Annotated in this window: 47 protein-coding genes (2 of these 47 cut by a window edge); 21 read left to right on the forward strand and 26 right to left on the reverse strand. The window is 64.3% G+C overall.

From position 1 onward, the window contains the following. Positions 1 to 701, reverse strand: the 5' portion of a protein-coding gene (locus FEI13_RS02660; RefSeq protein WP_138179275.1) for an EAL domain-containing protein. It extends 100 nt beyond the left edge of the window; 701 of the gene's 801 nt are visible here — the first part of the coding sequence; the start codon lies at positions 699 to 701; its stop codon lies off the left edge, out of view. Between the two features lie 295 nt (positions 702 to 996). Here FEI13_RS02660 and nfsA point away from each other — a divergent pair, with 295 nt between their 5' ends. Further along, complete coding sequence (gene nfsA, locus FEI13_RS02665; RefSeq protein WP_138179277.1) at positions 997 to 1,728, forward strand: oxygen-insensitive NADPH nitroreductase; 732 nt, start codon at positions 997 to 999, stop codon at positions 1,726 to 1,728. A 219-nt stretch (positions 1,729 to 1,947) separates the two neighbouring features. Here the strand turns inward: nfsA and FEI13_RS02670 are convergent, their stop codons facing one another. From FEI13_RS02670 to FEI13_RS02690, 5 genes are all read right to left on the reverse strand, one after another. Beyond that, positions 1,948 to 2,565 (reverse strand): TPM domain-containing protein, encoded by a 618-nt coding sequence (locus FEI13_RS02670; protein WP_138179279.1) that lies wholly within the window; start codon positions 2,563 to 2,565, stop codon positions 1,948 to 1,950. A 62-nt stretch (positions 2,566 to 2,627) separates the two neighbouring features. Next, positions 2,628 to 3,404: a TPM domain-containing protein gene (locus FEI13_RS02675; RefSeq protein ID WP_138179281.1), complete on the reverse strand. Its 777-nt coding sequence runs from the start codon at positions 3,402 to 3,404 to the stop codon at positions 2,628 to 2,630. Then, positions 3,401 to 4,021 (reverse strand): LemA family protein, encoded by a 621-nt coding sequence (locus FEI13_RS02680; RefSeq protein WP_138179283.1) that lies wholly within the window; start codon positions 4,019 to 4,021, stop codon positions 3,401 to 3,403. The genes FEI13_RS02675 and FEI13_RS02680 overlap by 4 nt, the downstream gene beginning before the upstream one ends. A gap of 277 nt (positions 4,022 to 4,298) precedes the next feature. Then, positions 4,299 to 5,069 carry a DUF1499 domain-containing protein gene (locus FEI13_RS02685; RefSeq protein WP_138179285.1) on the reverse strand — a complete coding sequence of 257 codons (771 nt, stop codon included), beginning with the start codon at positions 5,067 to 5,069 and terminating at the stop codon, positions 4,299 to 4,301. 18 nt (positions 5,070 to 5,087) lie between these two features. Continuing rightward, positions 5,088 to 6,434, reverse strand: a complete 1,347-nt coding sequence (locus FEI13_RS02690; RefSeq protein WP_138179287.1) for a glycerophosphodiester phosphodiesterase family protein — start codon at positions 6,432 to 6,434, stop codon at positions 5,088 to 5,090. 205 nt (positions 6,435 to 6,639) lie between these two features. Here FEI13_RS02690 and FEI13_RS02695 point away from each other — a divergent pair, with 205 nt between their 5' ends. After that, positions 6,640 to 6,981 (forward strand): hypothetical protein, encoded by a 342-nt coding sequence (locus FEI13_RS02695; RefSeq protein WP_138179289.1) that lies wholly within the window; start codon positions 6,640 to 6,642, stop codon positions 6,979 to 6,981. Positions 6,982 to 7,012: 31 nt separating this feature from the next. On the opposite strand, the gene FEI13_RS02700 is transcribed toward FEI13_RS02695, so the two are convergent. Together FEI13_RS02700 and FEI13_RS02705 are read right to left on the reverse strand one after the other, a co-directional pair. Next, on the reverse strand, positions 7,013 to 7,504 hold the full coding sequence (locus FEI13_RS02700) for an Lrp/AsnC family transcriptional regulator (RefSeq protein ID WP_138179291.1): 492 nt from the start codon (positions 7,502 to 7,504) through the stop codon (positions 7,013 to 7,015). Between the two features lie 481 nt (positions 7,505 to 7,985). Further along, a complete protein-coding gene (locus FEI13_RS02705) occupies positions 7,986 to 9,434 on the reverse strand; it encodes a dihydrolipoyl dehydrogenase (RefSeq protein WP_158294503.1) in 1,449 nt (482 codons plus the stop codon). A gap of 673 nt (positions 9,435 to 10,107) precedes the next feature. On the opposite strand from FEI13_RS02705, the gene FEI13_RS02710 reads away from it, so the two are divergent. The 6 genes from FEI13_RS02710 to FEI13_RS02735 all read left to right on the forward strand — a co-directional run bounded on the left by FEI13_RS02710 (position 10,108) and on the right by FEI13_RS02735 (position 18,885). Further along, positions 10,108 to 10,908: an enoyl-CoA hydratase gene (locus FEI13_RS02710; RefSeq protein WP_138179294.1), complete on the forward strand. Its 801-nt coding sequence runs from the start codon at positions 10,108 to 10,110 to the stop codon at positions 10,906 to 10,908. A 170-nt stretch (positions 10,909 to 11,078) separates the two neighbouring features. Next, on the forward strand, positions 11,079 to 12,641 hold the full coding sequence (locus FEI13_RS02715) for an acyl-CoA synthetase (protein WP_138179295.1): 1,563 nt from the start codon (positions 11,079 to 11,081) through the stop codon (positions 12,639 to 12,641). A gap of 99 nt (positions 12,642 to 12,740) precedes the next feature. Further along, complete coding sequence (locus FEI13_RS02720; RefSeq protein ID WP_193555710.1) at positions 12,741 to 14,459, forward strand: NADH-ubiquinone oxidoreductase-F iron-sulfur binding region domain-containing protein; 1,719 nt, start codon at positions 12,741 to 12,743, stop codon at positions 14,457 to 14,459. An 11-nt stretch (positions 14,460 to 14,470) separates the two neighbouring features. Beyond that, entirely contained in the window at positions 14,471 to 17,329 is a 2,859-nt protein-coding gene (gene fdhF / locus FEI13_RS02725; protein ID WP_193555711.1) for a formate dehydrogenase subunit alpha, read from the forward strand. A 33-nt stretch (positions 17,330 to 17,362) separates the two neighbouring features. Continuing rightward, the gene (locus FEI13_RS02730) at positions 17,363 to 17,845 is read left to right on the forward strand and encodes a methylenetetrahydrofolate reductase C-terminal domain-containing protein (protein ID WP_138179297.1); all 483 of its coding nucleotides are present in this window, start codon (positions 17,363 to 17,365) and stop codon (positions 17,843 to 17,845) included. Next, positions 17,842 to 18,885: a methylenetetrahydrofolate reductase gene (locus FEI13_RS02735; protein WP_138179298.1), complete on the forward strand. Its 1,044-nt coding sequence runs from the start codon at positions 17,842 to 17,844 to the stop codon at positions 18,883 to 18,885. Before FEI13_RS02730 ends, FEI13_RS02735 begins: the two co-directional genes overlap by 4 nt. 166 nt (positions 18,886 to 19,051) lie before the next feature. On the opposite strand, the gene FEI13_RS02740 is transcribed toward FEI13_RS02735, so the two are convergent. The 5 genes from FEI13_RS02740 to FEI13_RS02760 form a co-directional block, all read right to left on the reverse strand. Then, entirely contained in the window at positions 19,052 to 20,623 is a 1,572-nt protein-coding gene (locus tag FEI13_RS02740; protein WP_138179300.1) for a BCCT family transporter, read from the reverse strand. Between the two features lie 81 nt (positions 20,624 to 20,704). Next, the gene (gene folD, locus FEI13_RS02745; RefSeq protein WP_204758335.1) at positions 20,705 to 21,565 is read right to left on the reverse strand and encodes a bifunctional methylenetetrahydrofolate dehydrogenase/methenyltetrahydrofolate cyclohydrolase FolD; all 861 of its coding nucleotides are present in this window, start codon (positions 21,563 to 21,565) and stop codon (positions 20,705 to 20,707) included. 14 nt (positions 21,566 to 21,579) lie between these two features. Further along, on the reverse strand, positions 21,580 to 22,443 hold the full coding sequence (purU, locus tag FEI13_RS02750) for a formyltetrahydrofolate deformylase (RefSeq protein ID WP_138179498.1): 864 nt from the start codon (positions 22,441 to 22,443) through the stop codon (positions 21,580 to 21,582). 165 nt (positions 22,444 to 22,608) lie between these two features. Further along, entirely contained in the window at positions 22,609 to 23,073 is a 465-nt protein-coding gene (locus FEI13_RS02755) for a methylenetetrahydrofolate reductase C-terminal domain-containing protein (RefSeq protein ID WP_138179304.1), read from the reverse strand. A 312-nt stretch (positions 23,074 to 23,385) separates the two neighbouring features. Next, the gene (locus FEI13_RS02760; protein WP_193555712.1) at positions 23,386 to 24,555 is read right to left on the reverse strand and encodes a glycine cleavage T C-terminal barrel domain-containing protein; all 1,170 of its coding nucleotides are present in this window, start codon (positions 24,553 to 24,555) and stop codon (positions 23,386 to 23,388) included. A 192-nt stretch (positions 24,556 to 24,747) separates the two neighbouring features. Between FEI13_RS02760 and FEI13_RS19200 the strand changes: the two genes are divergently transcribed. Continuing rightward, positions 24,748 to 25,287 (forward strand): LysR family transcriptional regulator, encoded by a 540-nt coding sequence (locus FEI13_RS19200; protein WP_193555713.1) that lies wholly within the window; start codon positions 24,748 to 24,750, stop codon positions 25,285 to 25,287. A gap of 129 nt (positions 25,288 to 25,416) precedes the next feature. On the opposite strand, the gene FEI13_RS02770 is transcribed toward FEI13_RS19200, so the two are convergent. Next, positions 25,417 to 25,704, reverse strand: a complete 288-nt coding sequence (locus tag FEI13_RS02770; RefSeq protein WP_138179306.1) for a sll1863 family stress response protein — start codon at positions 25,702 to 25,704, stop codon at positions 25,417 to 25,419. A gap of 224 nt (positions 25,705 to 25,928) precedes the next feature. Here FEI13_RS02770 and FEI13_RS19040 point away from each other — a divergent pair, with 224 nt between their 5' ends. Beyond that, positions 25,929 to 26,078, forward strand: a complete 150-nt coding sequence (locus FEI13_RS19040) for a hypothetical protein (RefSeq protein ID WP_158294504.1) — start codon at positions 25,929 to 25,931, stop codon at positions 26,076 to 26,078. On the opposite strand, the gene FEI13_RS02775 is transcribed toward FEI13_RS19040, so the two are convergent. Together FEI13_RS02775 and FEI13_RS02780 are read right to left on the reverse strand one after the other, a co-directional pair. Then, positions 26,073 to 26,270, reverse strand: a complete 198-nt coding sequence (locus tag FEI13_RS02775) for a hypothetical protein (RefSeq protein ID WP_138179308.1) — start codon at positions 26,268 to 26,270, stop codon at positions 26,073 to 26,075. The genes FEI13_RS19040 and FEI13_RS02775 overlap by 6 nt on opposite strands. A 72-nt stretch (positions 26,271 to 26,342) precedes the next feature. Beyond that, positions 26,343 to 28,538, reverse strand: a complete 2,196-nt coding sequence (locus FEI13_RS02780; RefSeq protein ID WP_138179310.1) for a heavy metal translocating P-type ATPase — start codon at positions 28,536 to 28,538, stop codon at positions 26,343 to 26,345. 124 nt (positions 28,539 to 28,662) lie between these two features. Between FEI13_RS02780 and FEI13_RS02785 the strand changes: the two genes are divergently transcribed. After that, positions 28,663 to 29,145: a MerR family transcriptional regulator gene (locus FEI13_RS02785; RefSeq protein WP_138179312.1), complete on the forward strand. Its 483-nt coding sequence runs from the start codon at positions 28,663 to 28,665 to the stop codon at positions 29,143 to 29,145. Positions 29,146 to 29,194: 49 nt separating this feature from the next. Here the strand turns inward: FEI13_RS02785 and FEI13_RS02790 are convergent, their stop codons facing one another. The 3 genes from FEI13_RS02790 to FEI13_RS02800 all read right to left on the reverse strand — a co-directional run bounded on the left by FEI13_RS02790 (position 29,195) and on the right by FEI13_RS02800 (position 31,908). Next, a complete protein-coding gene (locus FEI13_RS02790) occupies positions 29,195 to 30,190 on the reverse strand; it encodes an ion transporter (protein ID WP_138179314.1) in 996 nt (331 codons plus the stop codon). Positions 30,191 to 30,372: 182 nt separating this feature from the next. After that, the gene (locus FEI13_RS02795; RefSeq protein ID WP_204758336.1) at positions 30,373 to 30,996 is read right to left on the reverse strand and encodes a hypothetical protein; all 624 of its coding nucleotides are present in this window, start codon (positions 30,994 to 30,996) and stop codon (positions 30,373 to 30,375) included. A gap of 255 nt (positions 30,997 to 31,251) precedes the next feature. Further along, a complete protein-coding gene (locus FEI13_RS02800) occupies positions 31,252 to 31,908 on the reverse strand; it encodes a 5'-methylthioadenosine/S-adenosylhomocysteine nucleosidase (RefSeq protein ID WP_138179316.1) in 657 nt (218 codons plus the stop codon). Between the two features lie 188 nt (positions 31,909 to 32,096). Between FEI13_RS02800 and FEI13_RS02805 the strand changes: the two genes are divergently transcribed. The 4 genes from FEI13_RS02805 (at position 32,097) to FEI13_RS02820 (ending at position 37,707) form a co-directional block, all read left to right on the forward strand. Then, positions 32,097 to 32,285 (forward strand): hypothetical protein, encoded by a 189-nt coding sequence (locus FEI13_RS02805; RefSeq protein ID WP_193555714.1) that lies wholly within the window; start codon positions 32,097 to 32,099, stop codon positions 32,283 to 32,285. 63 nt (positions 32,286 to 32,348) lie between these two features. After that, positions 32,349 to 33,695, forward strand: coding sequence for an antiviral reverse transcriptase Drt3a (gene drt3a / locus FEI13_RS02810; RefSeq protein WP_138179318.1), 1,347 nt, complete (start codon positions 32,349 to 32,351; stop codon positions 33,693 to 33,695). 5 nt (positions 33,696 to 33,700) lie between these two features. Next, positions 33,701 to 35,752: an antiviral reverse transcriptase Drt3b gene (gene drt3b / locus FEI13_RS02815; RefSeq protein WP_158294505.1), complete on the forward strand. Its 2,052-nt coding sequence runs from the start codon at positions 33,701 to 33,703 to the stop codon at positions 35,750 to 35,752. Positions 35,753 to 36,190: 438 nt separating this feature from the next. Further along, positions 36,191 to 37,707 (forward strand): IS3 family transposase gene (locus tag FEI13_RS02820; protein ID WP_138179504.1). Its coding sequence is split into 2 segments (ribosomal slippage): positions 36,191 to 36,625 and positions 36,628 to 37,707, totalling 1,515 coding nucleotides; the frame shifts between segments, so codons are not numbered across the junction. A gap of 254 nt (positions 37,708 to 37,961) precedes the next feature. On the opposite strand, the gene FEI13_RS02825 is transcribed toward FEI13_RS02820, so the two are convergent. The 4 genes from FEI13_RS02825 to recC all read right to left on the reverse strand — a co-directional run bounded on the left by FEI13_RS02825 (position 37,962) and on the right by recC (position 49,174). Then, positions 37,962 to 39,140, reverse strand: a complete 1,179-nt coding sequence (locus FEI13_RS02825; RefSeq protein ID WP_240036405.1) for a GGDEF domain-containing protein — start codon at positions 39,138 to 39,140, stop codon at positions 37,962 to 37,964. Between the two features lie 157 nt (positions 39,141 to 39,297). Beyond that, the gene (recD, locus tag FEI13_RS02830; protein ID WP_138179323.1) at positions 39,298 to 41,508 is read right to left on the reverse strand and encodes an exodeoxyribonuclease V subunit alpha; all 2,211 of its coding nucleotides are present in this window, start codon (positions 41,506 to 41,508) and stop codon (positions 39,298 to 39,300) included. Continuing rightward, positions 41,505 to 45,512 (reverse strand): exodeoxyribonuclease V subunit beta, encoded by a 4,008-nt coding sequence (gene recB, locus FEI13_RS02835; protein ID WP_138179325.1) that lies wholly within the window; start codon positions 45,510 to 45,512, stop codon positions 41,505 to 41,507. Before recB ends, recD begins: the two co-directional genes overlap by 4 nt. Further along, on the reverse strand, positions 45,509 to 49,174 hold the full coding sequence (recC, locus tag FEI13_RS02840; protein WP_138179327.1) for an exodeoxyribonuclease V subunit gamma: 3,666 nt from the start codon (positions 49,172 to 49,174) through the stop codon (positions 45,509 to 45,511). Before recC ends, recB begins: the two co-directional genes overlap by 4 nt. Positions 49,175 to 49,311: 137 nt before the next feature. Here recC and FEI13_RS02845 point away from each other — a divergent pair, with 137 nt between their 5' ends. Further along, on the forward strand, positions 49,312 to 49,545 hold the full coding sequence (locus tag FEI13_RS02845; protein WP_338035069.1) for a hypothetical protein: 234 nt from the start codon (positions 49,312 to 49,314) through the stop codon (positions 49,543 to 49,545). A 30-nt stretch (positions 49,546 to 49,575) separates the two neighbouring features. Here FEI13_RS02845 and FEI13_RS02850 read toward each other — a convergent pair whose 3' ends face one another. The 3 genes from FEI13_RS02850 to FEI13_RS02860 form a co-directional block, all read right to left on the reverse strand. Continuing rightward, a complete protein-coding gene (locus FEI13_RS02850; protein WP_138179328.1) occupies positions 49,576 to 50,046 on the reverse strand; it encodes a methylated-DNA--[protein]-cysteine S-methyltransferase in 471 nt (156 codons plus the stop codon). Then, positions 50,036 to 51,295: a bifunctional transcriptional activator/DNA repair enzyme AdaA gene (locus tag FEI13_RS02855; RefSeq protein ID WP_138179330.1), complete on the reverse strand. Its 1,260-nt coding sequence runs from the start codon at positions 51,293 to 51,295 to the stop codon at positions 50,036 to 50,038. Before FEI13_RS02855 ends, FEI13_RS02850 begins: the two co-directional genes overlap by 11 nt. Positions 51,296 to 51,397: 102 nt before the next feature. Continuing rightward, complete coding sequence (locus tag FEI13_RS02860) at positions 51,398 to 52,408, reverse strand: AraC family transcriptional regulator (protein WP_138179332.1); 1,011 nt, start codon at positions 52,406 to 52,408, stop codon at positions 51,398 to 51,400. 215 nt (positions 52,409 to 52,623) lie between these two features. Here FEI13_RS02860 and FEI13_RS02865 point away from each other — a divergent pair, with 215 nt between their 5' ends. The 5 genes from FEI13_RS02865 to FEI13_RS02885 form a co-directional block, all read left to right on the forward strand. Next, a complete protein-coding gene (locus FEI13_RS02865) occupies positions 52,624 to 53,856 on the forward strand; it encodes a dienelactone hydrolase family protein (protein ID WP_138179334.1) in 1,233 nt (410 codons plus the stop codon). Between the two features lie 17 nt (positions 53,857 to 53,873). Further along, positions 53,874 to 54,662 carry an SDR family oxidoreductase gene (locus FEI13_RS02870; protein WP_138179336.1) on the forward strand — a complete coding sequence of 263 codons (789 nt, stop codon included), beginning with the start codon at positions 53,874 to 53,876 and terminating at the stop codon, positions 54,660 to 54,662. Between the two features lie 51 nt (positions 54,663 to 54,713). After that, a complete protein-coding gene (locus FEI13_RS02875; RefSeq protein ID WP_138179338.1) occupies positions 54,714 to 55,955 on the forward strand; it encodes a styrene monooxygenase/indole monooxygenase family protein in 1,242 nt (413 codons plus the stop codon). A 1-nt stretch (position 55,956) separates the two neighbouring features. After that, positions 55,957 to 56,472 carry a flavin reductase family protein gene (locus FEI13_RS02880; protein WP_138179340.1) on the forward strand — a complete coding sequence of 172 codons (516 nt, stop codon included), beginning with the start codon at positions 55,957 to 55,959 and terminating at the stop codon, positions 56,470 to 56,472. A gap of 75 nt (positions 56,473 to 56,547) precedes the next feature. Further along, positions 56,548 to 56,922, forward strand: the beginning of a protein-coding gene (locus FEI13_RS02885; RefSeq protein ID WP_204758337.1) for a SphA family protein. 519 nt of this gene lie beyond the right edge of the window; the window shows 375 of its 894 coding nt (coding positions 1-375); the start codon lies at positions 56,548 to 56,550; its stop codon lies off the right edge, out of view.

Here is a 56,922-nt window from a genome sequence, read left to right on the forward strand (position 1 = left end):
CAGTAGCCCTGCTGCAGGGGAATCCCCGCCGCGTAGAGCCAGCGCGCCTCGGCCGGCGTTTCGACGCCTTCGGCGATCAGGTCGACTTCCAGCGAGCTAGCCAGGCCGATCAGCGCACGCAGCAGGGCCTGGCGCCGCGGGTCACTGTCGCAGCCCATCACCAGCTGGCGATCGATCTTCAGCTTGTCGGGCCGCTGGGAGGTCAGCACGTCAAGGTTGGCATGGCCGGTGCCGAAGTCATCCAGGGCGACGCGAAACCCCATGCGGCGGTAGGCCGTGATGATGGCGCTGAGATGCACATGGTCCTGGATGCGCTCCGACTCGACGACCTCGAAGATCAGCTTGTCCAGCGGCCAGCCCACCCGCCGTGAGACCTCCAGCGTGGCCTGGATGCATGCCTCGGGCTCGTAGACGGCATTGGGCAGGAAGTTGATCGACAGACGCTCGCACATGCCCAGCGCGCTGGCCTGTTCGATGGCCTTGACTCGACACGCCTGGTCGAAGCGATAGAGCAGCGCTTCGGTCACCTGGTCGAGGATCTGGCTCGCCGGCTCCCCGTCGGGGCCTCTGACCAGCGCCTCGTAGGCGTGCACGTTGCGCTGCTGTAGATCGACGATTGGCTGGAAGGCCATGGTGAAGCGGAAGGGTAATTCCCTTTCACAGCGGCTGCAGTGTCCGTTCCTGCGTGAGCAACGCCCCATGGGCCCCTCCTTGTGGCTGCCGGTACGTGGTCCGTGGCCCGTGGTCAGTAGGCTCGGTGAAGCGCACGGCATAGTAAATCCAGATCATTATTCTATCTTCGTATCATTTTTGTACAAGTTATTTGTCCTCCAGACTGTCGCTGTCGAGTGCCCGCCATTGTGTTCCTGCCGGTCGTTCGAGCGAGCCGGCCCCGAAAGATAGTAAGCTGGCTAGCTAAGCTCACCGATCGCCGGCTTCGTCTGCGCGCCGGCCCCAGGCTCACCGCCTATCCATGCCCACTTCTCAGGAGACGCTATGAACCCCACCATCGAACTGCTCAAGTCTCACCGCTCGATTCGCAAGTTCACCGATCAGCCGGTCTCCTGTGAGCTGCTCGAGGAGCTGATTCGCGCCGGACAGGCCGCGGCCACCTCCAGCCATGTCCAGGCCTACAGCGTCATCCACGTGACCAACCCCACCAACCGCGTGACGATCGCCGAGCTGGCCGGCGGCCAGGCCTACGTGGCCACCTGCGGCGCCTTCCTGGTGTTCTGTGCCGACATGAAGCGCCCCACCGAGGCCGCCGAACGCACCGAGGCCCGCGTGGTGCGCGGCATGACCGAGCAGCTGCTGGTGGCAAGCGTGGACACCGCGCTGATGGCCCAGAACGTCGCCGTCGCCGCCGAATCCGAGGGGCTCGGCATCTGCTACATCGGCGGCATCCGCAACAACCCGCAGCAGGTCAGCGACCTGCTCGGCCTGCCGGATCACGTCTTCCCGGTGTTCGGCATGTGCCTGGGCTACCCCGCCCACCAGCCGGATGTGAAGCCGCGCCTGCCGGTGGAGGCGATCCTCAAGCAGGACACCTACACTGACGACCGCGAGCAGGTAGCCGCCTTCGACGCGACCATGCACGCTTACTACCAGTCGCGGAAGGGCGGTACCAAGCAGAGCGACTGGTCGCACAACCTCACCCCGCTGTTCGATACCAAGCTGCGCCCGCACATGCGCGAGTTCCTGGTCGAGCGTGGCTTCGAGATGAAGTGAGCGTGATAACGGTGCGGTTCGTAGGAGCGCTGCTCGCAGCGCGATCCGCCGCGCGGCGGTGGTGGGTTAGGTGCCGCTGGTAGGGTGAATGTCCTTGGTGGGCGCCTGACGACGCCCATCGCCCTGCCAGCAGGGCTCCCATGGCAGTCGGCTCACACTTCCGGTGAGGTTCGGGGGGGAAAAGCGCTCACAATGCCCGTGTGCATGGGCAGTAGTGGGTCAATCCAGCACGATCAGGTGATTGGGCAGTTCATTGCGCTCGTGGGTGGCCGGCACCTGCTCCTTGAGATGTTCGCCGCAGGCCTCGATGCACTCCAGGAAGCCCTTCAGGGTCTCGCCGGCCTTCACCCGCCGGGTGAAGGCCGCCACGATGGATTGCCAGGCCTCGTCGCCGATGCGTGACGAGATGCCTCGGTCGACCAGGATCTCCACATACCGCTCTGCCTCGGAGACGAAGATCAGCATCCCCGTTTCCCCCTCGGTATGGTGAAGGCTCTGCTCCAGGAACTGCCGCCGGGCGAGGTTGGCCGCCCGCCAGTGGCGAACCGATCGCGGGATCAGCCGGGTGGTGACGGTGGGAAGGCGGAACACCAGTCCCAGCACGATGAAAGTCGCCCACTGCGCCAGCGTCAGCTCCCAGGCCGTCAGCCAGCCGGGAAAGTAGTTGAGCGCACCGGGCACCACCAGCGCCAGCAGGCCCGCCCACAGCAGCGGGATATAGGCATAGTTGTCCGCGCGTGGCGCCAGCACGGTGACCAGCTCGGCATCGGTCTCGCGTTCGACCCGATGAATCGCCTCGGCTACCTGGCGTTGCTCGTCTTCACTCAATAAGGCCATGGGGGTCGTGATCTCCGAATCCTGATTGTCATGTCGGTGTCGCCACCGGGCGAAAGGCCGGGTTACCAGCCGCCGGAGGCGCCGCCGCCGCCGAAGCCGCCGCCACCTCCGCCGAAGCCGCCGCCGCCGAAACCACCCCCGCCGCCACCGCGCGACCTGCCGCCGAGCGCACCGCCCAGCAGCATACCCGCCAGCAGGCCGCCGCGGCCGCCTCGCACCAGGGTCATGACGATGACGAACATCACGAAGAAGAGAATCGAAGCCGGTCCTTCGGGGCCCTGCTTCCCGGCCGGGGTGCCGGAGGTGGCGCTGGTGGCCATGGGCTCGCCGCCCAGCACCCGGATCATCGCCTCCACGCCCTCGGTGATGCCGCGGGCGTAGTCGCCCTCGCGGAACGCCGGCGTCAGGATCTGGTTGATGATCACCGAGGACTGGGCGTCGGTCAGTCGACCCTCGAGGCCATAGCCGACCTCGATGCGCACCTTGCGCTCGTTGGGCGCGACGATCAGCAGGGCGCCGTTGTCCTCCTCTGCCTGGCCGATGCCCCAGTGGCGCCCCAGCTGATAGCCATACTCCTCGATGGTGACGCCCTGCAGGTCCGGCAGGGTCGCCACCACCAGCTGCTCGGTGGTGGCCTCCTCGTGGGCCGCGAGCTGCTCGCTCAGGCGTGATTCGGTGGCCGGGTCCAGCAGCTCGGCCCGGTCCACCACGCGGCCGGTCAGCTCGGGAAAGTCGAGCTGCTGGGCGTCACTTTCCTGGGCCTGGAGGTCTTGTGCCTGAAGCCCAAGGGCCGTCGACAGCAGCAATGCCAGTAGCGGAATGCGCAGAAGATCGCTCATTCAAACTCCACCTGGGGGGCCTGGTCCGCGTTCTCGGTCGTGGCGTCGAAGGTCTCGCGCAGCGGCATGTCGCTGTAGAGGATGCTGTGCCACAGGCGACCGGGGAAGGTGCGGAGCTCGGTGTTGTAGCGCTCGACGGCAGTGATGAAGTCGCGCCGCGCCACGGCGATGCGGTTCTCGGTGCCCTCCAGCTGCGATTGCAGGGTCAGGAAGTTCTGGTTCGACTTCAGGTCGGGGTAGCGCTCGGACACCGCCATCAGGCGGCTCAATGCCCCGGTGAGCTGCTGCTGGGCCTGCTCGAACTGGCGCATCTTTTCGGGGTCGTCCAGCGACTCGGCATCGATCTGGATGGAGGTGGCCTTGGCCCGCGCCTCGACCACGGCGGTCAGGGTCTCCTGCTCCTGCCGGGCGAACCCCTTGACCGTCTCGACCAGGTTGGGCACCAGGTCCGCGCGCCGCTGGTACTGGTTCTCCACCTGCGCCCAGGCCGACTTCACCTGCTCGTCATAGGTGGGGATGTTGTTGACGCCGCAGCCTGCCAGCAGCATCGCCATGATCAGCACTAGGGCGAACCGCCAGATGCGAGGATCGGGAAGCGGAGGGTGTCTCGTCAGCATGGAACAGTCATCCCTGTAATTGCGATTCGATGATGTCCAAGATACAGCTCAGGCTGATGCGAAGAAAGCAATGCCATGCCGACCTTCTGCCGTTGACCGGCACGCCTACGCCCCCACCCCCTTGTTCGGCACCAGGCTGCGCCCGCACATGGGCGAGTTTCTGGTCGAGCGCGGCTTAGGGATGAAGTGAGCGTCGCGGAAGCCCTCACAACATGACGAGCGGCGGCCCAGGGGCCGCCGCTCGCGCTTTCCGCTTCTGGAGGGTCTGCGTGCCGGCTCAACCGCCCACTCGTGCCTCCAGGGCCTCGAGAGTGGATCGGATGCGCGCCGCATTGGTGCCCACGTCGCTGGTGCCGAGCCGCGAGGCGGAGCGCATGTCCACCCGCACGCCGTCGTCCGTCTCGCTCAGGCGGATCACCACGTCATCCTTGAAGCCGAACCAGAAGGTCGTGTCGGTGGCCTCGAGCCGGCCGTCGGTCACCGCGGCAATCTCCCAGCCGGCCTCGCGGGCCACGGCCCCGACGGCTTCCCGTACGGCCGCGGGCGGCGCCTGGAGCACCAGCGGCCCGAGCCCCGGATACCCCTCGCGCTGCTGCTTCGCGGTCGCCTCGCCGGGGTAGGCCACGGCGTTGGGCGCGACCTCCCGCGCCTCGACCAGGGCCTCGAAGGCGGGCGGATCCTCGAGGTCGGTGGTGATGTCGTGGATGGGCGGCACCGAGCGTGCCTGCTGCAGCTGCTGCCAGGGCACCGCGACCAGCGCCAGGCCGGCCAGGATCACCAGCGCGGCCAGAAGCGCCGGCAGTGCGCGACGGGTGAAGGCGGCGATCAGCAGGCTCACCGCGCCCAGCCCGGCCGCGCCCAGGGCGACGAGGGCCCCGTAGCGCAGCAGGCTGAAGGCCTCGCCCAGCGAGAGCATCTCCAGGCGATAGGCTGGCCCGGCCCCTGCCATGGAGAGGGCTGCCAGGCCGGCCAGGATGCCCCCGGCGATGGCCACCTTGAAGGCCACTCCCTGGCCCTGGCGGGTGGAAGGCGTGCGGCGTGACGTCATGTCGATCCTCGTGCGGCGTCAGGAAGCGGGCTCGGGATTCAGGCAGTTGTCATAGAGGGTCACGGTCGCCGGCCAATCCGAGAAGAGGCCCATGATGCCCACATCCTGGGCCAGCACGTCCAGTACCAGCAGCTTGTCGCCCTCGTTGTCGATCACCGCATCGACGCTCCGGTGGTACCACTCGCCGTCTTCGCTGAGCGGGCCGGAGCGCTCGTAGCTCCAGGCGATCAGCTCGAGTCCGGCGGCCCTCGCGCGCTCGGCGTAGGCCGAGGGCACGATGCGGTCCTCGTTCTCGCCGGCCTCGGGGCGCGCCTCGAGCAGCATCCACATCGGCGGGGCGAGGATCTTCACGCCCTGCTCGGCGAGCTCCTCCATGCTCGGCGACCAGGTCGCCGGGTCGCGGTGGTCGAAGCTCTCGTCGTCGTAGCGGTCGTCGAGGTAGACCGCCTGGTCGGCGAACTCGGGGGCGTTGTCGATCCAGTAGCGCACGTCGTCCAGGTTGAACGACTGCGGGAAGACGTCCTCGGCCGGCACGCCGGCGTCCCGGTACTCGTCGAGCAGCTTCCGGGCGTAGTCGGCCTGGCTCATGCCGTCGAAGGGCATCGCCACGCTCGGCGCCTTGAGCTCCGGCGTCATGCGCACGCCCAGCGCCTGGAAGAGCGCGATGCTCTCGGCGTGGGTCATCAGGGTGCCGCGGGTGGCGTAGAGGTCGGTGCGCCAGTCGGGGGTGCCGTCGAGGTACGCCGCCAGGGTGTCGGCCTCGGTGTTCACGCCGTCCATGCGCCCCTTGAGGCGCTTGAACTCGGCCAGGGTGATGTCGCTGGTGCAGCATTGCACCGCCTCGGCGTTGGTCAGCGCGCCGGTCTCGGGGTCGAAGGCCGGCGGCACGCTGCACTGATCGGCCAGGTCGGTCTCGAGGATGTTGGTGGTGGCGTGCAGGTCGCACTGGGAGTGGCGGCAGACCAGCGCCTTGTCCTCGGTGAAGGTCACGTCGCACTCCACGATGCCAGCGCCCATCTGGGCCGCGGCGAGATAGGATTCCCGGGTGTGCTCGGGGAACTGCATGGCCGCCCCGCGATGGCCGATCGAGAAGTCCCGGCGCTGCCACCGCTCGGTGTCGGCGGCGCAGCGCATCAGGGTCTCCTTGAGCCGGCGCTCGCGCTGGGTGCCCTCGTCCATGTCCTGGATCAGGAACAGCGGGCGCGGGCCCAGGGTGACGTTCTGGGCCGCCTCGATGGCGCCGACCTTCGCCGGGCTGGTGGCCAGGGCGGCGGTCGCCGCCAGGCAGCCGACGATGCCCAGGGCCAGTGCCGAGAGGAGCCTCGGCCGTGCGCCGCTTCGTGTGGTGGGGGAAGTCCCTTTCATGATGCGCCTCGCGTGTCATGTCGTGGTGAGAGGGGGTGACTCGCTCAGCGTAGCAGAGCCCTCGTGAGCCGCTGATGACAGCGCGTCGACGCGCCACGCCGCCCCGGGTATCCTGCCGCTGCTCTCCTTACCCCTTTCTTCTTCGATGAGCGAGCCCACCTTTATGCCTTCGACGCCGCGCCCCACCCCATCCAGGCCCCCGACGATGGCCGATCCCGACCTGCCGCCGCGTCTGCGCGCCTGGCTCGAGCGCCTGCCCGAGGCGCAGCTGCCGGTCACCTATCAGCAGGCCGCCGAGGCGATGGGGCTCGCCCCGCCGCGCACCATCCAGCGCGTCGCCCTGGCGCTGGAGGCGCTGATGCGCGAGGACGCGGCCGCGGGCCGTCCGCTGATCGCCGCCCTGGTGATCAGCCGCCGCGGCGAGCTGCCCCGGCCGGGCTTCTTCGAGCTGGCCGTCGAGCTCGGCCGCCTGCCCGCCGACCCGGCGGGTCATGAGATAGCCTATCGGCAGGAGCTCGATCGGGTGCTGACGGCGCGAGCGGAATGAAACGAAGCGCCTGGGGGCGGCGCTTTTCGGTTCAGCTCCTGGCGTGACGCACCAGGGTAGTAAGGTTGGGTTGAGAGGATTTTATCTCCCTGGTGGTGATATACGTCACGTAGCGGTCGATCCCCAGGTCCGCTGAAAGCAGCTCTTCCATCACGCCCTGAAAAGCGGGCAGGCTGACGGTCAATACCTTCAAGACGTAATCCATTCCCCCTCCCGTCGCCATGCATTCGACGATCTCATCGATTCGCTGGATGTGCTGCTCGAAACGTTGAAAGTCCGCGGTTCGATGCCCCTTGAGCGACACCGTCACGATCACCCTGATGACATCGGCGAGCTTGTCGACCGCGATATCCGCATGATAGCCGCGGATCAGGCCCGCTGCCCGTAATCGGTTGAAGCGAATCCAGCAGGGTGTCGGGGAAAGATTGACGATCTCGGACAGACGAATTTTGCTGAGATGGCCGTGATGTTGCACCGCGAAAAGGATGCGAATATCGGCAGCATCAAGGGCGATTTTTCTCATTGTTCCCATCCTCCAGTGTGGCCCTCATGAAGGCGTTGGTTAAGGAGTGAGACGAGGATATGCGTCGATGCCGGATATCGCGCCTTGAGACCGAGATCGCTCAACAGGGAGGAGTGAGTGAGAGTGGAAAAGCCACGCTCGAGGGGCGTCGATGGCTCGACTTGCCGGGGAGCGAAGTTCTCGCACTCGAGGGAAGTTTCTTATCTTCTACATTATCACAGTAGACGCGACCAGCCGCCGTATCAATCTGAGTGATGTCACCCGTGAAGGCATGGGTCGGCGCCTGTATGATTACGTAATCCACTGATTTTCATGTCAATGTAGTGTCATTCTACAGGCGGCAATGAGGGGGCGAATCGCGTGAGTCGGCGAAGCGCCCGCCCCGCCTGTCGCCCATGGCGAATGCCCCTCCAGAGGCGTGCCGTTCGTGGCACTGGCCGATGTCCAGAAGGGGGCCATTCGCCGGTTTGTCGCGCCTGTGTCATGAATAGGCCGGGACGGTGTTGGAATGCATCATGGCTTCAGCCGCATAGATCCGACGCTTCTCCCTGGCGTCGATCAACACATCCCTTAACAGTTCTTCGGCACTGGGGTGATAGACGGGCATCATCAGCACCTGCTCTGCCGTCATGCTGTGTGTGATGGCTAGGGCAAGCAGATGCGCCAGGTGTTCGGCTTGGTAACCAAGCAATTCGGCGCCTAGGATGACGCCGGTTCGCGCATCCAGGTAGACTTGAATACGTCCTTCTACCTTGTTCCAAACCACATGGCGGGGACTCGCAAACGGCAGTTCTCCAATGATAATTTCCAGGCCTTGAAGCTCCCGGAAACTCTGTCCGATGATAGCGATCTGAGGATCGGTGAAGAACACCATTAATGGCGGTCTACGATCGACAGGCACCGGATCTGGGTAGTTCAACGCGTTATCGGCAGCGATACGTCCCTCATCAAAGGCTTCGTGCCACACCGGCAGGTATTCAGCCGCATCGCCGGCAATGAAAATGGGAGTGTCAGAGCAGAGCATCGTCTGTGGATCGAATACCACCTTGCCAGCTTCAGTGAATTCCGCTCCCGTATGCTCCATGCCCAACCGGTCTACATTGGAGGTCCTCCCCGTGGCGACCAGTATCCTGTCGAACACCTTGGTGACCCGCCGGCCGTTCGACTGCTCAAACTCGATCCAGGCACCTTCAGCATCTTCCCAAGTGCTCACCACCTGGCCGGTGGGGTAGATATCCAGTTCGGAGCTGAGGATATCGAGAGCTTCCTGCTGCATGTCCGGGTGAGTGAGGGCGTTGATCTTTCCAGAACGGCCATAAATTGTCGTTTCGACGCCGAGCCGATGGAGAGCTTGCCCCAGCTCCAGTGCGATAACGCCCATACCGATCACCGCTATCGAGTGGGGCAGATCATTCAGCTCGAATACCGTATCACTGGTGAGTACGCGGTCCATTACTGGCTCGAATACCTCGCTGACCGCAGGCCGGGAGCCGCAGGCGAGGATGAACTTTTCCGCTTTGACCTCGACGGATTCGCCCACCCTGAGGTGGCCCGGTCCGATAAACCTGGCACGCCCCTCAAGCTTGTGATGGGGCGGAATCTTGTCGACGTAGCGGAGGTTGTTGGCGACAAATCGCTCATCTCGCTCTCGGCGCAACCTTTCGAACACCTTGTGTCCATCCACGTGACCAGCGGCTGTCACACCGAAAAAATCGCTGGTGGTCAAATGGTGCGCGTAATCGGAAGCAGTGATCAGCAACTTGCTGGGCATGCAGCCGACCCTGGCGCAGGTAGTACCGTAGGGGCCGTCCTGGATCATCAACAGGCTATCGGTCTTGCGGCTGATCTTCGAGTAGGCGCCCAGCCCTGAGGTTCCGGCACCGATGATCGCGTATTCAACATTAATGGTTTTCATAGTAGATTCGCTCATGGGGCGCCTCATCTTTTATGGGCTTGATTTTTAAGGCGTACCTTGCTGGTTGAGAGGGGGCGCGTTTGGCTTCAATCGCTGAATGAGATTTCAAAAAATGGTGAGGTGAACTTCAAAATTTTATCGCTTGAAGCGTGATAGTCTAGATATCGTCTGATTACATGCAGGCTATCCGGGGTATGTTGAACGGTAAAGCGATGGTTTCTAAGTATTTGGCTTATTTTTCGTAACCCATGGGTTGTGGCTTGACGTCTCGGGTCCGGTACTGGCGAAGGTGGGTGTGCATCCAGGTCACCGTTACAGCCGGTCGCGAGCTTTGCATTAGCTAGGCTAATTCAGCTGCTTAGAAATCGTCGCTTTCCAGGTGTTTCCTGCATCACTTACGATGAAGATACGCTGAGGCAGTAAGCCTATCCATGTCCGCCCATCAGTCCGCCATTCGTTGGCGAAGAAAATCCAGTCGGACACCTGGAGCGCAACGATAAAACAGGAGCGGAGTGATGCGTATTATGCTGTCCCCGTGCATCACCTTCGCCGGCGATAAAGTTTCGGACCAGAAGACGATATCCAGAATTTATGCCAGCGCCCACCGTAACTGTTCCTTCCGTAACTCGATCACCGTCGAGGTGACGATCAATAATATTTAATCAGCCATCGCTGGCGGGAGTTATTTATGAATCACGGTCAATCTTCAGAAAACATTCTTCTCAGGGATGATAAGGAAGGGGCTGTCTATCTCACGTTGAATCGTCCGGATAAATTCAACACTCTCTCCGAAGCCATGCTGGCCGCGTTGCAGCAAGAGTTGGATGCGATCGCCGCCGACCCGGCGGTCCGCTGTGTGGTGGTCGGTGGCAGGGGGCGGGGATTTTGTGCCGGACACGATCTGAAGGAAATGCGTGCCAATCCCGACCATTCCTATTACCAGGAGCTGTTTCGCAACTGCAGCCGGGTGATGAAGAGTGTCGTCGCGCTGCCGGTGCCGGTCATCGCCCAGGTCCAGGGCATGGCCGTGGCAGCGGGGTGCCAGTTGGCGGCCAGCTGCGATCTGGTCATTGCCGCCCGATCGGCCCGCTTCGGGGTGTCGGGCATCAACGTGGGCCTGTTCTGCTCGACCCCCGCCGTGGCGCTGTCACGCAGCGTTTCTCCCAAGCGGGCGTTCGACATGCTGGTGACCGGTGACTTTATCGATGCGGATACGGCATTGGAGTGGGGGCTGGTGAGCTCCGTCGTCGCTGATGCCGATCTGGATGCTGCCGTGGCCGATAAGGTGGAAACGATCCTGAGCAAGAGTCCGGCGGCGGTGCGCTTTGGAAAGTCCATGTTCCATCCTCAGCGTCAGATGGCGTTGGCCGACGCCTACGATTTTGCCGGCAACGTGATGGCCGACAACATGATGAGCCCTGATGCAAGCGAGGGAATCGATGCCTTTCTTGCCAAACGTAAACCCCACTGGGAACAGCCAGGCCGCTAGCGCCACTGTTTGCGTCATGCGGCCGTAGTACCGTCCAGGCCGCATGTCCCATGGCTTCATGGCAGGTGATAGGGGTGGTGACAGCTGAACAGCCACTGGCACGGAACGACCGTCGTTCCGATTGAAAGGCCGGGTTATAAACCCTTCCTTAAAACAAAAGGGGTAAGAACATGAATGAAATCTGCCATTACAATGATGCTCTCGAGAAGAACGCGGCCAATCATGTGCCGCTCTCTCCCTTGAGCTTCATCAAGCGGGCCGCCGCCGTGTATCCCGACCGGACGGCACTGATCTACAACGAGACTCGCTACAGCTGGCGGCAGACCTATTCCCGCTGCTGCCGACTGGCCTCCCTGCTGAGACATTTTGGCATCACCAAGGGCGATACGGTGGCCGTCATGCTGCCGAATGTCCCGGCCATGTACGAGGCCCACTTCGGCGTGCCCATGGTGGGGGCCGTGTTGAATGCGATCAACATCCGCCTGGACCCGGAGGCGGTGGCCTTTATTCTCGATCACAGCCGCTCGCGCCTGTTGTTGGTCGATCCTGAGTACGCGGACGTGGTCGAAAAGGCCCTGGTCCGGATGGAAGGACCGGCGCCCACGGTGATCAACGTCTCCGACCCGAGTCAGGGGGAAGAACGCTTCCTCGGCGACCTGGAGTACGAGGCGTTGCTGGCCGAGCAGCCGGAGCAGGATGACTGGCAGCTACCGGCCGACGAGTGGGATGCGATCGCGTTGGGTTACACCTCCGGCACCACCGGCAACCCCAAGGGGGTGGTCAGCCACCACCGCGGCGCTTACCTGAATGCCGTCAGCAACGTGCTGTCCTGGACGCTGCCCGCTGAGGTGGTCTACCTCTGGACCCTGCCGATGTTCCACTGCAACGGTTGGTGCTTCCCGTGGACGCTGGCGGCGATCGGCGGCACCAGCGTCTGCCTGCGTAGGGTCGACGCGGAGGTGATCCTGGACTTGATCAGGCGGCATAGGGTCAGCCACTACTGCGGTGCGCCCATCGTTCACTCGATGATTGCCGATGCCGCCGTGGCGGCTCCGGCGCCGATCGAGCACAAGGTGTCGGGGCTGATCGCCGGCGCGGCGCCGCCCGCGTCGGTGTGCGTCAAGCAGGATGGTTGGGACCAGCTTCCCCTGGACGAGCGGGTCCGGCTCAATGGACGCCAAGGCGTGACCTATCCACTGCAGGAAAGCATCGCGGTGCTCGACTCGGTCACGATGGAACCCGTCCCCGCCGACGGCCAGACCGTCGGCGAGATCATGTTCCGAGGCAATATCGTCATGAAGGGCTACCTGCGCAACGCAGCCGCCACCCGTGAAGCCTTTGCCGGCGGCTGGTTTCACTCCGGTGACCTGGCAGTGATGGAACCGGACGGCTACTTGAAGATTCGCGATCGGCTGAAGGACGTGATCATCTCGGGTGGGGAAAACATCTCCTCACTGGAAGTTGAGGACATCATTCAACGGCACGCCGATGTCGAACAGGTGGCGGTCGTGGCGATGGCGGATACCAAGTGGGGCGAAGTCCCGGCGGCCTTCGTCCAACTGCGTCCCGGCAGGGAGCTGAGCGAAGACGAGTTGATCAGTTTCTGCCGGGAGAATATCAGTCGCTTCAAGGTTCCCAAGAAGATCATCTTTGGCCAGCTGCCAACCTCCTCGACGGGGAAAATCCAGAAATTCCAGCTGCGCCAGCAGCTCAAGACCGGCCCCTCAGACTGAGTTGTTCGAGCATGAAGAATTGAACAGCCAATCGCCCTGCCCAGCGCTGGTGCGAACACGCAAGGTAGGCAAGCGCCCACCGAGAACCACGAGCCCGCCATGACCGTCGAGACCATCACTCCCCCGCGCCGCTTCCGTGGCAAACCACGTGGCCGTGACCTGCCCCCCGTCGCCCTGGCCGCGCTGCGCCAGCTGCTCGGTGACGAGCGCAGCGACCCGGATCGGCGGCGCCGTGACCTGTTGATCGAGCATCTGCACGCCATCCAGGATGCCCATGGTCATCTGTCGCTGGTGAACCTTCGGGCGCTGGCCACCTACATGAACCTGCCGATGGCGGCGGTCTACGAGACCGCGACCTTCTATGCCCACTTCGATGTGGTGCATGATGACCAGGCGCCGCCACCGGGGGTGACGGTGCGGGTCTGTGACTCGCTGTCCTGCCAGCTGGCCGGTGCCGCGACGCTCAGAGCGGAACTGGAAGCCGGTGTCGATCCTCAGGCGGTGCGAGTGGTGAGGGCGCCCTGTATGGGCCGCTGCGATACCGCACCGGTAGTGGAAGTGGGACATCACCATGTGCTGTACGCCACCCGCGAAGGTGTCGAATCGGTGGTCGATACGGGCCACTTCCACCCCGCGGCGATCGTCTGGCAGCGCCTGGCGGACTACCGCGAGGCGGGGGGCTACCGGCTGCTCGCCGACTGCCGCGAGGGACGCATCACCGTCGAGGCGCTGATGGAGATGCTCGAACGGGCCAAGCTGCGCGGCCTGGGCGGCGCCGGCTTCCCCACCTTCAAGAAGTGGCACTTCGTGCGCCAGGAGCCGGGGCCGCGCTACTGCGCCATCAACGCCGACGAGGGCGAGCCCGGTACCTTCAAGGATCGGTATTATCTGGAGCGCGCACCGCATCGCTTCCTCGAGGGGGCACTGGTCAGTGCCTGGGCGGTGGAGGCCTGCGCGCTCTATATCTACCTGCGTGACGAATACCCCGGCCTGCGCCGGGTTCTCGGCGAGGCGATCGGCGAGCTCGAGGTGACCGGCCTCGCGCCGCCGGGCTATATCGTGCTGCGCCGGGGAGCCGGAGCCTACATCTGTGGCGAGGAGTCGGCGATGATCGAGTCGCTGGAGGGAAAGCCGGGCAAGCCACGCCATCGCCCGCCCTTCGTCGCCCAGAAGGGACTCTTCGGCCGCCCGACCCTGGTCAACAACGTCGAGACCGTCTACTGGATTCCCGAGATCTGGGACAAGGGCGCCGACTGGTTCGCCGAGCAGGGTCGCCATGGTCGCAGTGGACTGAGAAGCTTCTCCCTCTCGGGTCGGGTCAAGCGCCCCGGCGTTCACCTGGCACCGGCGGGCATCACCTTGAACGAGCTGATCGCGGAGTACGGGGGCGGCATGGCCGACGGTCATCGCCTGGCCGGCTACCTGCCGGGTGGCGCCTCGGGGGGGATCCTGCCCGCCAGCAAGGCCGATATCCCGCTGGACTTCGACACCCTGCAGGCCGAAGGCTGTTTCATCGGCTCGGCCGCGGTCATCGTGGTCTCCGACCAGGACGACCTGAAAGCGGTGGCCAGCAACCTGCTGGCCTTCTTCGCCGATGAATCCTGTGGCCAGTGCACGCCCTGCCGGGTCGGCACCGAGAAGATGCTGAGCCTGGTCGAGCGTCCCGAATGGGATGTCGAACAACTCCAGCGACTCTCGCAGGTGATGATGGACGCCTCGATCTGCGGCCTGGGCCAGGCGGCGCCCAACCCGGTGCTGGGGCTGCTCAAGGACTTTCGCGACCAGCTCGCTGGCCAGCACGTGATCGTCAGGGGGTAGGGGAGATGAGCATGAAAGAACCGAACCTGAACGAAAGCTTCAGCCTGACCCTGGATGGCGTGGAGATCGACGCCCATCCCGGCGAGACCCTCTGGCAGGTGGCCAAGCGCGCCGGCGAGACCATTCCGCACCTGTGCTTCAAGGAGGCCCCCGGTTACCGGGCCGACGGCAACTGTCGCGCCTGCATGGTGGAAGTGGAAGGCGAGCGTGTGCTGGCGGCGAGCTGCCTGCGTGAGGCGGCGCCTGGCATGGTGGTCAAGAGTGCCACCTCCGAGCGGGCCCGCGTGAGCCGGGAAGGGGTGATGGAGCTGCTGATTGCCGACCAGCCTGAGCGCGACGCTGGTCCCGACCGCTCCAGCCACTTCTGGGCGATGGCCGATCTGCTGGCCATCGACGCCGGCGCCGTGCGCGAGCGGCTACCAGCGCGGGCCGAGCGCGACGAGCCCACGGTCCACCATGTCGCCGCACGTGCGGGATCCCTGACCCACGACACCAGCCACTCGGCCATGAACGTCAATCTCGATGCCTGCATCGAGTGCAACCTCTGCGTGCGTGCCTGTCGCGAGGTCCAGGGCAATGACGTCATCGGCCTGGCCCACCGCGGCGCGGCCTCGAAGGTCGTCTTCGACTTCGACGACCCCATGGGCGAGAGCACCTGCGTGGCCTGCGGCGAATGCGTCCAGGCCTGCCCGACCGGGGCGCTGATGCCGGCGACCCTGATCGACGCCACGGGGCGCGGCGACTCCAAGGCCGCCGATCGCACCGTCGACTCGGTCTGTCCCTATTGCGGGGTGGGCTGCCAGCTCACCTATCACATCAAGGGCCAGCACGCCGAGGACGAACGCATCCTCTTCGTCGAGGGGCGTAATGGTCCTTCCAACCAGAACCGCCTGTGCGTCAAGGGCCGCTTCGGCTTCGACTACCCCCGCCACCCCTCGCGACTGACCACCCCGCTGATCCGCCGCCCCGGCGTGCCCAAGGGACTCGACCCCGACTTCGACCCGGCACGACCGCTGACCCACTTCGTCGAAGCGAGCTGGGAGGAGGCGCTGGATGTGGCCGCCCGGGGACTGGTGGATCTGAAGGCGGCGCATGGCCCCGATGCCCTGGCCGGTTTCGGCAGCGCCAAATGCTCCAACGAGGAGGCCTGGCTGTTCCAGAAGCTGGTGCGCACCGGCTTCGGTTCCAACCATGTCGACCATTGCACCCGGCTCTGCCATGCCAGCTCGGTGGCGGCGTTGATGGAGTGCATCGGCTCGGGCGCGGTGACCGCCTCCTTCATGCAGGCCCTCGAGGCCGATGTGGTGATCCTCACCGGTTGCAATCCGACCATCAATCATCCGGTGGCGGCCACCTACTTCAAGCAGGCGGCCAAACACGGCACCAAGCTGATCATCCTCGATCCCCGCGGTCAGGCATTGGATGCCTATGCCCACCGCAGTGTGCGCTTCACCCCGGGCGGCGACGTATCGCTCTACAACGCCATGCTCAACGTGATCGTCAGCGAAGGCCTGTATGACGAGGCCTATATCGCCGCGCACACCGAGGGCTTCGAGGCCCTCAAGGCCAGCGTCGCGGACATGACCCCCGAGGCGATGAGCGAGCTGTGCGGGGTGGCGCCGGAGACGATCCGCGACATCGCCCGGCTCTACGCCCGCGCCGACAAGGCGATGATCTTCTGGGGCATGGGTATCTCCCAGCATGTGCACGGCACCGACAACGCCCGCTGCCTGATCTCGCTGGCGCTGACCTGCGGCCAGACCGGTCGCCCCGGCACCGGCCTGCACCCGCTGCGTGGCCAGAACAACGTCCAGGGCGCCTCGGATGCCGGGCTGATTCCCATGGTGTTGCCGGACTACCAGCCGGTAGGGGACGCCCAGATTCGCGCCGCCTTCGAGGAACTGTGGAACACGGTGCTCGAGGAAAGACCCGGGCTCACCGTGGTGGAGATCATGGACGCGATTCACGCAGGCCAGATCAAGGGCATGTACATCCAGGGCGAGAACCCGGCGATGTCCGACCCCGACCTCCACCATGCACGGGGTGCGCTGGCCAGGCTCGAGCACCTGGTGGTGCAGGATCTGTTCGTCACCGAGACCGCCCAGTTCGCCGACGTCATCCTGCCGGCCTCGAGCTGGGCGGAGAAGGACGGCACGGTGACCAATACCAATCGCCAGGTGCAGCTCGGCCGCGCCGCCGTGGCGCTGCCCGGTGAGGCACGGCCCGACTGGTGGATCCTCCAGGAGATCGCCAGGCGCTTCGGGCTGCCCTGGGACTATGCCCACCCCCGTGAGGTGTTCGCCGAGATGAAGCAGGGCATGGCGTCTCTGGACAACATCACCTGGGAGCGACTCGAGCGCGAGGGCTCGGTGACCTATCCCTGCCCGGCAGAGGATGCCCCCGGGGCCGATGTGGTCTTCTCCGAGCGTTTCCCCCGAACGGGTGGCAAGGCGAAGTTCGCCCCCACCCGGCCGCTGCCCCCGGATGAGCCCGTGGATGATGCCTTCCCCACGGTGCTGATCACCGGGCGTCAGCTCGAGCATTGGCATACCGGCTCCATGACCCGACGCAGCCAGGTACTCGACGCCCTGGAGCCGGAGGCGGTAGCTAGCGTGTCGTCGAGTGAGCTCCTGAGATTGGGGCTGAATCCCGGGGAAGCGCTGACCATCACCACCCGGCGCGGGACGATCACGCTCAAGGCGCGGGTCGACCCGCTGATGATGGAAGGCATGGTATTCGTGCCGTTCTGCTACGTAGAGGCCGCGGCCAACCTGCTGACCAACCCGGCGCTGGACCCCGACGGCAAGATTCCCGAGTTCAAGTATGCAGCCTGTCGCCTGGGCCGAGCCACGACGGCTCTGGCAGAGTGAGGGCACCGCCTCTCAACGAAGAAGGAAGATGTCATGTACAGGATGCGTCGCTGGGTGGTCCGCCACTCCAGAGTCTTTGAGGTGATCTACCGATGCTTCGAGCCGTTGCTGGTCAAGCTCGATCCCGTGTGGAGGCGATTGGGTCACGAGCGCATCGAGGCGCCGGTGAAGTCTGTGGAAAAGGCCGTCAAGGGAGCGCTCTTCGATTGCCAGATGTGCGGTCAGTGCATTCTCTCTGACACCGGCATGTCCTGCCCCATGAACTGCCCCAAGTCACTGCGCAACGGCCCCTGCGGCGGGGTGCGTGCCAATGGGCATTGCGAAGTGAAGCCAGAAATGATGTGTGTCTGGGTCGATGCCTGGGAAGGCAGTCGTCGCATGAAGCATGGCGATCGCATCGACGCTGTCCAATTGCCGGTCGACTACCGCCTCACGGGAACTTCTGCCTGGCTTCGCGAAGTTCGCCAGCAGAACGGTACTGCCTCTTCAACCGCCAATAGCGAGACAACAAAATGAAGTTCGATGACGAGCCCGTACCGGGCTACTCCCTGCCGATCCTGCCAGACCACGTTTCCCCCGGCCGGCTGGAGCGGGTGCTGCGGGCGGGCAAGTTCGCCATTACCAGCGAGATCGACCCGCCGGACTCTGCCGATCCGGCAGAGGTGCTCAAGCGTGCGGCCATCTTCGATGGCTACGTCGATGCCATCAATGCCACGGATGGCTCTGGCGCCAACTGTCATATGTCCAGCGTCGGCGTCTGCTCGCTGCTGACCCGGGTCGGCTATGCCACCATCCTGCAGATATCGTGCCGTGACCGAAACCGCATCGCCATCCAGGGCGAGATCCTCGGCGGGGCGGCCATGGGGGCCTGCAACCTGCTGTGTCTGACCGGTGACGGGGTGCAGGCCGGCGATCATCCCCAGGCCAAGCCGGTGTTCGACCTCGACTCCATGTCGCTGCTCGAGATCGCCCGGGGGATGCGCGACGACCACCGTTTCCAGAGCGGTCGGCGCATCGAGACGCCGCCGCGGATCTTCCTCGGTGCCGCCGAGAACCCCTTCGTGCCACCGCTGGACTGGCGTCCCCATCGCCTGGCCAAGAAGGTGGCGGCCGGGGCGCAGTTCATCCAGACCCAGTACTGCTTCGACATCGAGCGGTTGCGCGACTTCATGCTCAAGGTGAACGACCTCGGTCTGCTGGAAGGCCCCGACCGCGTCTTCATCCTGCCCGGGATCGGCCCGCTGGCCTCGGCGCGCAGCGCGCGCTGGATCCGCGCCAACGTACCCGGCGTGCACATCCCCGACAGCGTGATCGCGCGTCTCGAGGGCGCTGAGAACCAGAAGGAGGAGGGCAAGCAGCTGTGCATGGACCTGCTCCACCAGATCCGCGAGATTCCCGGCGTCAGCGGCGCCCACATCATGGCCTACCGCCAGGAACACACCGTGGCCGAGATCATCGAGGCCACCGGCGTGCTCGACGGCCGCGTGCCCTGGTATCCGGGACGCGATGACCCGAAAGAGCTCAACCCCGAATCCTCCGAGGCCCTGCTGAGCTAGAGGGGAAGGCATCCCAGGCTCACCTGGGTATCGCTTGCGCAACTTGCCAGCGCTTCCGCTGCAGGTTGCGCTGGATCGACTTACGCTTCTCACTTAGGCAGGGTCGAAGAGCGGAAACGACGACGCCCCCAGATGGGGGCGTCTTCGATGGGCGGCAGACCGTGTGTCAGGTCGCGCCCGCAAGCTCCAGGTCGCGATGTTCCTCGCGCAGGCTCTTGACCAGGCCCACGCACATCACCAGCAGCACGATGGTGAAGGGCAGGCCGGTGGCCACGGCGCCGGCCTGCAGGGCCCCGAGGGCCTTGTCGCCGCCGCCGTAGAGCAGGACACCGGCAATCACGCCTTCCAGGGTGGCCCAGAACACCCGCTGGGTGCGTGGCGCATCGACCTTGCCGCCGGCCGTGATGCTGTCGATCACCAGGGAGCCGGAGTCCGAGGAGGTAACGAAGAACACCAGCACCAGCACGATGGCCATGGTGGAGGTCAGGGTGGTCAGCGGCAGGTGCTCGAGCATCTGGAACATCGCCAGGGAGACGTCGCTGATGCCATTGCCCAGCTCGCCGACGCCGGCCGCGGACTGGGCCAGGGCATTGCCACCGAAGGCGCTCATCCACACGATGGTGACCACGGTCGGTACCAGCAGCACGGCGGTCAGGAACTCGCGGACGGTGCGCCCTCGCGAGACCCGAGCGATGAACATGCCGACGAAGGGTGACCAGGAGATCCACCAGGCCCAGTAGAACACCGTCCAGCCGTGGTACCAGGTAGTGTCCTCACGGCCGACCCAGTTGGAGAGCGGCAGGATATGGCTGGCGTAGGCCAGGGTGGTGTCCCACAGGCCGTTGAGAAACAGCAGGGTGGAGCCGGTCAGCACCACGAACAGCAGCAGCAGGGCGATCACCATGTTGATGTTCGAGAACAGCTTGACGCCGCCGTCGATGCCGCGCCACACCGAGAACAGCGCCACCGCGGTGACGCCGACGATGATGGCGACCTGAGTGCCGATGGTGTTGGGCACGTCGAACAGGTAGTTGAGGCCGCCGGCGGCCTGGGAGGCGCCGAAACCCAGCGAGGTGGCCAGGCCGAAGATGGTCGCCAGCACCGCGGTGATGTCGATCAGGTGGCCGGGCCAGCCGCGTACCCGGTTACCCAGCAGCGGAGTGAAGGCGGAGCGCAGGGTCAGCGGCAGTCCGCGATTGTAGGCGAAGAAGGCCAGGGAAAGACCCACCACCCCATAGATCGCCCAAGGGTGAAGGCCCCAGTGGAACATGGTGGCGCCCATGGCGGCGCGAGCCCCTTCTGGCGTGCCTGCGGCGGTATTCAGGGGAGTGCCGTACCAGTCGGTGTAGTAGGCCACCGGTTCGGCAACGCTCCAGAACATCAGGCCGATGCCCATGCCGGCGGCGAACAGCATGCTGAACCACGAGACCAGCGAGTGCTCCGGCTTGGCATTGGGGCCGCCCAGGCGGATGCGGCCCAAGGGCAGCACGATCAGCACCAGGCACAGGATCACGAAGAGGTTGCCGGCGATCATGAACAGCCAGTCGAAGTACTCGATGGACCAGTCCCGGGTGGCGGTCAGCTGGGTGTTGGCGGCGTCGGGGTAGACCAGGGCATAGAGGATGAAGGCGATGATCGCCAAGGCAGAGAGCGGGAAGACGGGGTTGTGGAAGTCCAGGCCCAGTATCTGGGTGTTGTCATGGCCTGGGGCCAGGGTGGGATCGTCGTCATGTTTCATGTGAGGTCCTATCTTGTTGTTGTCGCGTCGCCTGGGGCGACGCCGGACATTCTGGGCGTGCGCTGGGGGCAGATCTAAAGGTCAGTCCAGCTGAAACTTTGCTGCACGTGTCGTATTCAACAGCAGACAGGCGATTGTCATCGGACCCACACCACCGGGCACCGGCGTAATGGCACCAGCGATCGGGGAAACCGATTCAAAATCCACATCACCGAAGAGCTTTCTCTTGCCATCAACATCAATGGCATTGATACCGACATCAATGACCGTTGCACCAGGACTGATCCAGTCAGCATTGATGAACTCCGCCCGGCCGACGGCAGCTACAACAATATCGGCATTGCGGCACAGTGATTCGATGTTCTTCGTTCGTGAATGCGCAATAGTGACCGTACAGTTTGCCTGTAAAAGAAGTGCAGCCATCGGCTTGCCCACAATATTAGAGCGTCCCACCACCACAGCATTTTTACCACTCAGGTCCGGATGGACCTGGCGCAGCATGATCATGCAACCTTGCGGAGTGCACGGGACGAGCGATGGTCGCCCAGAAGCAAGTGCTCCGACGTTTAGTGGATGAAAGCCATCAACATCTTTAGCCGGATGGATGGAAGATATCACCTCATCCTCGTTGAGATGCGGCGGCAGTGGCAGCTGAACCAGGATGCCGTGCACCTCAGGATCATTGTTCAGAAAATCGATCAGTTCATTGAGATCACTCTGGGTGGTTCCGGCATCGAGGCGGTGCTCGATGGAACCCATCCCCGCCTCTGTTGCCCGCTTCACCTTGTTTCTCACATATACCTGGCTGGCGGGATCCTCTCCCACCAGCACGACAGCCAGCGTCGGCACGATGTCATGCTCGGCCTTGAGTAACGCGACTTCAGAGGCAACTTCTTGCAAAACCTCAGCCGAGATCTGCTTTCCGTCTATTAATTGAGCCATGATGACCTCTGTTGCTATTTGAAAATAATGGTCTTGTTGCCCGACATTAACACACGGTTCTCTACATGCAATTTAACAGCGCTTGCTAGTGCTTTCGTTTCGGTGTCTCGGCCCAGGGAAACAAGTTCATCAGGGTAGTAGGCGTGACTAACCGGCAAGACGGACTGTTCGATGATCGGGCCTTCATCGAGATCGCCGGTCACATAGTGTGCAGTGGCGCCGATCAGTTTGACACCACGCTCATATGCCTGATGATAAGGTTTGGCACCCTTGAAGCCGGGCAGGAAGGAGTGATGGATATTGATGGCCCGGCCGTGCAGATGCTGACAGAGATCGTCAGACAAGATCTGCATGTAACGCGCCAGCACTACCAGCTCAGTCCCGGTCTCGTTGATGATATTGAGTAGCTCGGCTTCTTGTTCCGCTTTAGTTTCTGCTGTCACCGGCAGGTGAATGAAGCGAAAGCCTTCGCGCTCGGCGATCGATTGAAGATCCGGGTGGTTGGATATGATCGCGGTAACATCTATGTTCAATTCACCTTTGTTGTAACGGTAAAGAAGATCGACCAGGCAGTGGTCAAACTTGGATACCATGATCAAGACTTTTGTCGGGCGACTGACCTCATGCATGGCCCACTCTATGCCATGCTTTTCGGCCAGGACATCGAATCCGTTGCGTATGTCTTCAAAAGTATGGCTGGAATCAGCGGAGATGTTGAACAAGGTCCGCAAGAAGAACTGATGGCTGATTTTGTCATCGAATTGAGATAGTTCTGCGATATAACCGCCACGCTCAGTCAGATAGGATGCGATTCCGGCAACGATACCTGGTGCAGTTTTGCAGTTGACGGTAAGTACATACTGGTTAGAGTAGTCCATGATTTTCCTCACATCAGAAGCCTTTTCATGTTGATGTTTGTTTTTTGGTTTGATAGCTAAAAACGTTAAGTCTTTCATCATGTCAAGTTGATCTTCTGGAAGATTGCGTAGCGGGATGTCCACTTTTGCAATCTAGATCCACAGCATTGAGGATCATCTTGAAGCTCACTTATCTTCTTGTTGTAGATCTGCCGACTTACGTGCCACACGCAGCCAGGACGAACTGCCCTTCAGACTGTGATCCACGGGCAATTGCACCACATGGATCTTCTCCCCGCCTTTCATCTTCTGACTTCCATCCCAGGCTTCGACCCAGACACATCGCATCTCGGGATGAACTTCACAATTTCCATTCTGATGCACACCACCACACGGACCATTGCGCAAAGACTTAGGGCAGTTCATGGGACAAGACATCCCGGTGGAACTGAGGATGCACTGACCACACATCTTGCAATCGAACAGCAATTCCTTGCTGAACTTTTCCACCATGCCTACCGGCTTTTCTGCACGCTGGTAGCCTACCGACTTCCAAAGCGGCTGCAACTTCACGATCACCGGTTCGAACATTCGATAGATGCGCTCAAAAAACCTCGCGTGCCGCACGGCCCAGTGACGAATGGGATACATATGTCTCTCCTTTTTACGGCAGCACTACTGTGGAGGCAGTTTTTGATTCCTGAATCCGTGAGTTGCTTCAAGCTTTATAAGATCAATAAGGTGAACCTTTCCTTGCCCACGGAAATGCTTGTTCATTCAGGCAAGGTTGATAGCAATAAGGCTTATGCGAAGCTCTCACGGATTCAGGTGCTTTTCAAGGCAGTCGTTATGATGGGGTCGCCACGATCTTTTCTGAAAGTGCTCGAGAAATGACCCCAGTCACCATTGCCGTCCTGATAGTGCTCGAAGAAAGACTCCAAGCTAAAACATGATGATTCTGCTTCAAGACGATGTGGCCTTTTGCTTTTTGGGGTCGAAGAAAGGCTTTTCGACAACCGTGGCCTTCACTGGTCCGGATGTGGTTGGAATTTCCAGTTCAGTGCCTATCTCAGCATGCTCTATCGCAACCATGGCCAAGGCAATATTCTGTTCAAGGCGTGGGGAATAGACCGCAGATGTCACCTTTCCGACAGTGTTGCCATCTTTACTCAGCGGCCAGAACCTGGTGTTGGGTTTTTTGAGCGGCGCCGTGTCAATACGCAGCCCAACTTCCTTGCGGCTCACGCCATTTGCACGAATGCGCTTTAATGCGGCTTTTCCGATAAAGTCAGCATCCATGTCCGGGTTAACCAGACGGTCCATGCCAAGTTCGTAAGGGTTGGTGCTGCTGTCCGCGTCAGCGTGATAGGAGAGCATCCCACCCTCAATGCGGCGAATCGTTGAGGTATGACCAGGCTTCAACCCGAAGGGCTCGCCTGCGGCCATGATCTTTTCCCAGAGTTCGTCCCCTCGCGTGCCATCAAGCAGATAAAGTTCATAGCCAAGCTCGCTCGACCAACCGGTGCGCGAGACAATCAGCGGAATGCCGTCAAGTTCTAGCTCGCGTAACCAGTAGTAGCGCAGATCCATGATGCTCTCACCGAAGAGCTTCTTCATCACCTCGCCAGATTGCGGGCCCTGAAGTTGCAGCGGGGAAACATCGGGTTCGCGAATGCTGACATCCAGCCCGGCATGAACCGCAACACCTTGCGCCCACAACAGGATGTCGGTATCAGCCAGCGAGATCCAGAAATGATTTTCTGCCAGCCGCAACAGGATTGGGTCGTTAAGAATGCCACCGTCTTCATTGGTGATCATGATGTATTTGCACTGTCCGACAGCCATTTCCGACAAATCACGCGGGGTTAGGCTCTGCATGAATTTCGCTGCATCCGGCCCCGTGATTTCCACCTGACGTTCGGCGGCTACATCGCAAAGGATCGCATCATTCACGAGATTCCAGAAGTTTTGTACTGGATCTCTGAAGTCGCGCGGGATATACATGTGGTTGTATACCGAAAATCCTTTTGCGCCCCACCGGACTGTTGCGTCAAAGTAGGGAGACTTTCGGATCTGTGTTCCGAAACCAAACTCATCTTCTTTTTCTATGCTGCCGGGGGTAACGTTTGTCATTTTTATTACCTTCTTGATGTGGAATTGACGTGGGAGCTCTAATTCACTGACTCGGCAACGCCCACTATAGTCGCGTCTGGCATCACAATGCGGCCTAAAGCGTCGGTAGCAGGAGGCAAAATAGACCAACTTTTAACGGGATTCGGACCTTTTGGTTCTTCGTCACCGCTCGTAGGGGCTGCCCGACGCGTCATGGTCGGCGTCCTGCGCCGTGGGGGAGATCATTCAGCGCGCGACGACGTCGAACCCGAGGCCGGGATGTCGATGGTGGATGCCAAGTGGGTGAAATCCCCGCTGTCTTGTTCGGATGCGTCCCGGCAGCGGCTGCATGAGGGATTTCAGACCCTGAATAGCGCTGTGGACAAGATTCGCTCCGAGCGCCTGATCGTCACCGTCTGCTCTGAGCCCCTGTTCGCTACGAAGTGGGTCGTACCGCGGTGGCACCGCTTCTACGCCATTTGCCCAGACGCTGAAGTGCGCTTGCAGGCTAGCCTGCATACGGTGGACCGAACCCGCGATAGCGTCTTCGGTGCGACCGAGCTCAAACGCTCAGGGATCGACGTTTCCGTACGCCTCGGCTATGGAAGCTACGCAGAGATCATGCCGAAAAATTTCGTGAATGGTTGCTGGATGAAGCCGGGCACGGCCCTCAAGGGCGCCGGATTGATCAAGGCGGACGCCGACGGCGTGCACTCCGAGGTGATCACCTATCACGCAAAGCCTGGCGGCTAAGGGCCCACGCGAAGCCTGGCGGCTAAGGACCGCGACCAGCGGGGCCGGTCCACCGGGCCCGGCCTCGACCGAAAGGCCCGAGCCGGCCCAGGCGCCCTCGGCAGGGAGAGGCCGGCGGTCGATGGCCGATCACTTGAAGCGTGAACGCGCCTTCTCGATCGCCTCGCTCAGCGACTCCCAGGCGCGCTCCGCACCGGCACGGATGTCGTCCCAGGCCTCGTCACCGGAGTGGCGCAGCTCCTCGAGTTTCTTGCGCATCTCTTCGCGCCGGGCCTCGAGCCGGTCGATCTCCTCCTCCCGGTCGATGCGCGCATCGGCATCGGCGCTCCGGGCGCGGGCCTTCAGCTTCTCCACCTCGGCCTGCAACTCGTCCAGCTTGGCGCGCAGCTTCTGCTCATAGGCGTCTCGATTGCTCATCGGGTGCTCCTTACAGTGGGAGGGCGGGGTTTCCTGAGGATAGCCCGCTCTCGGAGTGTTACCCCATGACCTGCGTGCGTCGCCCCGGCATATCAAGGGCGCCGGCCGCTTTATCTGCGGATGCGCGCCTTCCCTAGACTAATGACGTAAGCGATCGGCCATCGGCGCCGAGGAAGCCGGCTGCTACTCTGCTGGGATATCAGGAAACACCACAGGGAACGATCATGGACGATGCCCCCGAGCCCCGCATCACGCTGCATCCGCACTCCCGCCGGGTCCGGGTCGTCATCGACGACACCCTGCTAGCCGACACCACCCGCTCCCTCCGTCGGCGTCCAGCAGCCGGTCTGGACCAGGGCGACCTGGCGTCATGATGCGCAGGCCCTGCTCCTCGGCGGGCAGGTGCGCCTCTGGGGCGCCTCTGGGGCCAGGGTCTGGGCGACCGAGACCGACTCCACGAAGCCCACCAGGCTGATCAGCACCGCCGCCGGCAGGTCACGCGCCAGGACGTCGCGCCGATAGCCGTGCAGCCAGCCGATCAGGGGAATCCAGCGAGAAGGGGTCATGGGCATCTCATCAAGCTGACAGACACCTCCCCATCGGCCAAACGCGCCCGGCGTCGACCGGGCGCGCGGGCGTCACGACGTGGTGGTGACGGGCTGCGCCTCCGCCGGGGCGGGCCCCGGAGAGAAGCGGTAGCCGAGCAGGCGCATGGCGTTGAGCGTCACCAGTACCGTGGCGCCGGTATCCGCCATCACCGCGATCCACATGCCGGTGATGCCGAGCGCCGTGGTGACCAGGAAGACCGCCTTCAGGCCCAGCGCCAGGGCGACATTGGTCTTGATGTTGCGCAGCGTGGCCCGCGACAGGTCGATTAGCTCGGCAATGCCGCTCACGCGGTCCTTGAGTAGGGCCGCATCCGCCGTCTCCAGCGCCACGTCGGTGCCGCCGCCCATGGCGATGCCCACCTCGGCTGTCGCCAGCGCCGGGGCGTCGTTGATGCCATCGCCGACCTTGCCGATCGGCCCCTCGCCGGCGGCCTGCCACTCCCGCACGCGATGGGCCTTGTCCCCGGGCATCAGCTCGCCGTGGGCCTCGATGCCCAGCTGTTCGCCGATGGCGGTGGCGGTGCGGGCGTTGTCGCCGCTGAGCATCACGGCCCGCACGCCCAGCCGTGACAGCGCCGCCAGGCCGTGGCGGGCATCGTCGCGCGGCTCGTCGCGCACGGCGATCAGGCCCAGCGCCCGCCCGCCCTCGACCAGTACCGCCAGGCTCTTGCCGGCCTGCTCCAGCTCGGCGATCCGGGCGCTGAGATCGTCGTTGAGCGCCTCACTGAGCAGGGCCTGCTCGGCCAGGTGGCGCGGGGTGATCAGCGAGAGTTCGCGCGCCTCGACCCGCCCGGCGACCCCGCTGCCGGCCAGGGCGCGGCTCTCGCTTGCCCGCGGCACCGTCAGCCCCTGTCGCGCGGCGTGGGCCAGGATCGCCGCGGCGATGGGGTGGCTGGAGTCGCGCTCCAGCGCGGCGGCGAGCCGCAGGATCTCGCCCTCGTCGTGCCCGGTGCCCAGGGCCTCCACGTCGGTGACGCGCGGGCGGCCCGCCGTCAGCGTGCCGGTCTTGTCCAGCGCCACCAGCCTGAGCTTACCGAGCTGCTCCAGCACCGCGCCGCCCTTGATCAGCAGGCCGCGCCGGGCGCCGGCCGAGAGCCCGGCGGCGATCGCCGCCGGGGTCGAGATCACCAGCGCGCAGGGGCAGGCGATCAGCAGCAGCGCCAGGGCGCGGTAGATCGCTTCCGACCACGCCATGCCCGCGACCAGCGGCGGCACCACGGCCATCAGCAGGGCGAGCCCGATCACCGTCGGCATGTAGTAGCGCGCGAAGCGGTCGATGAAACGGGCGACCGGCGCCTTGGCCGCCTGGGCCTCCTCGACCAGGCGGATGATGCGGGCGATGGTGTTGTCCTCGGCGCGCCGCGTGACCTCCACCTCCAGGGCGGCCTCCAGGTTCACGGTGCCGGCGAAGACGTCGTCGCCCTTCTCCCGCGCGCGGGGCATCGACTCGCCGTTGACCGGCGACTCGTCCAGCTCGGACACCCCGGCGAGGATGCGCCCGTCGCAGGGCACCCGGTCGCCGGGGCGGATCAGCACCCGCTGGCCGGGCACGAGCGAGGCGGCCGGCACCTCGCGGGTGTCGTCGCCTTCCAGCCGCCGCGCCGTCGAGGGCGTCAGGTCCGCCAGGGCCGAGATGCTGCGTCGCGCCCGGGACGCGGCCACGCCCTCCAGCAGCTCACCCACGGCGAACAGGAAGACCACCACCGCGGCCTCGGCGGCGGCATCGATGGCCAGCGCGCCCAGCGCGGCGATGCTCATCAGCATCTCGATGGTGAAGGGGTTGCGCTGCTTCAGCGCGCCCCAGGCGCCCTGCACGATGGGCACCAGCCCCACCGCGGTGGCGGCGACGAAGGGCCACTGCCCCAGCGCCGGCCAGGCCAGGCGCAGCGCGAAGGCCGCTACCAGCAGGCCGCCGGTGACCAGCACCAGGCGCCCCTTGGCGGTGCGCCACCAGGGCGCCGGGGCCTCCGGCGCGGCCGCCTCCTGCTCGCTGACCAGGCGGTAGCCGAGCTCATGGAGAGTGCGCTCGATCGCCGCGTGGGAGGGTGTGGTGTGCGCGGAGTGGTGCAGCTTGACCGAGCCGGTGACCGAGCTGGCCGAGACCTCCGCGATGCCCTCCAGGCGACCCAGCGCCGACTCGACCTTGCGCTCGCAGCCGCCGCAGTCCATGCCCTCGACGCGCAGCGTCAGGGTCGCGGCGGTGGACGTGGATGCTGATGCTGCCATGGCGGGGCTCCTCTCCGTGGGGTAACTCCGTGGGGTAACGTCTTAAGCCTAAACCCTGTAGCAACTACAGGTTCAAGTGACGGTCTGAGGTGACAGACCCCCGTTCTTCATCGAGGAGCCACCCATGTCGGAGAGTCACCCCACCATCGGCATCGGCGCGCTGGCCCGGCGGGCCGGCTGCCAGCCGGAAACCGTGCGCTACTACGAGCATATCGGGTTGCTGCACGAGGCCTCGCGCACCGAGGGTGGCCAGCGCCGCTACGGGGAAGAGGCCGTGCGGCGGCTGACCTTCATTCGCCACGCCCGGGACTTCGGCTTCTCGGTGGAGGCCGTGCGCGAGCTGCTGGCGATGTCGGACCGGCCCGACATGTGCTGCGACGAGGTCGACGCCCTCGCCAAGCACCACCTGGAGGAGGTGGAGTCGCGGCTGCAGCGACTCGCCGCGCTGCGCGACGAGCTCCAGCGAATGCTCGGCGAGTGTGCCGGCGGCAAGGTCGAGAGCTGCCGCATCATCGAGGTGCTCAGCGACCACCGGCTGTGTGATAGCGATACCGCCCACGGCGGCGCCCACGACCTCGGCGAGCCGCCCGCGGCGCGGCGCAGCTGACAGCGCCCGAACCGGCCCTCACGCCCTGAGGGCGAGAGAGCCGCCGGGCTCACTGGTAGCGGTGCCGCCAGCCCTTCACCGCGATCTGCTCCTTGAGCAGCTCCAGCATGTCCAGCAGCACCTGCTCGGTGATCCGTTCGGTCTCGGGGTCGGTGCGCAGCCAGGCATCGAAGCCGCTCTCGGCCAGGTGCTCCACCAGGGCGGAGAACTCCGACGACTTCAGGCCTTTCAGGGCCTCGTCGACCAGGTGACAGGCCAGGTCGGAGAACGAGGCCTCGAGCCCCCGGCTGAGCTGGCTCCCCAGCGGCAGGCGCGAGAGCCGCTTGAGCTCCGGGCTCTGGGCCAGGGTGCGGCCGACCAGCCCGCGTACGTAGCGCAGGGTGTCGTCGCGGTTGCGGGTATAGGCGTCGCCCGCCATGGCCTCGAGCCGCTGGCTGATCTCGTGGATCAGCGCCTGCTGGCGGGGCCGCACCACTCGCTCCATCAGCGGGGCGGAGAGCCCGTCGCTCTGGCGGATCTCCTGTTGGATGTTGTCGAGCATGCGGATGGCGATGCGGTCGGTGAGCTCCTCCATGAGGATGTCGTAGTACTTGGCGACCACGCCGTAGAGGTACCAGCGGCGCACGTCGATCAGGCCCATGCGCTGCAGGCGGTGCAGCAGCGAGATGACGCGCAGGATGCGCAGCAGCCTGAAGCCGCCCAGCGGGATGCAGCCGAGCACGTCGTACCAGTGCACGAAGGGGTAGAAGAACCAGCGATGGTAGTGGCGCTCGGCGATGGCCACCGCCCAGCCCAGCAGCACGTCGAACAGGAAGATGGCCACGAACGCCAGGTCGATGGTGAGGAAGTGGGCATGGATGTGCCGGTCGTAGGCGGCGTGCAGGCCCGGGGCCACGGCCTCGAAGGCGGCGTTCAGCGGCGGCAGCAGGTAGAGGCTGTCGAAGAGCAGCAGCGCCAGGTTGGCGATCACCAGCACGATGATGAGCAGGTCCCACACCAGGTGGACGCGCTCCAGGGTGGGTGAGGTCGTGCGGGTGGCGGGCATGAGGGCTCCTCGAACGGTGACGGAATGTCCTTTTCCCACTCAGCCTAGAGCGTCGAGGCGTTGGTGGCATGACAAGCGCGCTCAGCATTCGCGCCTCCTCATCGCGACGTGGCGGCTTGCCTTGTCAGGGCAGCTGGCATCCTGCGCGAAGCGGCCGGGTTTCGAGGCCCGGCCGCAGGGTGTCATGCCTTGTGATGCCGGCAGGTCACCCCCGGGTTGAACGGCTCGAGGTTGCCGTTGGGGTTGTCGCGAAACCACAGGTGCTGATCGTAGTGGGCCTCGAAGTGGTGGGCCTCCTCGGTGGGCGTGGCCGGGTCATCGACCATATAGTCCCAGCTGCGCCCGGCCAGGACCGGCGGCCCGCCGTTGCCCGCGGTTTCCCAGGCCTTACGGAACACCAGGTTCTCGACCCCGACCAGTGCCAGGGAGCCGTCTTCCTGAGGTTCATAGAGCAGGATGGCGGGGTTCTTGAAGTCGGTATGGGTGCCGGTGCCGTCGACCCGCGGCGCGGTGGCCGTGAGGCCGAGCAGGTCGGGTCGCAAGTAGTGGATGCCCATGGCACCCAGTTCGGCGGGCAAGCCATGGGCCTTCGCCGACACGCACTCCCCGGAGGGATCCGGCACGTAGCCCTCCGCCAGGGACACGTTAACGTCCTCGAAGCGCCGCGTGGCGGCGCGCACCGATTCGATCAGTGCTGTCGCCTCGTCGCTTTGGATCGCATCCTGGTCCGGCAGCGATTGCGCTGCTATCAATGGCGCCGCCGTCAGACCCGCCACGATCACCCCACCCCACAGGATGGCACGCATGTGATTCTCCTCCCGGCGTTGCCGGGCCAGCCGCATCGGGCAGGGGCCCGAGAGCGTTACCAGCCGAGCCTCCTTGCGGCCAAGATGAGGAGGTTCGAAACGCGTCGACCAACCTTATCATTATAGTGGAGCCGGCCCCTTGGCGTGCCCTTCGCGGTGCCGCGAAGCGAGATGGAAGATGTCATACGAGGGCCTGTTGCGCGGGGCATCAGCCTAAGTCGAATCGGACCAGGCAGCGGCCCCTTGGGCCACCCGTCAGAGCTTCACCAGCCCCTGGCCGAGCGCCTCACCGAGGCGGTCCACGGCGGCGGCCAGCTTCTCGTCGATGACGTGCAGATACTCCGTCCAGTCGTCGATATGGTTCAGCTCCGCCTTGCCGTCGGAGATGCCGCGCAGCACGACCAGCGGCACCGCGAAGCGCGTGCAGGCGCGCAGGCCGGCGTAGCTCTCCATGTCCACCATGTCCGCGGCGATGGCGTCATAGGCCGCGCCCGAGACGATATCGGCGCCGGTCGAGAGCGTCGCCTCGCGAATCCCGGGGATGCGCAGCGGCAGGGGCAGGGTGGCCGGCAGGTCGAGGAAGGGCGTGACGCCCGTCGCGAAGCCGAGTGGGGTGGCGTCCATGTCGCGGTAGGCGACCGAGGTCGCTTGATAGACCTCGGTCTGCTCGAGCTCCCGGCTGCCCGCCGAGCCCAGCGACACCACCAGGTCCGGCAGCCGCCCGCGCGCCTCCAGCTCTGCCAGCGCCGCGGTGAGCTCCACCGCCGCCTCCACCGGCCCCACGCCGGTCATGAAGGGCGCGAACCGCTCCCGAAGATGCGGGCCGTATTCAGGCTCAGCCGCCATCACGAAGAGGATCGACTGGCCGCCCAGTTCCGTCAGCGGCGTCGGTGCGCGTGGTGTCTGGTTCATCTCGAGAGTCTCCCGCAGCCCATTAAGGCCACCATCATGGCGGGCAGGGGGCGCAGGCGCCAAGCACGCAGTCCCCCGGGAGAAAGCGAGCCTAGACGAATTGACCTAAGAAAAGTTGTCATCAAGCGATGACATTCCGTTTTCATCGCTCTACGCTGATGGATCAGCCAATAGCAATGGAACTGCCAATGGCCGATCACATCACCGAACCCGGCATTACCCAGCACCCGCATTGTCGGCGGGTGCGAATCCTTGATGGTGACACGCTGATCGCCGATTCCTGCAACGCCATCGAACTGCGCGAGTGCGGTTATTCACCGAGACAATTTGTTGCGAGTGCGAGTGCGAGTGTGGACATGTCTCAATCTTTTGGCTAATTAGAGAATTTTATCTTGTCCCATAGTGCTTGTTTTTCTGGGCGAGGCAGATAGGGGATATTGATGTTTGATCAGTCGTTCACTTCAAAAAACTTGGCAAGAATTTATCACTCTGAAAATAAGAGAGGTGTGAATGTTGCCGGGATGTTTTTCCCTGAAATACTTAAGGATTATGAAAAAATAAAAAGAGTTAGAAGGCTTGTTACGAAGCTTTTTGGTAGCAGGAGGCGTTATAGCAAAAGTACATTTGAAGCCCGAGTCTACAAGCTATATGAAATGAAAAGGGGGTTTGTCCTTAAAAAAAATGAAAAGATAGAGTTTTATTTGGAGAGTGTTGCACGACAAGTGAGTTCTAGGAGGTTTTCTTTCAAAATAAATAAGTTGGAATACTCAAAAAACGGGAAAGACGTTTATGTTACAAGTGGTGATGCAGTATCTTTTTTCGCAGAAAAGCAGATACAGAAAAATATTAAATACACTTATGGCGTAAAACAAGCAGATAGAGACATAATTGTTCCGCAACTAAGATCGGTTCTTGGTGATACATTCCCGAAATTTGTTATTAAAGCTGACATTGACTCTTTTTATGAAAGCATTGATCAAGGGCTATTGATAAAAAAGCTCAACGAAAATCCAATCTTAAGTCTATCGACAAGAAAGCTTATCGCTCAGCTTCTGAGGGATTACAACAGCCTCACTGGGAAAGGTAAAGGAGTCCCAAGAGGTATAGGTATTAGTGCATATCTTTCTGAGCTTTATCTTAAGGATTTCGACAAAAAAGTCAGGGATATTGATAATCTTGTATATTACTCTAGGTATGTGGACGATATTGTCGTTGTTATTTCACCAAGCCCAGGTGAGACAGTCGAGGGATGTTTTAAAAAGTTGAGCGATTTAATAAAAAGTGACTTCCTGTCTCTTAATGAGTCTAAGTCTGAGCAATTTGACTATTCTGGGAAAGGGGTGACGTTTTCATTTGATTATCTTGGCTATAAGTTCAGGAAAAATGGAAAGAACCTTTATTTGTCCATAAGTGATAAGAAAAAAGAAAAGTATATAGAGCGAATAAAGTCTTCGGTTGAGAGATACAAGAAAAATTCAGTGAAGCAGCCGCGGAAAGCTAAAAAAGAGTTTTTTATGAGGCTTAGATTCCTTACTGCAAACACAAGTCTTTCAAATAACAAAGGTAATGCAGTGGTTGGGATTTATAATACAAATAAGTGGGCAACCGACACTGGTTTCTTAGAGAGCTTGGATTCCTTTTTAGATGCGCAGATAAAGACTATATCAGACAACTCTGTTAAAAAGAAAGCAAGGCATTTTAAATTCTCCGATGGCTTTTTGAGTAGGAAGTTTTGTCATTTTTCTCCGGCAGAATTTAAAACAATTGTTAAAGTATGGAGCTCATGAGGAACATGATGAGGATTAACCTGAAAAAAGAGCGAGTGGTTTTGTCTGATCTCTTGCCTTATGAAACTCCTATCACCTTTTCGAATCGTTTTTTTTATAAATTTTTGTTAGAGAGTAATGTAACAATTGACGGCAAGGTAATGAGGTGGAAATCTTCTACTAAAGAGGCTGAAGCCATAATTTGTTTGATCCTTGGCATAGAAAAAGAAGAGAAGGGAAAAATAAAAACCGTCAATGGGGTAAGGGAGTATGTGAATGAGAAAGCTCTTATAACTATACCTTTTAATTATGGTGTGAGCCATAAGGATAATTCCTTTAGGCTGCTTTCCGTTATGCATCCTAGAAACCAAGTTCAAGCAATTGGTTTTTACGAAAAATATAAAGAGTTGATCATATATTTTTCACAGATTTCTGAGTTTAGCTTACGCGCTCCCTCACGGATTGCAAGCAATAAGTATTTTAACGATGAAGGGAAGAGCGGGTCAGTAATCTTGGCAAGAGCTTTGGACAAGGATGGAGATAAAGAATACAAGAGCCTAAAGTCTTTCTTTGGCTATAGAAAGATAAACAACATTCATCAGTTTTTCGAGTCTGATGATTACCACGCTTGTGAGCAAAAATATAATAACATGGCTCAGCTTGATGTCTCTAAATGTTTTGATTCTATTTACACGCATTCCATTGCCTGGGCTACTTTAGGTAGAGATATTGTAAAAAACAAAATAGCAACTAGTGGGAATGGTAGTCTCACGGATAGTTTTCCTGATGATTTTGATAAGTTAATGCAAAAACAAAATTATAATGAGACAAATGGGATATTGGTTGGTCCTGAGTTGTCCAGAATTTTTGCAGAAATAATATTGCAGAGAGTTGATTATAATTTAAGGAAAAGACTTGGCTATATTGGCATTGAACATAGGCTGGATTACGAGGCTTTCAGATATGTCGATGACTACTTTGTTTTTTACAATGATGAGTCGACATATAATAGGATTGTTGATGAATTGGAAGCTTCCCTAAGCGAGTTTAAGCTTGGGTTAAATTCTGAAAAAGAGCTAGTCTACCACAAGCCAATAATAACTGAGATAACAATAGCTAAAAAGAAAATATCTCAGCTGTTGACAGAAAAAGTAAAAATGGATAAGGAGGAGGTTGATAATCTGGGTGAGCATGGAGGCAAAGCTACTATTGGGAAGCTGAATATTCAATCTAAGTCTCTAATAACAGAATACAAAGCTATATTGTCAGAAAGTGGGGCTGAGTACAAAAGCGTGATAAATTACACGTTAGCCATCATTGAGAACAATATAAAGAAAATATTCAAAGACTATGAGGGTGTGGAAAAAACAAAAAGTTCGTACAGAGGGCTTCTTAAGTCAGTCCACTCTGTTATAGATTTCTGTTTCTTTATATATTCAGTTTCACCTCGAGTAAATATCACAATAAAGCTAAGTCGTGTTTTGAAAGTTATTATAGACTTTTCTAGAACAAGCAATATTTCTGAAGATGACATGCATCAAGTTTTTAAGCGAATAGCCGATAATATATCATTCATTATAAGAAAATATGAAACTAGTAATCATAAGCAGGTTGAGACTTTGTACCTTTTGACTTTGATGGCAGAGCTAGGTAAGGATTACTGGGTAGACGAGTCCTCTTTGATTAATTATTTCGGCGGAAAGTATAGGTCTAAAAACACTATTTTCTTTGAAAATAAATTAAATTATTTCTCCATCACGGTTATGTTGTTTTATATTAAAGATAAAAAAAGGTACGAAAAAACCAGAAAGGCCTTGAAGGAAATAATTTTAAAGAAAATTAAGATGCATAAAAGCTCGTTGGGGAAAAATACGGAGTGTCTGCTTTTGGCTCTCGACTGTGTGTCATGTCCTTACCTTGATGAAGGTTTTAAGAGGAAGATACTCAGGCTCTATGAAATTCGAAGCAAAGTGTTGCAAGAAGATATTATTAGCTATAAAGAGAATTGGTTTACCAAATGGAGGGGGTTTGAGTTCTCTAAGGAGCTTGACGCAAAGCAAAGCCAGGAGGTATATTGATTTCGGCTTCGCATCACCCTAACCGTCAATGGCTGTAGGCAGCTGTACACACTCGCGAGGCGCACCTCTCGTCCTATGCATGGAGAGCGGTGCAAGAGCAGCTTGGGGTGAGCTGCTCGCCTTCACTATTAATTCTTTAGAAACTGTTGTGTTTGATCCCTCTTGTTGCACAGTTTCTTAAATTAAATACTGAAGTTTATTTGTGGGCGAGCTCTGAAGTTGGTGATGACTTTGAGTTATCAGTGTTGGAGATACACACCTTTATTTTACAGGGCTGACTAAGCTTTTCGCACCTTGCTCGCGCTGCCTTTTTGTAATGCTGTTTGATTTTGTATGCCTGGAATTACCCTATGCGTCAACGTAGTTGTCACCTAAACGGATTGAGAGGTGATCAACGTGCGTTACCCCGCAGAGCGTAAGGAAGCCATCCTCAAGAAGATGGCGCCACCGATGAGCATGACCATCCCGGAACTGGCCGAACAGGAAGGCATCACCGCGACAACCCTCTACAATTGGCGGAAACAGGCCAGAGCACGAGGACAGGTTTTGCCATCACGTTCCACCAAGCCCGATCACTGGACCAGCCAGGAGAAGTTCCAGATCGTCCTGGAGACGGCCCCGATGAACGAGGCCGAACTCAGCGCCTATTGCCGCGAGCGTGGGCTCTACCCCGAGCAGGTGGAGGCCTGGCGGGATGCCTGCATGAACGCCAACGAGGACGCGGCAGCGCAGGCCAAACAGCACCGTCAGGCGCGCAAAGCGGAGCAGAAGCGGCTCCGCAAGCTGGAGCGCGAACTGCACCGCAAGGACAAGGCCCTGGCTGAAACGGCGGCACTGCTGGCCCTATCAAAAAAAGCCGAGGCGATCTGGGGCACGACCAACGACGAGGACGACTGACCAGCCTCCCGGATCGCCAGCGCATCGTGACCCTGGTGCAAGACGCCCAGCGTGACGGTGCTCGGCTGGCCAAGGCCTGTCAGGTGATGGGCATCAATGTGCGGACCTACTATCGCTGGGTCGCTGAGGGCGGGGTGACGGTGGATCGCCGCTCCGACGCCGACCGCCCGGAGCCGGCCAACAAGCTGTCTCCCGAAGAGCGAGAGGCGATCGTGGCGCTGTGCAACGCCCCAGAGTATCGGAGCCGCCCTCCGGCCTTCATCGTGGCCGATCAGGCGGACAAGGGCCGCTACCTGGCCTCTGAGTCGACGATGTACCGAGTGCTTCATGAATATGACCAGCAACACCACCGAGGCCGACAGCAGGCCCCACAGCGCAAGCGAACGCCGACCACGCACCAGGCCACGGCGCCTAACCGCTTGTGGTGCTGGGACATTTCGTGGTTGCCCGGTCCAGCACGAGGCACCTGGTGGTACCTGTATCTGATCATGGACGTCTTCAGCCGCAAGATCGTTGGGCACGAGGTATACGAGACGGAGACCGGTGAGCTGGCGGCCGAGCTGATCCAGAAGGCCTGCTGGCGAGAGCACCTGACGGATCGTCACAAGCCCCTGATTCTGCATTCAGATAACGGCAGCCCGATGAAGGCGGCGACCTTCCTGGAGAAACTCTACGACTTGGGCATCACCCCGTCGTACAGCCGACCAAGGGTCAGCAATGACAACGCCTTCGCCGAGTCGGCCTTCAAGACGCTGAAGTACCGGCCGGGCTTCCCCATCGACGGTTTCGCGACCCTGACCGAGGCCCAGGAGTGGGTCCAGCAATTCACCGAGTGGTACAACCACGAGCACCGGCACAGCGCCCTTCGCTACGTCACGCCGAGCCAGCGTCATAACGGCGAGGCCAAAGGCATCCTGGCGCAGCGCCGGGAGGTCTTCGAGGCGGCGAAGCAACGTCACCCGGAGCGCTGGTCGGGGGACATCCGGAAACTCAGCCTGCCAGAGGTAGTGCACCTGAATCCCGAGAGGGACCCGGTGCCGCAAGCAGCAGGGTTTTAAAGAGCCGGAACCATTTCATATGCCAACTATGTTGACAGGCTCCGATTACCCTCGAATTATTTGTAATAAACAACAGGGCCGTGCATATCAATCCCCCAACCCCACTCACCCGCATCACTCTCCGCTGTGCCGCGTCCATCAGCTGGCCGCGGCCGGTTTCCACCAGCGTCAGCCAGTTGCGGGCGCGGGTGATGCCGGTGTAGGCCAGCTCCCGGGTGAGGATGGGATTCGGCGCGTCGGGCAGCCCCCATTCATTACGCCTCTTCGCCGACGTCCTGATGAATCACGACCCGGTTCCTGCCTCCGTGCTTGCCGGCGTACAGGGCTCGGTCCGCCTGCTGGATCAGGGCGGGCAAATCGGTCGCTTCCTCGAGCACTCCGGCGATACCGATGGTGACGGTCACTCGGTGGTCGGGCACTTCCTCCCTCACCGGCAGCTCGGCGACCTTCTGCCGCAGCCGTTCCGCCACCGTTCGAGCGTCTTCCGGACCAGTGTCTGGCAGGGCCACGATGAATTCCTCGCCCCCGAAACGCCCGATCACGTCCTGGGGCCGAAGGGATCGCATGCAGGTCTCCGCGATCGTGGCCAGCACCCGATCGCCGTGGCTGTGCCCCCAGGTATCGTTGATGGCTTTGAAGTGATCCACGTCGATCATCATCAGGCAGAAGGGCGACTTGCCAGACTGCGCTCGCTGCAGCAGGCCCTGGGCCCGCTCCATGAAATGACCGCGACTGTTCAGGCCCGTCAAGACATCCCGTTCGGCGACCCGGCGCAGCTGGGCTTCCAGGGACTTCCGATGAGCGATTTCCTGGGTCATCTGCTGGTTCTGGACACGCTCTTCCTGCAGAAGCGCGTACTGCTGTCGCTGCAGCTTTTCCAGGCGCAGCAGGGCGAAGAAGCCCACGGCGTTGGTCATGATCAGCAGCAGCGATATGCGCAGTGCCACCACGGCGGAGGCGTCTGCCACCATCACCGCTGTGATCAGGAAGCCCAGGCTCAAATAAAGGCTCGCGATGGCGACGACGGACAGCAGGTTGGGGATCAGCAGGTAGAAGGCCATGAGGGCCACCGCCACCGCGGTGACTTGAGTCGCCAGGCTCTCGGGGCGCAGGGGCACGAGCAGGATGATGCCCGTCGCCAGTATCCAGAGGGGCAGGGCGTGCAGCCACACCTTGCGGCAATAGCCTCCCCAGCGTCCGAGCACGAAGGCCAGCGCCAGGCAGGACACCACCACCAGGATTCGCACGGTGAGCAACAGGTGGAACTCGGTGCCCGCGCCGACATAGTAGTAGTCGGAGACGGTAAACATGCCGAAGATCAGTGTCGCCACCAAGAGCGACAGCGAGGATTCGCGTCGCACCCTGGGCGCGATATCCCGGCGATACGTCGCTTCCCTGTCCGGCTCGTGAAACTGGCCGGTCAGGCGGTGCAACCTGCCTCTTGTGATGGATGACAGCACAGGGTGACTCTCCCGGTCCGGTGGTGATGAAGGCCTGTCCTTGGTTGGCGCTCGCGGCGAGCGCCCCTCCTGCTAGCCACACGCAATATAAGCCTTTAACGGTTAAGGTAAAACAGGCGTTCGCCAACGCTCAGCCGGCGCCCAACCCGCTCACCCGCATCACCCGCCGCTGCGCCGCGTCCATCAGCTGGCCGCGGCCGGTTTCCACCAGCGTCAGCCAGTGGCGGGCGCGGGTGATGCCGGTGTAGACCAGCTCCCGGGTGAGGATGGGGTTCGGCGCGTCGGGCAGCACCAGGGCGGCGTGGGTGAACTCCGAGCCCTGGGACTTGTGCACCGTCATCGCGAACACCGTCTCCACCGCCTGCAGGCGCGAGGGCAGCACCCACTTGATGCGACCGGTGCCGTCGCCGGCGGGGAAGGCCACCCGCAGCAGGCGCCGGCTGGTGTCACCAGTCGCGGCGCTCGGGCGAGGCATGTCGAGGGTGATGCCGATATCGCCGTTCATCAGCCCCAGGCCGTAGTCGTTCTTGGTGACGAGCACCGGCCGGCCGGGGTACCAGCGCTGGCGGCCGTCCTGGCTGTCGATCAGCGTTTCCCGCTCCAGCGCCTGGCGTACCCGCTCGTTCAGGCCTTCCACGCCCCAGGGGCCGCGGCGCAACGCGCACAGCAGCTGGAAGTCGCCGTGGGCCGCGAGCACCTGTCTTGCCCAGACATCGAAGGCCGCCTGATCCGCCTCGTCGGCTGGGCGATGCTCGGCCATCACGCTCAGGAAGTGGCGATAGCCCACCGGCGGCGCGTCGGCGGCGTTGGTTCCGGGAAAGCGCTCGGGGCAGCCGGTCACCGCCAGGCGGGCCAGGCCGCGCTCGTCGTCGGCGGCAAGCTTCTGGTGCGAGAGATCCGCGAATCCGTGGGTAAGCGCCGTGGTGATGGCGCGGCGCTTGGCGGCGGGCTCGGCCTCCAGGTTGATCGCCGCGGCCAGTTGGCCGATGCCGCTGTCGGCGGTGAAGCGGTGGCTGACGCGCAGCATGGCGATGGCCTGGTCGAGGGGCCGGCCGTCGGCGTCCAGCGTCTCCGCGGGCAGCGGCTGGCCGGTGGCCTCGGTCAGCCACTCGGCGGTGGCCGGGGTGTAGTGGCCGCCCTCGGACCGGGCGCACAGGTCGCCGAGCACCGAGCCGGCCTCCACCGAGGCGAGCTGGTCCTTGTCGCCGAGCAGCACCAGCCGCGCCCGGGGCGGCAGCGCCTCGAGCATCGCGGCCATCATGCCCACGTCCACCATCGAGGCCTCGTCCACCACCAGCACGTCCAGCGGCAGCGGGTTGTGGCGGTCGTGGCGGAAGCGCCGGGTGTCGGGGCGTGAGCCCAATAACCTGTGAAGCGTCGAGACGTCCTTGGGGATGACGTTGCGCAGCCGCTCGGGATCGTCGGCCAGGCCGTCGAGGTCGAGCTTGGCCACCTGGCCGGCGATGGACTCGTTGAGTCGCGCGGCGGCCTTGCCGGTGGGGGCGGCCAGGCGGATGCGCAGGGCCGGCTCTCCTTCAGTCTCGCCTTCCCCCTCGTTTTCACCGAGCGCCAGCGCCTGGAGCAGGGCGAGCAGGCGCACCACGGTGGTGGTCTTGCCGGTGCCGGGGCCGCCGGTGATCACCGCGAAGCGCGAGCGACCGGCCAGGGCGCAGGCGGCCTTCTGCCAGTCGAGCTGATTGTCGACATCGGCACCGGGAGGGAAGAGGGCGTCGAGGATCGGGCGCAGGCGGGCCGCGTCCGGGGCCTCGTCGCAGCCCTTGGCATCGCCGAGCCGGTCGGAAATCCGGGTGTGGATATCCTGCTCGTGCTGCCAGTAGCGGCGCAGGTAGAGGCGGGGGCGGGCGGCGGTGTCGGCGAGCACCAGCGGGGTGTTGCCGGGGCCATCGGCGACCAGCTCGGGCTGGGCCAGCGCCGCGCGCCAGGCGTCGAGGTCGAGCGCGGCCATTACCCGGCTGGGCAGCGGCGGCGGGTCCTCCAGGCTATCGCCCTCCGGCGGCAGCGAGAGCGCCAGGTCCGGGGTGGCCAGCGTCTGGGCCAGGTCCAGGCAGACGTGGCCGCGGCCGAGCTGGTGGCTGGCCAGGGCCGCTGCCAGCAGCAGCAGGGGTGAGGCCTCACTAACCCCCTTTACCGTATTCGCCTCGCGATGCAGGAAGGCGACGAAGGCGCGGTCCAGCGAGCGCAGCCAGCCGCGCGCCACCCAGCGGTCGAGCAGCGCGAACAGCGCCGCGTGATCGGCCAGCGCCTGTTCAGGCGCTTGCATCAGCGCGGCCTCCGGGGCGTCGGTAGCGACCGGGGAGGGGTTGGAAGATGTCGGCGTCATGGGTTGGCCTCCTCGGCGCGAAACAGGGCATCGAGCGCCAGGATCAGCTCGCTCGGCGGGCGTTCGGCGTGCACGCCACGGGAGGGCGCACGGGTGCCGCGCAGGAAGACGTAGAGCGCCCCGCCCAGGTGGCGTTCGATGTCGTAGTCCGGCAGCCGGGCCGCGAGTAGCCGGTGCAGGGCCAGCAGGTAGAGGCAGTACTGCACGTCGTAGCGCTTCTCGAGCACGGCCTCCTGCATGGCGTCCACGGTATAGGCGGCGTCGTCCGCGCCCAGGTGGTTGGACTTCCAGTCGAGCACGTAGAACCGCCCCTCGTGCTCCACCACCAGGTCGATGAAGCCCTTGAGCATGCCGTTCAGGGTGTCGGGCTCGAGCGCCGGCCGCGGCCGCCCGTCGAGTGTGTGAGCGCTTACGAGGGCGTCCAGCTTGCGCGTGTTGACCTGGTGGGCGGCGAACCAGAACTCCAGCTCGACCCGATAGCCGGCAAGCGCGTCGAGGCGCAGCGGCGCGGCATCATTAGGCACCGGGAGCGGCGTGGTCAGCAGCTCCGCCAGCCACTTCTCGAGAGCGGCGATCTGGCCCTCCCAGCCGCGGCGGTTGGCGCGCCGGGCGATGGTGTCGGCGCGCAGTTCGGCGTCCTCGGCCACCCGGGCGAAGCCCTCCTCGCCGGCCCACTCCAGCAGGCCGTGCAGGAAGGTGCCTGCCGAGGGGCCGCGGGGGAAGCGGTGAAGCGAGCCTTCGCTTACCGTGGCGGCGCCGGCATCGAAGGGTTCGTCGATCACCTCCATGGCGGTGGCTTCATCGGCGGTGGTGGGCTCGGGGGCCGGCCCGGCTTCGTCGGGCGATTCGCCCTCGCGCTCGTCTGGATTCAGGGGGGTGGCGCCGGTGCGCAGCGCCGAGTAGCTGGCGATCCACCAGTGCTCGCGGATCGTCCGGGTGGGCGTGCGGGCATGGCCGAGCGGCGTGTCGTCGGTGGCGAGCCGGACCGGTGTGGTATCGGCTTCGGGGGCGTCCAGCACCGTCACTCGCTTGTCGCCATCCTTATCGCCGTCCGCCAGCGCCTCGAGCGCCGGGCGCAGGGCGTCGGGCGAGAGCGCCGGGCGCAGGGCGTCGGGCGAGAGCGCCTCGCCGCCCTTGAGCAGGTGACCGACGGCGCTGCGCTCCATGGCCTCCAGCGGCGCCAGGCCGAGCCAGGTGGCGTGGCGGGCGCGGGTCAGGGCGACGTAGAGCTTGCGCAGATCCTCCCCCAGGCGCTCGCGGTCGGCGCGGGCCAGGGTGGCCTCGTCGGCGGCAAGCGTCAGGCGCAGGTGGCCGTCGTCGTCGTGCCAGCGCAGCGGCAGGTCGCCCTGCTTCACGGGGCGGAAGGCGGCGATGAAGGGCAGGAACACCAGCGGGTACTCCAGGCCCTTGGACTTGTGGATGGTCACCACCTGCACCAGGTCGGCGTCGCTCTCCAGGCGCAGGCGGTGGGTGTCGGACTGCGCCTGGGGATGCGCGCGGGACTCGGCGAGGAAGCGCAGCAGGGCGTGCTCGCCGTCGATCTCGGCGCTGGCCTCCTGCAGGAGCTCGCCGAGGTGCAGGAGGTCGGTGAGCCGTCGCTCGCCCTCGGGCACCGCCAGCAGCCGGCCGGGCACGGCGAAGTCGGCCAGCAGCCGATGCAGCATGGGCAGCACGCCGCGGCGCTGCCACTGGCGGTGGTAGTCGCGGAACTGCATCACCCGCGCCTCCCAGGCCAGCTCATCCTGCTGGAGGCCGCCGTTCAGGGCGTCGAGCTCGGCGAGCGAGAGCCCCAGGCTCGGCGTGGCGAGTGCGGCGCGCAGGCAGCGCTCGTCGTCCGGCGCGGCGCAGGCGGCCAGCCACCCCTCCAGCTCGGCGGCGGCCTCGGTCTCGAACACGCCCTCCTTGTCGGAGAGATAGACGCTGCGGATGCCGCGGGCGAGCAGGGCGGCGCGGATGGCGCGGGCCTCGCCGCCGTTGTTGACCAGCACGGCGAGATCCGACGGCGCCAGCGGGCGCAGTTCGCCATCCTTGGTAAAGCCCGTCTGGCCGGCCTGGCCCTCACGCAGAAGCTGAGCCATCTCGGTGGCGCAGCGTCCGGCCAGCTCGTGCAGGTAGGCGCCCTTGGCGAGTGTCTCGTCGGTGGCCAGGTGCCAGAGGGTGAGCGCCGGCTGGGTCGTGCCGTGGCGGGTGAGGGCATCCTTGCGTCCATTCGCGTCGACGGGCGCGAAGGGCACGGGGTTGTCGTCCTCGCGGCGGAACAGGAAGGCGCCGGCCTCGCCCTGCTCGGCGTGGGCGAACACCCGGTTGACCGCCGCGACCATGGGTTCGGCGGAGCGGAAGTTGGTGCCGAGCGTGACGTGGCGGCCGGCGGTGTCGCGCCGGGCCTGGAGATAGGTGTGGATATCGGCGCCGCGGAAGGCGTAGATCGCCTGCTTGGGGTCGCCGATCAGCAGCACCGCGCTGTCGTCCCTGTTATTCGCCAGTTCATAGACCCGATCGAAGAGCCGGTACTGCACCGGGTCGGTGTCCTGGAACTCGTCGACCAGCGCCACCGGGAACTGCTCGCGGATGCGCGCGGCCAGCGTCTCGCCGGCCTCGCCCGCGAAGGCGGCGTCGAGCCGGTGCAGCAGGTCGTCGGGGCCGAGCTCGGCGCGGCGGCGCTGCACGGTCTCGCGGCGGGCGGCCATCCAGTGCACGGCGTGGGCGAGCAGGTCGGCGAAGGGGTCGGGCAGCGCGGCGAGTCGCTCCGGCAGCTCTTCCAGGGCCTCCAGCGCCGGCAGGCTCGGTACCGGCCCCTCCTTCCAGATCTCGGCCAGGCCCTCCGGCGTCAGGCGCTTCCAGGCGGCGTCGGTCAGTGCCGGCCTAGCCAGTTCCGGATCATGGGCCCAGTCGCGAAGATCATTGATCCATTTGGCGCGATTTTTCGCGTTGAGCTTCTGGCCGTTGAACGCCTTGCGCTGGGCGGCGGCCTCCAGTAGTTCTTCCAGCTCGTCGAGCCAGGCCGGCCAGGGCGCCTTGAGCTCCGCCAGCGCCGTGGCGCGCTGCTCGCGGTAGTTGGCCAGGGCCTCGGCCGGTGGCGGGGCCACGGGCAGGGCGGCGGCGTGGGTGCGCAGCCGGCCGGCGGTGTCGTTCAAGGCGTCCGGCGTGGTCCAGTAGCGGGCGACGATCGCCAGCGCCTCGGGGTCGAGGTCGTAGTAGAAGCTGCGCCAGTAGTCCCGGGCGATCTCCAGGTCCATCTCCGACTGGTCCAGCGACATCTCCAGGGCGAACAGGCTGCCGCTGTCGAAGGCGTGCTCGCGCAGCATGCGGTGGCACCAGGAGTGGATGGTGGAGACCGCGGCCTCGTCCATCCACTCGGCGGCCAGCCGCAGGCGGCGGGCGCAGGTCGGCCAGCTCTCGCGGGGGTAGCTGTCGCGGAGGGCCAGCAGCGGATCGCCGCCCGGCGGATCGCTGCTTGGTGAGAGTTCTGCTTCGGGCTCTGGGTTATCCACAGCAGGCTCCGCGAAGAGATCTCCGGTTTCGTTCGGGGACGGGGCTGATCCGGCGGCAGGTCGCCGCGGAGGCGCTGTGAATCCCTCCCTGGACGCTACATTCAACATCCCTGTTGAATGACCTCCGCTTTGACCTGCCCCCGGCGCCCCTTCGTGACTATCGCAACCTGCACCGGCATTGAAGCAATCGGGGGCCGTCCCCGATTCGGGCGCCTCGGGCTGAAACGCCTCTGCCGCCTCGACCAGCCGGGCGCGGATGCGGTCGCGCAGCTCCTGGGTGGCGGCGTTGGTGAAGGTGACCACCAGGATCTCCGGCGGCGTCAGCGGTCGCGGGAAGCTGGCCGCGTCCTCCTCATCGCGCGGGCCGAGCACCAGGCGCAGGTAGAGCAGGGCGATGGTGAAGGTCTTGCCGGTGCCGGCGCTGGCCTCGATCAGCCGGCTGCCGGTGAGCGGCAGCACCACCGGGTCGAGGCGCGGCGTTTCGGCCGCTTGCACGGTTTCCACGGTGTTCATGCCTTGCCTCCCTGGCCCTTGCCGCCGTTCTTCTTGTCGCCGCCCTTGGCCTTCACGGTACTTTTCTTCACAACATCATGAAGCGGAGCGTAGAGCGCCGCGGTCAGCTCGGTGAAGCGCCGGCCGGCGGCCTGGTGGCGCACGAGGCTTTTGAGGTCGCGCCACTGGCGGGCGAGGTAGGGATCGCGGTCGCGCTCGCCGGCGGTGTAGTCGTCACCCTCGAACACGCGCACCGCGGCCTTCCAGGCCTTGAGGTCGGCCTCTTCGGCCTTCTCCTCGCTGCCGAAGACGCGGGCCAGGGTGTTCTCGTCGCCACCCTTCTCGTGCCAGGCGAAGGCGGTGTCTCGGGCCAGCGGCAGGGGTGCGGTCATGCCGGCGCGCCAGGCGCGGGCGATGGCCTCCAGGTGCTTGCGTGCGTCGGCCGCGTCCAGTGGCGCGAGTGTGCCGCCGCCGGCGCGGGAGAGCAGCACCGTGGTCATGGGGCCGAGGGCGAGCTGGCCGGCGAGATGGCCGATCCAGGGGGCGAGCCAGTGCTTCCAGTTATATTTGCCCTTGTTGACCAGGCTGCTGGTCATCAGCACCAGCCGGCAGCGCTCGCCCTCGGCGTTCTCGCGCAGGCCGTCCAGCCAGTCTTCGACATGCAGCGTGCCGGCATCGGTGGCGAGTTCCAGCGACACGGAGGCCGGCGTCTCCCAGGCGTGGGGCCAGGCCTGGAGCTTCTCGGCGTAAGCCTCGAAGAGGTCATCCAGGGGCTCGACGAGATGCGCGCGCATCAGCTCGGCGAAGCCGCCCATGGCCAGGCGCCCCTCACGCGCCAGGCACGCCAGGGTGTCGTGGACGGCGGGCGTCGGAGAGGCGCCCTCGTCCACGGCGCGGCGCCCGGCCTCGATCAGCGCCTGCTGGAGCTGCCAGTGGTCCAGGCCGTCCAGGGCGAAGGGCTCGTGATCGGGGCTCTCCAGCGCCTCGCGCTCGAGGTAGACGCCGAGCCGGGTGGTGAAGAAGGCCTTCACCGGGTCCTTGAGGAAGCCGCTGAGGCGCGAAAGCGTAAGGGCCGTGTCGAGTTCCATCGGCGGCAGTACACCGTCGGCCACGGCATCCGGCGCGGCCTGGTGAACGGCCCGCCACTCCCGGGCATAGGTAAACAGCGCCGGATCTTCTGCAAAGCTCTCTACCGCGCCCGACCCCGCGCGGAAGTACTTCCGACTGAACGGCTGCAGCGGATGCTCGGTGGTCAGGGCGTCGAGCAGCGCCTGGTCGTTGTCTTCGTCTCCTTCCAGGCGCCAGCCGGCGGCCAGGTGGTCGCGCAGCTGGCCGAGCAGCACCGAGGGCGGGCGGGGCTCGTTGTCGTGGATGCTGCGGCCGACCCAGCTGATCATCAGGCTGTCCCGGGCCGAGAGCAGCGCCTCGAGGAAGAGGTAGCGGTCGTCCTCGCGGCGGGAGCGGTCGCCGGGGCGGTAGTCGTGGCCCATCAGGTCGATGTCCAGCGGCCGCTGCACCCTCGGATACTCGCCGTCGTTCATGCCCAGGAGACACACATGGCGGAACGGGATGGCGCGCATCGGCATCAGGGTGGCGACGTTCACCGCGCCGGCCAGGAAGCGCTGGGAGAGGTTGGCCTCGTCGAGCTGGCCGAGCCAGTGCTCGCGCACCACCGAGAGCGGCAGCGCCTCGGTCAGGCCGGCGTCCTCGCTGGTCTCCTGCCACTCCTCGAGGAGCTCCTCCAGGCGGCTCAGGGTGGCGAGGTCCGCCTCGTCGTCGGCGGCGAAGCATGTGGCCAGCAGCCCGCGCAGCCGCCGGCACCAGGTCGGCACGTCGGCGGGCTCGCTGAGCGCGCGCCACTGGGCCTCGAGCACGTCGAGCAGGTCCATCAGCGGGCCGGCCAGCGCCGCCTCCAGGCCGCCGATGTCGCCGAAGGGCTCGATGTCGTGCCAGGGGCCGTCGGCACTCTCGTTTTCTGTACTGCGGCCCACCGCGTAGCCCAGCATCAGGCGGCGCAGGCCGAAGGCCCAGGTGTTGGCGGTGAGCCCGCCGGGCAGGTCGAGCCGGGCGCGCTGCTCGGCGTTAAGCCCCCAGCGGATGCCGGCGCCCTCGATCCAGCGGCGCAGCACCGGCAGGGCCTCGGCATCGAGCCCGAAGCGCCCGCGCAGGGCCGGCACCTCCAGCAGGTCCAGCAGGTCGCTCACCGTCAGCCGCGACTCCGGCAGGTGCAAGAGCGCCTCCAGCGCCACCAGCAGCGGCTGGCGGTGGCGGCTGGTCTGGTCGGAGAGCGTGAAGGGGACATGGCGCGGATCGTCCGGCGCCAGGCGGCCGAACACCGCCTGCACGGCGGCGGCGTAGGTGTCGATGTCCGGCACCATCACCAGCACGTCCCGCGGGCGCAGCGTGGGGTCGGCGTCGAAGGCCGCCAGCAGCTGGTCGTGGAGGATCTCCACCTCGCGCAGGGGGCTGTGGGCGACGTGAAAGCGCAGGCTGCGATCGCGTGCCGGGTCCACGGCCGGCCAGGTGTCACGGGTCTCCTGGGGCGGGCGCAGCTCGAGGATGTCGTCCTGCAGCTGCTGGAGCAGTCCCGGCGCCTCGGCCTCGGCGGGCGAGTCGAACAGATCGATGCGCATCGCCTCGGCGTCGAACAGCGCCCGGTAGGCGTCCTGGTCATCGAACTCGTCGAGCAGGCGCAGGTAGTCGCGGCCCTGCTTGCCCCAGGCGGCGAGCAGCGGCTGGGCGTGGAGGTGTAGCTCGGTGTCGTCGAGCTCGAGCGGCATGCCGGGGCGGTGGCGCTGGCGCCGGCGGGCGGCCCGCAGCAGGTCCTTGTGCTCGATGATGTCCGCCCAGTAGTGGCGGCAGGGGTTGTGCACGCAGAGCAGCACCTGGGTGACCCTCGACACCGCGGCCAGCGCCTCGAGGGTCTGGCGGGGCAGCGAGGAGATGCCGAACACCACCACCCGGCGCGGCAGGTCTTTCGGTCTCGTCTTGGGTGTGAGCTTGCGGCACGCCTCGAGGAAGCGGGTATGCACCCAGGCGCGGCTGGAGGCGAGGCCTTCGTCTCCGATGTCGTCGCGCAGCCGCCGCCACAGCGCCGGCTGCCAGCGCTGGTCCTCGGCGAGCGGCCGGGCCTGGCCCCGGGCGTCGATCAGCTCGTCGCGGCCCTCGGCCCAGGCGGCCAACCAGTCGGCGCGATAGACCTGGTACTGGTCGAACAGATCCGCCAGGCGCTCGGCGAGCTGGTGGCGCTTGCGTCGGTCCGCGTCGTCGGCCAGGAAACGCGCCAGGGGCGCGAAGGTGGCGTCGTCCGTGAGCTCCGGCAGCAGGCGCATCAGCCGCCAGACGAGGCGCGGCTTGTCGAGCGGGGAGGCCGGCGGCACGGCGTCGGGGCCGTCCTGCTGGGTGAGCACCGCGCGGTAGGCCTGCCACAGGTAGCGCGCCGGCAGGGTGACGTCCATCGCCGCGGCGATGCCGGCGCCCTTGGGCGGGTCGGCGGCCAGCGCCAGCTTCAGCCACTGGCTGATGCCGTTGCTCTGCACCAGGATCACCTCGTCCTCCAGCGGCTCTAGCGGGTGATGGCGCAGCCACTCCACCGCCAGGTCGCGCAGCGCCTCCAGGCGGTTGCCGTGGATCACCATGAAGCCGGGAGTGAGCTCGGTTCCCTGGGAGAGGCGTGAGAGCATGGCGAATCCTTCGCGGTGGGCGGGCAGGTAGCTATGGTGCCGCAAAACCCCGCCCGCATAAACGTGCTCCCCCCCTGGCCGACTCGCTTGATCGGCGTCACCATGAGCGTGACGATCGTACAAGAGGAGCCTGATGCATGGCGACCGAGCGTTTCGAGCGCGACGCCCCGATCGGCGTGATCGCCGACACCCCCTGCGACGCCGTGCTCCATGGCCACTCCCACAAGGCGCGCCACGAATGGCGCGACGGCCGCTTGCTGTTCAACCCCGACGGCGCCGGCCGGCGGCGTTTCTCGCTGCCGCTGACCCTGGGCAAGCTGTGGGCCGACGAGACTGCCCTGCGCGGCGCCATCCTGCACCTGCCGGTGTGACGGGCCGGCTCACTCCAGTTCGAAGGGGATCTAGCCGGCCTCGTGGGCCAGCAGCCACTGCTTGCGGCCGATGCCGCCGGCGTAGCCGGTGAGCCGGCCGTCGCTGCCGATCACCCGGTGGCAGGGCACCACGATGGCCAGGGGGTTCTTGCCGTTGGCCGCGCCCACGGCGCGCTGGCCGCCCCTGCAGCCAAGCTGCTCGGCGATCTCGGCGTAGCAGCGGGTCTCGCCGAAGGGGATGGTCGCCAGCGCCTGCCACACCCGGCGCTGGAAGTCGGTGCCCTGGGGCGCCAGGGGCAGGTCGAAGGCCCGGCGGCGGCCGGCGAAGTATTCGGCGAGCTGGGCCCTGGCCTGCTCGGTGTGGGCGTTGGGCCGGGGCGGCGCGTCCTCCTCCAGCACGAAGGCGATCTCGGTGAGCCCCGCCTCCTTGGCGCTCAGGCGGATCAGGCCCAGGGCCTCGGTCTCCGGCGGCCGGTAGTAGTCCAGGGCGTCATCGGTCATCGGCTTGGCTCCTTGGGGGGTGAGAGAGGTCCCGGGACCAGAGCTGCAGGGTCAGGTAGCTGCGCCAGGGCGCGGCCCGGGCCGGATCCGCCCCGTCGAGGCGGGGCAGGGCCCGGCGCACCCCGGCGTCGCCGTCCAGCCACACATCGGGGGCGCCGGGCATGGGCAGCCACGCCAGGTCGTCGTCGGCCAGGGCGGCGGGGGTGGGGAAGCGTTGGCCGTCGCCGTCGGGCTCGCCGAGCTCGCGCACCAGCCGGGTGACCAGCCGACGGGCGGCGACCACCGACACCTGCTGGCCGAGGATGGCCCGTACTCCCGCCTCGAATGGCGACCAGACGCCGGGCAGCCGGAGGCCCTCGATCAGCGGGAGGTCCGGGAACGCCTCGGCCAGGTGGGCCTCGATGGTGGCGGTGTCGGCGTCCAGGTCGAGCACTCGGCGGATGCGCCGCACCACCGGGGCCAGCGCGTGCAGGTCATCGAGCTCGAGGCGAACCCGGAAGGCGTGGCGGTCGGGCAGGTGCTTGGCCGTGAAGCGGCCCGTCGCCTCACCCCAGCGGATGCAGCGGCCGTAGTGCCGCTCGCCGACCCACTCGAGGCCCTCGATGGCGCGGCTGGCATGGAAGTCGCGCAGCGTCTCCCAGGCGTAGGGCGGGCGATAGGCCAGGTGGAGCGTCAGGCCCTCGGCGGGGTCGCCTGCACGACGGCGCAGGTCCCGGGGTGTGAGGCCGATGCGGCTGTGGAAGGCGTCGTTGAAGCGGCGCAGGCTGCGAAAGCCGCTGGCGTAGGCGATGTCAGTGACCGGCAGCGTCGTCTGGTGCAGCAGCTGCTTGGCGAACAGGCATTGGCGGTGCTGGGCGTAGGCCTTGGGCGAGACGCCGATGCGTTGCTGGAAGAGCCGGCGCAGGTAGCGCTCGCCGATGCCCAGCCGGTCGCACAGCGCCGTCAGCGTCGCCTCCTGCAGGGCACCCTCGTCGATCAGCCGCAGTGCACGTTCCAGCGTCGTGTGGGTACCGCGCCAGGCCGGCGAGTCCGGGGCGCTGTCCGGCCGGCAGCGCAGGCACGGACGAAAGCCGGCCTCGGCGGCGGCCAGGGCGCTGTCGAAGTAGCGCACGTTGCGCTCCCGGGGCGGTGTCGCCGGGCACACCGGCCGGCAGTAGATGCCGGTGGTGGTCACCCCGACGAAGAAGCGGCCGTCGAAGCGGGCATCCCGGGCCAGGCGAGCCTGGCGGCGCTGGGCGGGGTCCAGCATGGCGGCGCTCCTCGGCGTGGGGTTATGCCCTCCAGTGTATCGCCTTGGGCAGCGGCGACTAGCCGGAATCGGAACTCGAGGCGTGTGGCTTCCGGCCTGTCCTCAGCCCCCGGCGTGGCGCCTGGTCTCGCTCGGCGTCTCGCCGAAGACCTGGCGGTAACGCTGGCTGAAGCGCCCCATGTGGGTGAACCCCCAGCGCATGGCAGTCTCGGTGATCGAACTGCTTCCAACGTCCGTCTGCAGGGCCGTCCGTACCCGCTGCAGGCGCACCTGGCGAAGATAGTCCATCGGGCTCTGGTGCCGGAAGTCGCGAAACCCGGCATAGAGGGTTCGCAGGCTGACGCCCGCGACCTCCGCCAGCAGGGCCGGGGTCAACGGCTCCTGGGTATGTGCCTCGATGTACTCCTCGACCCGCTTGACGTGGCGTGGTGCCAGGCGTCGATCGCCGTGCTGCAACGCCTCGGAGTAGTTGTGAGGCTGGATCGTCAGCAGGGTGCCGATGACGAGCTGCTCGAGTTGCGGGGCGAGTATCGGTTGGGCGGCGGCGCCGGGGGATTCCTTGAGCAGCCGGGCCAGGTAGGCAATGAGGTGAAACCAGCTCGGGTCGTCCCGCCAGCGTAGCTCGGGCTGGAAGCACAGCGGCTCGCGCAGCGGGTGTCCGAGGTGACGACTGCAGGCCAGTTCCATCGCCTCTCGCTCGATGCGCAGCATCAGCTGGTCGCAGTCGCCGCTCCAGCGCATTTCCAGTGGCGCCGTCGGGTTGAGCACCGAGGCCAGGGTCTCGTTCGAGGCGATGGCTCGTCCATCGGTGAGGATCTCGGCCTGCCCGCAGACGGGCATCTGGATCAGATAGAAACGCTCGAGCCGCTCGGGATCGATGCACACCTCACGGCCATACGCCAGGCGGTTGAACGAGACCTTGCCCAGGCCGACGGAGTGCAGCCGGGCCCTGAGGGGGCCATCGCCCCGCAGGGTGTCCAGCCGGTGCGGCTTGAAGACGTTCGAGACGCTCTCCTGGGCCTCCTCCAGGGCTTCGGAGCTGAAGATCAGCCGACGGTCGTCCTCCATCAGCGCCGAACTCAGCCAGCCGGGTGACAGTTCTTCCGGTGTCATGGGTGCTCCCTTGTTGTTGTTGTCATCCGCCCGGTGTTGTCGGGCGGTGTCTCAGGGGTGTGCCCAGTATAAGGCCGCGTTTCCTTGATCCAGGCCTTGGGTATGCACTTTCTGCACGGAACGGATAGCCGCTGCACTGGCCGGCTCGTGCCGCCGGGGAGGCCCTGCCTAAGGTGAACCTCGTCAATGCCAACAACAACCGAGGAGGTACGACCATGGGCACGTCCATCGAGATCCAGGCGGCGGATGGAAGCGGCAGTTTCGGCGGGTATCTCGCGGTCCCGGCCGCCGGCAGCGGGCCCGGCATCGTGCTGCTGCAGGAGATCTTCGGCATCAATGGCACCATCCGCGAGATCGCCGATTACTATGCCGAGGAAGGCTATGTGGTGCTGGCGCCGGATCTGTTCTGGCGCCAGGAGGCGGGGGTGGAGCTGGGCTACGGGCCCGAGGAGTGGCAGAAGGCCTTCGGCTTCTACCAGGGCTTCGACCAGGACCTGGGCGTGGCGGACATCGGCGCGGCCATCGAGACGCTGAGGGCCCGCCCCGAGTGCAGCGGCCCGGTCGGGGCGCTGGGCTTCTGCCTCGGTGCGCGGCTGGCCTATCTCACCGCCTGCCGCTGCGATGTCGAGGCCGCCGTGGGCTACTACGGCATGGGCATCGAGCATCACCTGGACGAGGCGGAGAGCATCCGGGGTCGGCTGGTACTGCACTTCGCCGAGAACGACGAGTACTGTCCGGCGGCGGCGCGTCAGGACATCCAGGCCACCCTGGAGGGCCGCGACAACGTCGAGCTGTATCTCTACCCCGGCGTGGATCACGCCTTTGCCCGTCCGGCCTCCGAGCACTATCACAAGCCGTCGGCGCTGATGGCGCACCAGCGCTCCGTGGCGGCGTTCCGCAAGGCCATGGGGCCCCACTATGACCTCTCCGCGCTGTGGGACAAGCACTGCGAGTACGAGTTTTCCACCCGTAACGTCGATGACACCATGGCGACCATGGTCGCGGAGCCCTACGTCAACCACATCCCGACCCTCACCGGCGGCGTCGGCTACCGGGACCTGTACCGCTTCTACAAGCACCACTTCGTCGACAGCAATCCGGACGACACCCAGCTGATCCCGATCTCGCGGACCATCGGCGAGACCCAGATCGTCGACGAGCTGCTGTTCTGCTTCACCCATGACCGCGAGATCGACTGGCTGCTGCCGGGCATCGCCCCCACCGGCAAGTACGTCGAGATCCCCCTGGTGGCGATCGTCAAGTTCCGCGGCGACAAGCTCTACCACGAGCACATCTACTGGGATCAGGCCTCGGTGCTGGTGCAGATCGGGGTGCTCGATCCCGAAGGGCTGCCGGTGGCCGGGCATGCCACCGCCGCCAAGCTGCTGGACGAGACGCTGCCGTCCAACGAGCTCATGGCCAAGTGGGCCGAGAGCGCTGGGCGCTGAACGGGGAGGAAACCGAGATGGAAGACTTTCACGCACGCACCGTGATCATCACCGGTGGCGCCACCCTGATCGGCCAAGCGGTAGCCGAGGCCTTCGTCGCCGCCGGGGCCGGTGTCGCCATCCTGGATATCGATGCGGAGGCCGGGGCTGCCCTGGCGGATCGCCTGGGGCCCGGCGCCTGCTTCCTGGCCATCGACATCACCGACGATGCCCGGCTGCAGCAAGCCGTCGAGGAGGTCGAGGCGCGCTTCGGCGGCATCGATGCCCTGATCAACCTGGCCTGCAGCTACCTGGACGAGGGCGTCGCCTCCTCGCGAGCCGATTGGCTCCAGGCCCTCGACATCAACCTCGTCAGCGCCGTGATGGCGTCCAAGGCCGTGCTGCCGGCGATGCGGCGGCGCGGAGGCGGCGCCATCGTCAATTTCAGCAGCATCTCGGCCCAGGCCGCCCAGACCGGCCGCTGGCTGTATCCGGCCAGCAAGGCCGCCATCCGCCAGCTGACGCGCAGCATGGCCCTCGACTTCGCCGAGGAGGGCATCCGAGTCAACGCGGTCTCCCCCGGCTGGACCTGGTCGCGGCTGATCGAGGAGGTCAGCGGCGGCGACCGCGAACGCACCGACGAGGTGGCTGCGGACTTCCACATGCTCGGCCGCGCCGGCGACCCGCAGGAGGTCGCCCAGGTGGTGCTCTTCCTCTGCTCCGACCGGGCCAGCTTCGTCACCGGCGCCGACTACGCCGTCGACGGCGGCTACTCGGCCCTGGGGCCCGAGCAGCGCGTGCCGGCGATCCCGCGGCTCGCCGGCTGATTTCACTTCGGCCATGCGGCCATCACAACAACAACCGATGGGGAGATTCCCATGACCCGACGCATTGCTATCGTAGGGGCCGGTCAGTCCGGCCTGCAGACCGGGATCGGCCTGCTCCAGCACGGCTACCAGGTGACCCTGCTGTCCAACCGCACCGCCGAGCAGATCCGTGGCGGGCGGGTGATGTCGAGCCAGTGCATGTTTGACCGGGCGCTGCAGACCGAGCGCGACCTGGGCCTGAACTTCTGGGAGCGGGATTGTCCGCCGGTCGAGGGCATCGGGATGACGGTGCCCGATCTCGACCGGGCCGGCGCCAAGGCGATCGACTGGGCTGCGCGCCTTGATTGTCCGGCGCAATCCGTCGACCAGCGCCTCAAGATGCCGGTCTGGATGGACGAGTTCGAACGGCTCGGCGGCGAACTGGTGATCCGGGATGCCGGCATCGACGACCTGGAGGAGCTGGCCGCCAGCCACGACCTGGTGCTGGTGGCCGCAGGTAAGGGCGATATCGTGCGCCTCTTTGAGCGCGATGCCGAGCGCTCCCGCTTCGACAAGCCCCAGCGGGCCCTGGCCCTCACCTATGTGCAGGGCATGACGCCCCGGGACGACTTCTCGCGGGTGGCCTTCAACCTGATTCCCGGCGTAGGCGAGTACTTCGCCTTCCCGGCCCTGACCCTCAACGGCCCCTGCGAGATCATGGTGTTCGAGGGGATTCCCGGTGGCCCCCTGGACTGCTGGCAGGATGTCTCGACCCCCGAGCAGCACCTGGCCAGGAGCGTGGAGTTGCTGCGTACCTTCGCCCCTTGGGAAGCCGAGCGCTGCCGGGACGTCCAGCTCACCGACGACCAGGGCATCCTCGCCGGCCGCTTCCCGCCGACCGTGCGCCAGCCGGTCGCGACCCTGCCCTCTGGGCGGAAGGTCCTTGGCATCGCCGATGCGCTGGTGGTCAACGACCCGATCACCGGCCAGGGCTCCAACAACGGCGCCAAGTGCAGCCGCGTCTACCTCGACGCCATCCTGGCCCGAGGGGAGCAGGCCTTCGATGCCGACTGGATGCACACCACCTTCGAGACGTACTGGGGCTATGCCAAGGACGTGGTGAACTGGACCAACAGCCTGCTGCTGCCGCCCGAGGAGCACATCCTGAACCTGCTCGGCGCGGCGCAGGAGTCCCCGTCCCTGGCCTCGGTGCTTGCCAATGGCTTCGACAACCCGCCCGATTTCCTCCCCTGGTGGCTGGATGCCCGGGCCTGCGATCACTTCGTCAACGACCACATGAAGAAGGGGGCCTGAGATGACGACCCTGACGGCTTCGCCTCGCGCCGAGGCAACTCCGGCGATCGATGGCCGCGCCCTGCGCGACACCCTGGGCCGCTTCGCCACCGGCGTGACGATCGTCACCGCCCGGACCGAGGAAGGTGCACCGGTGGGCATCACCGCCAACTCCTTCTCCTCGCTGTCGCTGGACCCGCCGCTGATCCTCTGGAGCCTGGCGCTCACGTCACCCAGCCTGCCGGCCTTCGCCGAGGGACGTGCCTTCGCGGTCAACATCCTCGGCCACCACCAGGATGCCCTGGCCATGCAGTTCGCCCGCCCGTCGGACGACAAGTTCGAGGGGGTGGCCCATGGCGACAACGCGGCGGGGGTGCCGCTGCTCGACGGGGCGCTGGCGCGGCTCGAATGTCGCGTGGAGTTCACCCGCATCGCGGGGGATCACCTGCTCATCGTCGGGCGGGTCCAGGCCTTCGCGACCGAGGAAGGGGAACCCCTGCTGTTCTACCAGGGCGGCTTCCAGCGCCTGAGCGCCTGAGCACCCCCCGGGCTCCGCTTCGGCGGAGCCCGCTTCACCACAACGACTCAGAACAACAACGAGCGGACGATCCTCATGACGCATTTATCGAAAGGCATGACGGCCGGCATCGCCGGGCTGGTGCTGTCGCTGGCAACGGCCGCCCAGGCAACCGAGGGGGGCGGCTCGAGCTACCCCATGGGAGCCGAGAACTATGGGATGGGAGCCCTGCCGCCGCCGGGATTCTACTCGCTGCTCTATGCCAACCACTATGCCGCCGATGACTTCCGGGACGACGAAGGCGACAGCCTGCCGATCGACTTTCAGCTGCGCGCCGACGTGCTGGCGCCCCGGCTGCTGTGGGTGACCGAGCAGCGCCTCCTTGGCGGTCAGCTGGCCTTCGCCGCGCTGCTGCCGCTGGTGGATCTGGATGTCTCGATCAACGGCATGCACGACAGCGATCGTGGCCTC

The organism is Halomonas urmiana (assembly GCF_005780185.1).
GTDB lineage: Bacteria > Pseudomonadota > Gammaproteobacteria > Pseudomonadales > Halomonadaceae > Halomonas > Halomonas urmiana.

Excerpts from the sequence above, each read along its gene's own strand:
- nfsA (WP_138179277.1), top strand. The coding sequence starts at position 997 with ATGAACCCCACCATCGAACTGCTCAAGTCTCACCGCTCGATTCGCAAG.
- FEI13_RS02670 (WP_138179279.1), bottom strand. The coding sequence starts at position 2,565 with ATGGCCTTATTGAGTGAAGACGAGCAACGCCAGGTAGCCGAGGCGATT.
- FEI13_RS02675 (WP_138179281.1), bottom strand. The coding sequence starts at position 3,404 with ATGAGCGATCTTCTGCGCATTCCGCTACTGGCATTGCTGCTGTCGACG.
- FEI13_RS02680 (WP_138179283.1), bottom strand. The coding sequence starts at position 4,021 with ATGCTGACGAGACACCCTCCGCTTCCCGATCCTCGCATCTGGCGGTTC.
- FEI13_RS02685 (WP_138179285.1), bottom strand. The coding sequence starts at position 5,069 with ATGACGTCACGCCGCACGCCTTCCACCCGCCAGGGCCAGGGAGTGGCC.
- FEI13_RS02690 (WP_138179287.1), bottom strand. The coding sequence starts at position 6,434 with ATGAAAGGGACTTCCCCCACCACACGAAGCGGCGCACGGCCGAGGCTC.
- FEI13_RS02695 (WP_138179289.1), top strand. The coding sequence starts at position 6,640 with ATGGCCGATCCCGACCTGCCGCCGCGTCTGCGCGCCTGGCTCGAGCGC.
- FEI13_RS02700 (WP_138179291.1), bottom strand. The coding sequence starts at position 7,504 with ATGAGAAAAATCGCCCTTGATGCTGCCGATATTCGCATCCTTTTCGCG.
- FEI13_RS02705 (WP_158294503.1), bottom strand. The coding sequence starts at position 9,434 with ATGAGCGAATCTACTATGAAAACCATTAATGTTGAATACGCGATCATC.
- FEI13_RS02710 (WP_138179294.1), top strand. The coding sequence starts at position 10,108 with ATGAATCACGGTCAATCTTCAGAAAACATTCTTCTCAGGGATGATAAG.
- FEI13_RS02715 (WP_138179295.1), top strand. The coding sequence starts at position 11,079 with ATGAATGAAATCTGCCATTACAATGATGCTCTCGAGAAGAACGCGGCC.
- FEI13_RS02720 (WP_193555710.1), top strand. The coding sequence starts at position 12,741 with ATGACCGTCGAGACCATCACTCCCCCGCGCCGCTTCCGTGGCAAACCA.
- fdhF (WP_193555711.1), top strand. The coding sequence starts at position 14,471 with ATGAAAGAACCGAACCTGAACGAAAGCTTCAGCCTGACCCTGGATGGC.
- FEI13_RS02730 (WP_138179297.1), top strand. The coding sequence starts at position 17,363 with ATGTACAGGATGCGTCGCTGGGTGGTCCGCCACTCCAGAGTCTTTGAG.
- FEI13_RS02735 (WP_138179298.1), top strand. The coding sequence starts at position 17,842 with ATGAAGTTCGATGACGAGCCCGTACCGGGCTACTCCCTGCCGATCCTG.
- FEI13_RS02740 (WP_138179300.1), bottom strand. The coding sequence starts at position 20,623 with ATGAAACATGACGACGATCCCACCCTGGCCCCAGGCCATGACAACACC.
- folD (WP_204758335.1), bottom strand. The coding sequence starts at position 21,565 with ATGGCTCAATTAATAGACGGAAAGCAGATCTCGGCTGAGGTTTTGCAA.
- purU (WP_138179498.1), bottom strand. The coding sequence starts at position 22,443 with ATGGACTACTCTAACCAGTATGTACTTACCGTCAACTGCAAAACTGCA.
- FEI13_RS02755 (WP_138179304.1), bottom strand. The coding sequence starts at position 23,073 with ATGTATCCCATTCGTCACTGGGCCGTGCGGCACGCGAGGTTTTTTGAG.
- FEI13_RS02760 (WP_193555712.1), bottom strand. The coding sequence starts at position 24,555 with ATGACAAACGTTACCCCCGGCAGCATAGAAAAAGAAGATGAGTTTGGT.
- FEI13_RS19200 (WP_193555713.1), top strand. The coding sequence starts at position 24,748 with ATGGTCGGCGTCCTGCGCCGTGGGGGAGATCATTCAGCGCGCGACGAC.
- FEI13_RS02770 (WP_138179306.1), bottom strand. The coding sequence starts at position 25,704 with ATGAGCAATCGAGACGCCTATGAGCAGAAGCTGCGCGCCAAGCTGGAC.
- FEI13_RS19040 (WP_158294504.1), top strand. The coding sequence starts at position 25,929 with ATGGACGATGCCCCCGAGCCCCGCATCACGCTGCATCCGCACTCCCGC.
- FEI13_RS02775 (WP_138179308.1), bottom strand. The coding sequence starts at position 26,270 with ATGACCCCTTCTCGCTGGATTCCCCTGATCGGCTGGCTGCACGGCTAT.
- FEI13_RS02780 (WP_138179310.1), bottom strand. The coding sequence starts at position 28,538 with ATGGCAGCATCAGCATCCACGTCCACCGCCGCGACCCTGACGCTGCGC.
- FEI13_RS02785 (WP_138179312.1), top strand. The coding sequence starts at position 28,663 with ATGTCGGAGAGTCACCCCACCATCGGCATCGGCGCGCTGGCCCGGCGG.
- FEI13_RS02790 (WP_138179314.1), bottom strand. The coding sequence starts at position 30,190 with ATGCCCGCCACCCGCACGACCTCACCCACCCTGGAGCGCGTCCACCTG.
- FEI13_RS02795 (WP_204758336.1), bottom strand. The coding sequence starts at position 30,996 with ATGCGTGCCATCCTGTGGGGTGGGGTGATCGTGGCGGGTCTGACGGCG.
- FEI13_RS02800 (WP_138179316.1), bottom strand. The coding sequence starts at position 31,908 with ATGAACCAGACACCACGCGCACCGACGCCGCTGACGGAACTGGGCGGC.
- FEI13_RS02805 (WP_193555714.1), top strand. The coding sequence starts at position 32,097 with ATGGCCGATCACATCACCGAACCCGGCATTACCCAGCACCCGCATTGT.
- drt3a (WP_138179318.1), top strand. The coding sequence starts at position 32,349 with ATGTTTGATCAGTCGTTCACTTCAAAAAACTTGGCAAGAATTTATCAC.
- drt3b (WP_158294505.1), top strand. The coding sequence starts at position 33,701 with ATGATGAGGATTAACCTGAAAAAAGAGCGAGTGGTTTTGTCTGATCTC.
- recD (WP_138179323.1), bottom strand. The coding sequence starts at position 41,508 with ATGACGCCGACATCTTCCAACCCCTCCCCGGTCGCTACCGACGCCCCG.
- recB (WP_138179325.1), bottom strand. The coding sequence starts at position 45,512 with ATGAACACCGTGGAAACCGTGCAAGCGGCCGAAACGCCGCGCCTCGAC.
- recC (WP_138179327.1), bottom strand. The coding sequence starts at position 49,174 with ATGCTCTCACGCCTCTCCCAGGGAACCGAGCTCACTCCCGGCTTCATG.
- FEI13_RS02845 (WP_338035069.1), top strand. The coding sequence starts at position 49,312 with ATGGCGACCGAGCGTTTCGAGCGCGACGCCCCGATCGGCGTGATCGCC.
- FEI13_RS02850 (WP_138179328.1), bottom strand. The coding sequence starts at position 50,046 with ATGACCGATGACGCCCTGGACTACTACCGGCCGCCGGAGACCGAGGCC.
- FEI13_RS02855 (WP_138179330.1), bottom strand. The coding sequence starts at position 51,295 with ATGCTGGACCCCGCCCAGCGCCGCCAGGCTCGCCTGGCCCGGGATGCC.
- FEI13_RS02860 (WP_138179332.1), bottom strand. The coding sequence starts at position 52,408 with ATGACACCGGAAGAACTGTCACCCGGCTGGCTGAGTTCGGCGCTGATG.
- FEI13_RS02865 (WP_138179334.1), top strand. The coding sequence starts at position 52,624 with ATGGGCACGTCCATCGAGATCCAGGCGGCGGATGGAAGCGGCAGTTTC.
- FEI13_RS02870 (WP_138179336.1), top strand. The coding sequence starts at position 53,874 with ATGGAAGACTTTCACGCACGCACCGTGATCATCACCGGTGGCGCCACC.
- FEI13_RS02875 (WP_138179338.1), top strand. The coding sequence starts at position 54,714 with ATGACCCGACGCATTGCTATCGTAGGGGCCGGTCAGTCCGGCCTGCAG.
- FEI13_RS02880 (WP_138179340.1), top strand. The coding sequence starts at position 55,957 with ATGACGACCCTGACGGCTTCGCCTCGCGCCGAGGCAACTCCGGCGATC.